Genomic DNA, 53,601 nt, shown 5'->3' on the forward strand with positions numbered 1-53,601 from the left:
ATCCCCGTGCGCGGGCGGGTGGGCGACACCGAGTTCACGACGTCGCTGTTCCCGCGCGACGACGGCTACCTCGTGCCGCTCAAGGACGCCGTGCGTCGGGCGGAGCACGTCGCGCTCGGCGACCGCGTGTCCATCCGGCTGCGCATCGGCTGACTCGCCTCGAAGATCCACGCGACCTGCCGTCAGGGTGCGTTCGAGGCGGTTCGACGGCGTTCAGAGGGGTCACGGAAGGCGATCCTGCTCGCTCCTGGCAACTTCCTCGGAACTTTCCTCGCCGAGGACGCCTGCCACGGCGCCACGAGGCGCATGCTGAAGGTGCGCGCCGGGACCACCGTCGCGCACCGCGCCCGCAGCGACCTCCGACCGAGGCGCGCACGGCGCCGAGAGGGGAGCGACCCATGCCCGACCGCGACAGCGATGGCGACACGCAGGCACGCTGGCCCGACGAGGCCGTCGAGGCACCGTTCGGGCAGTGGCTCGGCCTCATCAACCACGGCGACTGAGCGCACGAGCCCCGCGCCCGCGAGCGCGAGGTGCACAGGGAGTCGGGCGTCAGACCCGTTCGTGCACGAGCACGCCTGGGATGACGCCGCGACGCGGCAGCTCGTCGCCTCGGGCGAACGCCGCCCAGATCCTGCGCACCTCGCGCGCGCCCGCGTCGAGCTCGTCCCAGTCCGCACCCTCGAGCACGGCCGCACCCTGCCACGTGCCGCGATCGCCGAAGAGGAACGGCAGATCGATCGCGTGGGCTGACCCGAACCGGTTGCCCCGCGCCGACCACGACAGCACGTAACGGTGCGCGATGCCCCCTGCGTCGCGATGGCGACGTGCCCACACGTCGGCCGGCGCGCCGTAGACGCGGCGCGTCAGCGCACGTTCGAGCGCGTCGACGATCGCCCTGCCGACGATCGGCACGCGCTGCACGGCCCGCAGCGGCGGCACGAGCTGCAGGAAGAGCATCGCCTCCTGCGCCGTTCGGCCGACGAGCACGTCGATGCTCGGCGCGACGGCGTCCCACGCGGCGTCGAGCTGCGACCCGCGCGGCAGCGGGTGCGTGCCGTCGTGCACGCCGAACGCCATGCCGGCGCGCAGCCCCGAGCGAGAGCGATTCGCTGCCGCCTGCACGCCGGCCTGCGCCGCCACGACCGCCTCCACGGGCGCATCGATCGGGATCCGCCGCGCGGCGTCGAGCATCGCAGCCGACATGCGCGCACGTCCCTCGCGCAGCCCGAACGGAGCGCTCTGCACGATGGCGCGCGCCATGAGCCGTTCGGCGCCCGGCACGGCCATGAGGTGCGCGATCGCGTCGCCGCCCGCCGACTGGCCGTAGGCGGTGACGCGGGCGGGGTCGCCGCCGAACGCGGCGACGTTGCGCTGCAGCCACGCGAGCGCCGCGAGCAGGTCGAGGAGACCGAGGTTGGCGGGCGCTGCGTCGACGCCGCGGAAGGCCAGCACGCCGAGCCGATAGGTCACCGTCACGGCGACGACGCGCTGCTCGACGACGAGGGATCGCGCGTCGTAGAGCGGCGCGTCGCCTGCGCCCGACACGTACGAGCCTCCGTGCACCCACACCATGACGGGCAGCCGCTCGTCGACGTCGACGTCGGCGGGCATCGTGATCGAGAGCCGCTGGCAGTCCTCTCGCTGCGGCAGCCCGCCCGTCGGGCTGCCGACGACCCGCTCGAGGTGGGGCGATGGCGGCTGCGGGCAGGCAGGTGCCGGCGTGGTCGCCGAGCGCGGCTCCGTCTCATCGACGACGGGCCGTGGCTCCTCGAAGCGCCCGGCCGTCGCGTACGGGATGCCCGTGGCCCGCACGACGTCGCCGTCGACCCATCCGATCACGGGACCGCTCGGTGGGGTGAAGCGCGGCTGCTCGATCATGCGTGCTCCGTGGTCGTCAGGTGGGCGGCGCGTCAGAGGTCGACGAGCTCGATCGCGACCCCGGCGACGCGCTGGCCGAGCCGGAGGCCCTCCGCCTCGCGCACGGAGCGCTTCACGGGAAGCACGTACACGCCCTCTCCGCCTGGGAAGATCGACGTGCGGAACCGCGTGCGTCCGATGGTCGCGTCGACGCGGAACGAGCCGAAGCCACCCGCCAGCGAGCCTGCGACCTCGCGGATCTCCGCGGCGGCCTCGGCGGGCACGTCGACGAACGTCCACAGCTCGCGCCTGGCCGTCCAGCGGTACAGCTCGGCGTCGAACTGATATCGCATGCGTGCCATCCTCGCAGCCGCCGCCGACACGTCGTCGCGTCGAGTCGGCGGAGGCAGCGTCAGTCGACGACTGCGGCGTTCGCCGTGGCGACGAGTCGCAGGTTGTGCGGCAGCGCGCCGTCGAACCCCGGGGTCGACATCGTGAGCAGCACCGTGTCGGCACGAGGGTTCACGACGAACTTCGTCGAGAAGAAGCCCTGCCAGGAGTAGGCGCCAGGCGCACCCAGGAAGTGCTGCGACCCCGCAGGGGCGTTCTCGCCCTCCTGGATGTCGACCATGTAGCCCCACTTGTTCTGCGTGAGCTGCCAGTTCGTCTTGTCGCCGATCTGGTTGGTCGTCATGAGCCGCACCGAGGCGGGGGAGAGCACGCGGACGCCGTCGAGCTCGCCGCCGTTCAGCAGCATCTGCGCGAAGCGCAGGTAGTCGGCGGTCGTGCCGTGCAGGCCCCCGGCGCCGCTGAACATGGTCCGATGCGGGCTGAAGGAGTACTCGGGGCCGAGCAGCCCGGCCCCCAGCGGAGCATCCTCGAGCTGCCGTTCGTCTCGCCCCGCCCAGTACACCGCAGCGAGTCGGTGCTGCTCGGACTCCGGCACGAAGAACCACGTCTCGGCCATGCCGAGCGGCTCGAGGACGTTGCGACGCTGGTAGGTGTCGAAGTCGAGGCCCGACACGACCTCCACGAGCCTGGCGAGCACGTTGACGGAGTTGTTGGAGTAGTCGAACATCGCCCCGGGCTGCGCGATGAGCGGCACGGTCGCGAGTCGCTCGAGGACCTCCGCGAGATTCGTCGCCGGGGCCTCGAACGTGTCGATGACGCCCGCATCCTTGAGCAGCTGGGGCACGACGCCGTAGACGGAGGGCTCGAACAGGCGATGCCACCACGTGTTGGTGTAGCCGGCCGTCATCGTCAGCAGATGATGCACGGTGATGGGTCGCTCGGCGCTCGCGAGCCGCGTGACGCCCCAGTCCTCGACGACGGCGACGCGAGGATCCGCGAGCTCGGGCAGCCACTGCGCGACGGGGTCGTGCAGGCCGATGAGCCCGCGCTCGAACAGCTGCAGGACGCACGCCGCCGCGACCGTCTTCGACATGGAGGCGAAGCGGAAGATGGAGTCGAGCTCCATCGGCACGCCCTCGTCGGCCTTGCCGAACGCCTTGGCGTAGCAGACCTTGCCGTGCCTGGCCATGACCATGACGGAGCCCTGGTAGGCGTCGTCGGCGAGATTGCGGCGCTGCAGCTCGTCGAGATGCTCGAGATGCCGCGACGAGACGCCGACGTCCTCGGGATCGACCTGCTGCTCCAGCGTGGACGTCGTGCCCATCGGTGCCTCCTCGCGACCGTGCGTGCGGGCAGCCTAGCCCGGGCACATGTGCGCGCGACCAGGCGGTGCCCCGATGCGCGCCACACGGTGCTCGGCCGCGATGCAGGAGCGCGGTGGCTGGCACGGGACGTCGTTCGGTGCGGCTGCGATCGCGTCGAACGCAGGCCGACCGTCGCCGGTGCCGCCGACGCCCCGCGTGCACGATCGGGCCGAGACGCTGCGACGATGAAGGCATGGAGCAGCCCGAGTCCTTCGCCGCGTTCTGGACCGAGCGGCGCCTGTGCATGCTCGCGACCCCCAGACGTGACGGTTCGATCCACCAGGTGCCCGTGGGCGCGACGTGGGACGCCGAGGCTGGGCTCGTGCGCATCATCGCCTCCGGCGACAGCGTCAAGGCGCGGATGCTGCGCGCCCGGCCCGGCACGCGCGTCGCCGTATCGCAGGTCGAGGGCAGGTGGTGGAGCACGATCGAGGGCACGGCCACGGTGTCCGGCGACCCGGTCCGTGTCGCCGACGCCGTCGCGCGCTACTCGGCGCGGTACCGCGCGCCGCGGGAGAACCCGCAGCGCGTCGTGCTCGAGATCGTCGCGACCCGGTTCCTCGGCACGGTCACGCCCGACTGACGTCGGGCGCGGCGACCGGTGTCGAGAGCGCTCTCGGCGTCGTCCAGCCGTTCCACCCGCGTGGGCAGCCCGACTCCTCGAGCCGTGGCGACGGGCTAGGCGCGCTCGACCGGCAGCCACAGCTCGCACGTCGCGGTGCTGAAGTCGGCTGCGCGCTCGAGGATCGCGACGATCGATGGCCCTGGGCGCAGTCGCCACGGGTTCGACGGGAACCACTCCGTCGCGGTGGCTGCCCACACGGCCTGCAGCGCGTCGGGGTGGGGGCCCTCGGTGCGGAACACCGCCCACTCGCCAGGCGGGACCTCGATCGCGTCGAGGTGCTCGTCGGTGGGTGCGTCGACCTCCACTGCGACACCGTGGAGGTAGGTGAGGTCGGTGCCCTCCTCGCCGTCGGGGTCGACGTCTGCGCTCACCTGCAGCAGCCCGCTCGGCTCGGTGCTGCCGAGCGCCTGCAGCCGCGCGTGCTCCTGCTGCGGGATCGCGGCGACGTGGGCCTGGATGTGCGGGTTGATGCCGTGGTGGATGAGCGGCACGCGCGCGGCGTGCCCGACGAGCCGGAATGCCGGGCGGTTGGCGATGCGGACGTCCATGGATGCGTTCCCTTCGACGGTCAGGCGGAACCTGAGCTGCGGTTGCGAGCGAAGGGGGCCGCCGTCGCGCCGCACGTCGGCGGGAGCGACGCCGTGCACCGATCGGAACGCGCGGTTGAACGCCTCCGTCGAGCCGTAGCCGTGCCGCATGGCGATGCCGAGCAGGTCGTCGTCGCCGATGAGGTCGGCGGCGGCGAGCGTCATGCGGCGACGTCGTACGTAGGTCGCGAACGGCATGCCCGCGAGCGACGAGAACATGCGCCGCACGTGGTGGCCGGTCGTGCCGAGCGCGCCGGCGATGGCGTCGACGTCGATGCCGTCGGTGCCGATCTCGTCGGCGAGCCGTCGCTCGACGATGTCGACGATGCGGTTGAGCGTGGCGATCACGGGGGGCCTCCTTCGTCGTCGATGGTCGTCGCGTCTGCGCGCTCGCACCCGATCATCGCGGTTCGATGCGGTCGGGTGCGCACGACGGTGGTGCGTCGTAGCCTCGAATGCGATGCCTGCCCTCGACGCCGCCGCGACGCTGCCGACAGCGGACGCGAGCGTGGAGTGGACGCCGCGCCATCCCACGGACCTCGTGCGCACGCTCGGCAGGGCGCAGCAGGGCCGCTTCGATCCCACGCAGCGACGCACCGCGGATGGGGCGGTGTGGCGCACCATCCGCACCGCCGACGGCGCCGCGGTCGCCCGACTCGACGCGCGAGGGACCGCGCTGCGCTGCCTCGCCTGGGGCGCGGGCGCCGACGCCGTCGTCTCGCGTGCGCCGTGGCTGCTGGGCGACGCCGACGATCCGAGCGCGTTCGTGCCCGTGCATCCGTTCCTCGCCGCTGCGCACCGCCGGCACGCGGGCATGCGCATCGTGGGCAGCGGCGACATGCTGCACGGACTCGTCGGCGCGATCCTCGAGCAGCGCGTCGAGTACGCGGTGGCGCTCGCATCGTGGACGCGACTCGTGCAGCATCTGGGAGCGCCCGCACCGCATCCGGCACCGCGCGGCATGCGCATGCTGCCGGACGGCCCGGCATGGTTGGGCGTGGGGCAGGGGGACTGGCGTGCGTTCGGCGTCGACATGCGCCGCGCCGCCGCGATCCGATGGGTCGCGGCGCGTGAGCGGAGCCTGCAGCGGCTCGTCGACGACGCGCGTCCCATGGAGGAGGTCGATCGCGTGCTGCTGACGCTTCCCGGCGTCGGGCCGTGGACGTCGGCCGAGGTGCGCCAGCGCGTGCTGGGCGACGCCGATGCCGTGTCGGTGGGCGACGTGCACCTCGCACGCGACGTCGGGTGCACGCTCGCGGGCCGTGCCTTCGACGACGCCGAGCTGCTCGCGTTCCTCGAGCCGTGGCGGGGGCATCGGTACCGGGTCACGCGACTCGTCTACGCCGCAGGTGCCACGCAGCAGCCGCGCCGCGCCCCGCGTCGGACTCCCGGCCCCAGACGCACGGCGTGAGCCGCGTTCCACGCGACCCCTACGCCTCCGCACCGCCTTCTGGCTGCGGGCGCCACATGCCGATCGGGTAGCCGCCGGGTGCGATGTCGATCATCGTCTGCGCGCGGAAGTCGAAGCGCTCGTAGAGTCGACGGCTCTCGGGGGTCGTCGCCTCGAGGTAGACCGCGCCGGAGCCTGCGTCGAGCCTGCTGCGCAGCAGCGCCGCGCCGATGCCCTGGCCGCGCGACGACTCGGCCACGGCGATCTCGGCCAGCAGCCAGTGCGATGCGGCGGGTCGAGCGCGTCGGCGACGACGCATGGCACGCACCGACGTGGCCGCGAGGGCGGGGCCGACGGCCCACACGTAGCGCAGCGTCTGGCCGAGCACCGCGCGTCGCCGGCGACGCGTGCCCGGCGGCTCCCACGCCGCGACGCCGACGATGCGCTCGTCGACGACCGCGACCTCCACGACGCCCTGGTCGAAGGCACCCGCCCGCAGCTCTGCCTCGTAGAGGGTCGTGAGACGTCGCAGCCTGCAGCGGCGCGCAGGCAGGACGCGCACGCCGACGGGGTCGCGCAGCAGTGCTGCTGCGACGACGCGGGCGCAGGCGCGCGCCTCGGCGCGCGTTGCGACGCGGATGCGCACGATGCGACGCCCTTCCAGAAGTGAGGTGTGCTCAGCATATGGGTCGCCGACCACGTCCACGCGCACCGTCCACACGACGACGTCCGGCGAGCGGCACGGGCGTCGCGCGTCGCTCGTCGCGGCTAGGCTCGACGCATGTCCGAGTCGCGCGATGCCGTCGTCGGCGCGCGGCTCGATCGGCGTCGTCGCGCGCTGGCGCATGCACTGCTCGTCACGGTCCTCACCACCGTCGTCACCGGATGCGCGCACTCGTTCGCCGGGGGAGCGGCGCCGACGCCGATCCTCCTCGCTGCGGCCGGGCTGACGACCCTCCTGCTCCTGGCGCCGGTGCTCGGCGCCGCGGCGACGACGCCGCGACGCATCGTCGCCGTCGCAGTGGCGCAGGTCGTGCAGCACATGCTCTTCTCGCTGCCGCAGCCCGTCGCATCGGCCGACGAGGCAGGCGGCCACGCACACCATGCCATCGCGGCGCTGACGACGACGGCGGTGCAGGCTGCTGCGCACGAGCACGGCGACATGGTGCTCGCGCACGTCGTCGCCGGCGCCCTCACGCTCGTCGCCCTCGTGCTCGGGGCACGGATCGTCGCGGCGCTCCTCGCCGTGGTCCTCGGCGACCGCATCGCGCGCCTCGAGACCCTCGACGCGCCGTTGGGCACCTCGCGCCCCGCAGCGATCGCCAGGGAGCGCCGTGCGGTGCTCCCTGCCTCGTCGGAGCTCGCATCGCCGGGCGTCCGCCGCGGCCCGCCGCTCTTGCACGTCTGACGCTCGAGCCCCGATCGACGGGGCTCGACGCCGCTTCGTGCGGCGACTCCTCGGCGACCCATCGCGGCGCCGTCATCGTCACGACCGCGCCCGCATGCGGGCGCACCACAGGAGCATCCACCATGTCCACACCCCGCACCGTCGCGGGCGCGAGCATCGGCGTCGCCGCCGTGCTGCTCGCGCTCGCAGCCCCCACCGCGGCGTCCGCGCACGTGAGCGTCGACGCCACGAGCACCGCACCGGGCACCGCCTCCACCCTCGCGTTCACGATCGAGCACGGCTGCGACGCCGCACCGACGACGAGCGTCACGATCGCGATCCCCGACGAGGTGTCGGCCGTCACGCCGATCGCCAACGCAGGCTGGACGATCGAGCACGACCTCGTCGCCCCCGACCGCAGCATGACGTTCACGGCGCAGACGCCGCTGCCCTCCGACGTGCGCGACACGCTCGTCGTCGACGTCTCCCTGCCCGACGACGTCGCTGCCGGCACCGTGCTCGCATTCCCGACGGTGCAGTCGTGCGAGGTCGGCGAGCTCTCCTGGACGGGCCTCGAGGCCGACGCGGACCTCCCAGCGCCAACCCTCACGGTCGCAGCACCTGCCGCGGAGGCCGAGGCTGCGGCGCCCGACGCCACGGAGGGGCCGCTCGCGGCAGCGGCGCTCGTCGCGGCCGTCGCGGCAGCAGCGCTCGCCACGATCGCGCTGCGCAGGCAGGCGGCGAGGCGATGACCGCGTCGATCGAGGAGCGCACGGTGCTCCCGCCGCGCGAGTCCCGCGCGCCATGGGTGCCGCAGCTGCTGCGCAGGCTGCACTGGCTCGCGGGCATCCTCGTGGGCCCCTTCATCCTCGTCGCCGCGCTCTCGGGCGCCGCCTACGCCGTGGCACCCACCGTGGAGCGCGTGCTCTACGCCGACGCGCTCACGGCGACAGGCGAGGGCGTGCAGCTGCCGCTCGCCCAGCAGGTGGCGGTCGCGCAGGCGACGGTCGGCGACGGCGCGCAGCTGTCGGCGGTGCGGCCGGCGCCAGGCAGCGGCGACACGACGCGCGTGCTCTTCGCCGACGACGGTCTGCAGGAGAGCGAGTCTCGTGCGATCTTCGTCGATCCCGTCACCGGCGAGGTGCGCGGCGACATGACCGTGTACGGCACGAGCGGCGCGCTGCCGCTGCGGACTGCGATCGACCACTTCCATCGTGGCCTCGGCCTCGGCGACGTGGGGCGTCTGTACTCGGAGCTCGCAGCGAGCTGGTTGGGCATCGTGGTGCTCGCGGGGCTCGGGTTGTGGATCGTGCGGTGGCGCACGGGACGAAGGCGACGCGAGCTCGTGCGGCCCGAGGTGCGTGCGCGTGGTGGCAGGCGCCTGCTGTCGTGGCACGCATCCATCGGCATCTGGGTCGCGATCGGCGCGCTCTTCCTCTCGGCGACCGGCATCACCTGGTCGCAGCACGCGGGCACCAACGTGACCGATCTGCGCGCTGCGCTGGGTTGGACGACGCCGTCGCTCGACACCGCGCTCGCCGGGGGATCGGCCTCGGCGGATCCGCACGCGGCGCACGGCGGACACGGGGCCGGGGCTGCTGCCGCCGTCGCCGATCCGGCGCTGTTCGACGACGTCCTCGCCGTCGCGCAGGGCGTGAACGTGAACGTCGGCGCGGTCGAGATCCGGCCTCCTGCGCAGGACGGGCAGGCGTGGGTCGTGCAGGAGATCCAGCGCTGGTACCCCACGGAGGTCGACGCCGTCGCGGTCGACGGCGCGACGCTCGAGGTCGTCTCACGGGTCGACTTCGCCGACTACGGCGTCGTCGCGAAGCTCGCCAGGTGGGGCATCGACATCCACATGGGCCAGATGTTCGGCCTCGTGAACCAGATCGCGATGGCGGTGGTGGCGCTCGGCATCGCCGCGCTCGTCGTGCTCGGCTACCGCATATGGTGGACGCGCAGCCCGTACGCGCACCGACCGGGCTCGCCCGCGGAGGCCGGGGCGCTCGCCGCGGCGCCGTGGTGGGGCCTGCTCGCCGTCGGCGCTGTCGGCGTGGCGGTCGGGTTCCTGCTGCCGCTCGTCGGCTGGACGCTCGTCGCCTTCGTCGTCGTCGACGGGATCGTCGTCGCAGCACGCACCCGCACCGCGCGGGCCTGACGGCGCCCAGGCGTCGGCGCGCGGCAGCTGCCGCACGCCGACGCCTGCGTCAGGCGCGCGAGCGCTCGGGGTCGGCCTCATCGTCGTCGAGGTCGGGGCCGAGACGCACGATGCCGAGGAACGCGAAGGTCGCGACCATCGGCAGCGGGAACCACCACGAGTCGAACCCCGTCACGAGCAGCAGCACCGTGAGCCCGGCGAACATGCCCGCGAGGATGCGGAACGCCGTCCGTGAGCTCCGATGCATGCGGGCAGGCTAGCGCAGGCGTCCGAGCGTGGGCCGATGTCGCGGCGCCGTCACGGCAGCGTGTCGACGGTCACCGTGAGCACGGCCCACCACGGACTCTCCACGGGCACGCCGACCCGCCAGTCGTCGGGGAACGAGCGGATCCACGCCCAGTTCGCGGCGAAGGCCGCCACCGGCACGAGCGTCGCGACGCCAGCAGCGGCAGGGCTCACCCAGCGCGGCGCGCGCGCCTCACGAGCTGCCCAGGCAGCACCCAGCAGGGCGACGATGAGCACTGCGACCAGCGGCGACGGCGACAGCACGAGCGACAGATCCGTCGGTGGCTCGGTCGTCGGCTGACCGGCGGCGTCGAGCCACGAGCCGTCGGAGGAGATGCCGCCGATGCCGCGTCCGAGGCTCGCGGTGCCCAGCAGCAGGTAGCCGCCGACGAGCACGACCGCGAGGGGCAGCAGGATGCGGTGCGTCGGCCGTGGCGCCCGCTCGGTCGACCCCTCCGCCGTGCGTGCGCGCTGCCCCAGCATGACCTTCCCCTCCACCCCTCCACGCTCGCATGCGTCTCGAGCGAGATGCAAGCGTGCTCCGCGCCGCATCGTCGGCGGATGCGGCGTCAGGACGCGCAGCACGCGCAGGGCGCTGCAGGCTGCTCGACCTCGTCGTGGCCGTGCGGCTCCCGGTCGTGCGCGCGCGCTCCCGGTGCGCAGCACCCCTCGCCACGCCACGCCAGCACACCCTCACGCGCAGCGACCATCGCGATGACGAGTGCCGCGACCGCATCCGCCCACCACCAGCCCAGCATCGCGTTGGCAGCCAGTCCGACGAGCAGCGCGGCGGACAGGTACGTGCACAGCAGCGTCTGCTTGGAGTCGGCGATGGCCGTGGCCGATCCGAGCTCTCGCCCGGTGCGGCGCTCGAACCAGCTGAGGACGGGCATGACGGTGAGGCTGAGCGCGGCGATCGCGATGCCGACCGGGCTCGGATCCGGGCGTTCCCGCATGGCGAGCGCGAGCGCCGCATCGCCACCGACGTAGGCAGCGAGGGCGAAGAAGGCGATCGCGATGACGCGCAGCGCGATCCGCTCGCGACGCTTCGGATCGCGCCCCGAGAACTGCCAGGCCACCGCGGCCGCCGAGAGCACCTCGACGATGGAGTCGAGGCCGAAGCCGATGAGCGCGGACGACGAGGCGACGGCACCCGCCGAGAGGGCGACGATCGCCTCCACGACGTTCCACGCGATGGTGATGGCCACGACGATGCGCACGCGTCGCTCGAGGGTGCGGCGCCGCGTCGTGGGCGCAGGGTGCACGACCGTCACGCGCAGCACCCGCGCTGCAGGCAGTCGGGGTCGTCGCACGTGGTGCCCGCGTCGACCGCCAGCACGGTCGCGGCGAGCGCGGCGATCGCCACCCCGAGGTGCCGATCGGCGAGGGCGTAGCGCGTGCGACGTCCCTGCGGCTCGGCGACGACGAGGCCGCAGCCGCGCAGGCACGCGAGATGGTTCGACACGTTCGGCCGGGTGAGTCCGAGCGCTACGGCGAGCTCGGCGGGGTACTGCGGCTCGTCGACGATCGCCAGCAGGATGCGCGCACGTGTCGCGTCGCCCATCGCGCGCCCCAGGCGCACGAGCACCTCGACGGCGGTCCGCGTCGTCGAACCCTCATAGGTCAGCATGCGCTGAACCATACACCTGGCGCAGGGCGCCACGGTAGCGTCGTGCCGCGACGAGTCCGGCGGGCGCGTCGACGACGCGAGGAGACCATGCGATGGCCGAGTCGGACCCGAGTCCTCTCGCCCCCGGCGAGCCGCCTGCACCGAGGCCGGTGGTGGTCGAGCGCGCGACGCTGCCTGCCGAGCTGGAGACCCTTGCAGCGTTCGGCGAGGCGTTGTTCCGACGCATCGCCGCCGCGACGGGGCGAACGCCGGACGAGCCGCTCAGGGTGGTGCCGTTCGACGACGGGATCGCGGTCATGCAGCCGATGCGCGGTGGCGCCACGATCTTCGTCGGCGCCGATCGCACCGTGCTCTTCCAGACCTCCGCGGTCGGCTTCTCGAAGGGCGTCGCGGCGTTCCGCGCCGGCGAGCGCACCCCGCCGGAGCGGTTCTGAACGCGGCTCGACCAGCGCCACCACCGACGCCGACCGACACGACCGAGGAGCCGCGATGCGCGCCGACGCCTACGACCACTTCGCGAACGCCTACGAGGCCGAGAACGCCACGAGCCTGCTGAACGCCCACTACGAGCGGCCCGCGGTCGTCGACCTGCTCGGCGACGTGCGGGGTCGGCGGATCCTCGACGCGGGATGCGGCTCCGGGCCCCTGGCTGCGGCCCTCGTCGCACGTGGTGCCGACGTCGTCGGCTTCGACGGCAGCCCTGCCATGATCCGGCTCGCGCGTCGTCGACTGGGGGAGGCGGTGCCGCTGACCGTCCACGACCTGGCGCAGCCGCTGCCCTACGGCGACGAGAGCTTCGACGACGTCGTCGCATCCCTCGTGCTGCACTACCTCGAGGATTGGGACGCGCCGCTGCGAGAGATCCGCCGAGTGCTCAAGCCCGGCGGGCGTCTCGTGGCGAGCGTCAACCATCCCTCCGCCCGCCTGGTGAACGCACCCGGTGATGACTACTTCGCGTGCTCGACGAGCCCGCGCCCTCGTCCGAGACTCCGGCAGCGCTGCTGCCACCGCGCATCGCGACGGGGGAGCGCAGCGCCTTCCTCTGCTTCCTGTTCGTCGTCGCCGAGCGGCCAGTCGTCTAGGGCATCGCCAGGCGACCGACCTCGGCCGCCTCTCAGGCGCTTCGCGAGACCGTCTCCGGGTACCTGCCGTTCGCTGGCGACCAGGACACGGTCGAGGACGTGCAGATCGGCGACGTGCGCTGGTCGGTGGAGGCGCGATGCGCTCGACGCGGTGAGCGTCGCATGCAGCAGCGCCGCGCACGCATCGTGCGCCATCCACCGTCACCCGGGCGCGGCACCGTTCGAGCGCGCATTCCTCGCGGGCTCGACCGGGAGGAGCAGCGGCACCCGTGAGCGCCAGGTCGCCATCCTCCACGCCCACTCGATCGGGCCGTACCTGAAGCGCGTCAGCCACAGCCTGCTGAGCAGGGATTGCGTCGCGATGAGCACGACAGCACCTGCGCAGACGGCGGCGAGGTCGTCGACCACCCGGAAGTCGACGACCAGCGCAGCGACGGCGAGCACGGCGGTTGCTCCGACGTAGTTGCTGAGCGCCATCCTGCCCAGCGGCTCGAACGCTCCGGCGAGCGCTCGTCGCACCGGCGTCTGCCAGAGCAGCGCGAAGGCGGTGACGTAGGCGACGGCGACGATGAGACCTGCGACGCCTCCCGCGGTCGTGAAGCGCGGATCGCCCGGCTCGGTGCTCTGCCACCACAGCGCCGGGATCGCGAGCGCCGCCGCGACGCCGAAGACGACCCAGACCGGTCGCCTGCCTTCGTTGAGGATGCGCGGTAGCCCATGCGCGGCCGCACCGGCGCCGGCGAGCAGGAGACCGGGCAGCGTGGTGATGCCTCCACCGGTGACCGCGTACGCGGCGACGGTGAGCGTGATCCCGGCGCACAGCGTGACCCACCGAGGAAGGAGCAGGATCGCCGGGAGCACGAGCAGCCCTCCGATCGCGTACTCGCGCAGGATCTCGCCCGGGTAGAGGAGTCCGTGGACGATGCCGATGGCCAAGAGCGCGCCGAGGCGGAGCACGAGCGGCCAGAGCGGTCGAGTGCCGCGGCGGTGAGCGCTGTCGATCACGAAGCGCATGCTCATGCCGAAGAGGAAGGCGAACACGGGCACGAATCGCGTCTGCACGGCGAAGTCGAGCACGGTCTGCAGCACGCTCGGGTCGGACGGGCCTGGTGGCAGATCCCCGCCGAGCCGGGTGATGTCGGGCACGTTGACGAGGAGGATGCCGAAGAGCGCGAAGCCGCGCAGCGCGTCGACGAGTCCCCACCGCTGCGCTGTGGTCGTGCGAGGGCGCGAGCCATCGGAGGTCGTGAGGGGCATGACTCCAGCGAACCCCGGTCGCCGCTCGCGCGAGTCCTGCTGCGGGATGAAGCAGCTCCGTCTCGAGATGGACGTCGACCGGCTCGAGGTCGTCGCTCCGGCTCCGACGGGCGTGGCTGCGACGCCAGTGCTCACCGCTTGACCCCCCGAAGAAAAGCCCACGGTGTACCCAGGGAACGGTCATAGGGTGGAGGAACCGACGAAGGAGTGCTCATGGCCGGCAAGCCCACCGAAATCGGGATCCAGCGAACCGCTCCCGACGCGGCCGCGTTGGCCGTGGAGCGCACGATCGACGGCTCCGGCCGCCACGGCGACCCGGTGCCCGGTCGGCGCCGGCACATGGCCGTGGGCATCGCGATGCTCGTCGTCGGCATCCTGGCGACGCTCGCCGCACTCGCCGTCCTGGGCTCGCGCATCGGCGCGACCGCCGAGGCGGTGCGCGGGACCGAGCTCGACCCAGCGAGCGTGTTCTTCCTCGGCACGGCCGGATCGGGTGCCGAGCTGGCGCTCGTCATCGTGCTGCTGCTGCTCGTGCCCGTGGGCGTCGTGCTCGCCGCGCTCGGCTACCGACGCGTCACCGATGACGGGCCCTCGTTGCCTGCGGTGCACGTCTCGAACACGCCGAACAGCATCATCAGCCGGCACGCGTCGCCTGGGAGCTGACTGCGACGGGGATCACTCGCGACCGAGAAGCGGTCTGAGCGGCGGCCGGCGAGCCGCTACAGCGACGCGACGACATCCAGCGCGGTCGCCGTGCCGTCCTCGTGCTGCATCCGCTCGGCGGCTGCCGCGACCTGCGTCCTGTGCGCGGGCACGTCGTCGAGGGCTGCCATGAGCCGTGTGCTCGTCAATCGCCGCTGCCGGATGGGCGAGGGCGTGAGTCCGCGACGGTGCAGCATCGCACCCCAGAACGGCTGGTCGGCGATGAACGGGACGATGATCGACACGGTCCCCGCTCGCGTCGCCGCCTGCACCGTGCCGATGCCTCCGTGGTGGACGGCGGCGTCTGCGTGCGGCAGCACGAGGTGGTGCGGCACGGAGCGCGACACGAAGACGTCGTCGCCACGCAGGTCAGGCGCGATCCCGATGCCGCCGAGCCCCGTGGCGACGAGAAGGCGTCGCTCGTGGGCGCGTGCTGCCTCGACGAGGGCTCGACCGCGCGCAGTGGCATCGCCGAGCGCCATCGACCCGAATCCGGCGTAGACGAACGGCCCACCGGCGACGAACGCCGCCAGATCCGGCTCGAGCTCGGCCGTCTCGTCGCGCATCGTCCAGGCTCCGGTGAGATGCACCTGCGCTGGCCAGTCGTCCGGCCGCTCGAGCAGCGCAGGGCTGATGGGCAGCAACGTCGCGGCCGGTGGTGGCATGGGCCGGCTGCGCCGCGTGCCGAGCATGCGTGCGGCTTCGTCGAGCGCGTCCGAGAACATCGATGCGGCGCTCGACGCGGCACGGTAGGTGAGCCGGTTGATCGGTGCGAATCCGGTCGTGATCGTGCCTGCGGCGGGGAACGCTCGCGTCGGCGTGACGGCCGGGACCATCTCGACCAGGATGTGGGGGATCTGCAGCGCGCGGGCGATGAGCGGTGCCGACAGGATCTTCGGGTGCGCGACGATCACGTCCGGTCGGAATGCGAGCGCCGCCTGCGCAGCACCGACGATCACGCCTCGCATGATCGGCTGCACCCTCGTGCGGTAGGTGCGCAGCGCAGCCGCGAGCGAGACCCCGTGATCCTCGATCATCGCCGTGAAGTCGACGCCGAGACTGGCGACGTCGAGGCCGTCCGCAGCCACGCCCGCGTTGTCGGGTGCAGCGACCCGCACCTCGTGACCGGCAGCGACGGCAGCTCGCGCGAGCGCGACGAAGGGTTCGACATCGCCTCGCGAACCGGCGGTGATGAGCAGCAGCCTCACGCCGGGACCTCCTTCTCGCTTCGGTCGCAACAGTGGCACGGAGTCTCGGTGTGCTGCTCGACTCGTGCCGTCGACCGGCGTGGACACGCGGGATCCGGGAGATGCAAGGTGCGAACGATGCTGCGGCACCCGGGGGAGTGGCGTGCCTGCGACGGTTGGATCTCGGGGACGTCGACCTAGGTCGTGAGCTCACTGCTCGATGCTGGCCGTGAGGCTGAGCGATCGTGAGCGCGGACGCCGAGTGCACCGACGGCCGCGACGACCGGTGCCGCCGATGGAAGGCAGGGGATCACCGGTCGCATCGCGCGCTCTTCCGGGTAGTCGAGGTCTCCGAAGTCGGCGATCGTGCCGAACCACAGCATCGCAGCCACGCATCCGATGTGCGCGAGCCACACGAGGCGCCATGCCCACTCGACTGCGCTGCGCTGCCTGCAGCGGGGAGCTCCACACACGTCACGTCGGTCAGCGCTTCCGCACTGGCGTGATCAGCACTCCGCCGAATCGTGCCTCGGAGTAGTCCCACTCGCGTCCATCGACCCACACCCGCGCCGAGATGCAGGGGAGCGGTTCGCGCTCGCCGTTCGGCCAGTGCAGCACGAACCCGCCGCCGAACGATGCGTTCGATCCAGCCACGCGTGCGCCGTTCGCATCGACTGCGCGATCCTCGCAGTCGTGGCACAGGTACTCGGGATACCGGTCGGATTGGGCGACCTGAGCGCCGCAGTTCGGGCAGGGCTGCGTTCCACGCGAACCGGGAAGAAGCGGACTCATCCGATGAGCGTAGGCCGAGCGACGCGCGTGCCGTTCTCCCTGGTCTGTGGCTCGAGGCAAGCAGATCGTTCGGATGCCGGTCGTGGGCGCGCTGCACGTGTCCGACGTGCAGGACGCCGCGCTAGGTTCCTCGGACGCGCTCTGCGCCGCTACCAGGGAGAGATCTGTGAGTGAGAAGCCGCCGTTGATCCGCGGACAAGGCGTTCGCCTGGTCGGCCCAGCACTCGGGTTGGTGCTCGGGCTCGTGGTCCTGATCGTCGTGCAGCTCTCCATCGCAGACGGGGCACCACCGATTGCGCTGCTCATCGCCGCTGGGGTCGCGGTGGTCGCCGTGGTGGGATCCGTGGCAGTCGGGTTGCTCCTCGGACGCAGGGCATTCGGCCAGCGGCTGGAGATCGCACTTCGGCCAACGGGAGAGACCAGGTGGCGCCACGGGTACATCGACGCGGCTCACGGACGCATGCGCTTCCACGCCTACAAGGCGCAGATCCGCTTCATGACAGGCGAAGCCGTCGACTACGTCATCGAGGAGGTTGGTGCCCCGTCGGAGCGTCGACCTTCGAAGCGGCAGGTGCTGTCGGTGAATCCAGCCCTGCACATCATCGATGTGGTGACCGATCGAGGGCCGCTCGAACTGGGTGTGCAGGCCCACCAGGTCGAAGACGTCCGAGCGCGCCTGGCCGCCGAGGGCGGGGCGGCCAGCTCAGTCCAGGACGCGTAGAGCGTCGGAGCTGGCCGATCATGTCGACGTGTGCGGGATCGTCGACCTGGAGCGACGTGCGATCGGGGAGCAGCACTCGCTTCGACTGGACATCGGGGATGTCGACGGAGGTCGTGATCGTCCGGCCGGTCGCGGCGGAGTGCGCAGCCCTAGCGAGTATGGGCGCCCGCGGAATCGACCTTGAAGGCGACGCAGCGGGGTGCTGCAGCTGCGAAGTCGTCCGGGCCGGCGTTCTCGCCGACCTCGAAGATGCGCGCGGCGACCTTGCGTCCCTGGCTGTGCTGGTGCCAGTAGGCGCGCAAGATGGGCCCGCGCTCTTCCTCGGGGAGCTCGGTGAACGTGACGCGTTCACGACCACGACCGTGCTTGAGCTCGCCCTCGCCGGCGGCGCGGACGTTCTTGACCCATTCCATGCGTCGGCCAGCGACCACGTAGCGGGAACCGTCGAGCGCGACGAGCGACACCGGCGTGGACCTGGGCTCTCCGCTCTTGCGTCCTGGCACGGTGAGGATGCGCGGTGGGCCAGCAGCGATGCCGAGGCGGTTGACGAGCTTGACCAGTGCGTTGCCGTACTTCAGCATCGGCGGGAGGTCAGGACGGCGGTTCATGCGCGCTCCTCTGAGATTCGTGATGGTCGTAGCCCTGCACGGCTGCTCCGATGGTGTGCAGCACCCGTCGCGCAGTGTCGATGTCGCCCGGAGTCAGCGCCGCTCCGGCATGCTCGGCCCACGGGCGTGCGCGCGTCGCGGCGGCCGCCATGACGCCGGACCCATGCGTCGTCATGACCACGAGCTGTGCGCGGCGGTGCCTCGGGTTCGACTCGAACGTGACGAAGCCGTCGCGCACGAGGTCGTTCACGATGCGCTGCACGTTCTGGCGTGAGACCTCGAGATCGCGCGCGAGCGAAGCGACCGACCGCGGGGGACCGACGGCGACGGCGCCGAGGACCTGCCAACGCGCGGACGTCAATCCGAGGTCGGCCACGAGTCGATCGCCCGACGCAGTCAGCACGTTGCCCAGCTGGAACACGCTCAGGATCAGGTCCTGGAGCGGCGGAGCGTGCTCGTCGTGCTGAGGAGTCCGCATCGCACCAGTCTATGACAACACATTGTCATCGACGTGCCGAGCGTCCTTGAGAGCGACCAGCCCGAGGGGCACCTCGCCAGCATGTCGCAGAGGCTGCAAGCGGCGAGATCACCGTCCATGGCCGCAGCAACGAGATTCGGGAAGCGATCCCAACCCGATGCTCGACGAGCGGTGAGGCTCATGGAGCACCTGATGAAGCACATCGGTAGGGGGTACTGCCAACGTCGACTGGATAGTGGGGATATCGACCTAGGTCGTGAGCTGCTGGCTGCCGACGTCGCGGGCAGTCAACCCGCGGATGCGCCAGCGCCGTCACGTCGACGGGATCGTTCGCTGCTGCTTCAAGGCGCGAAGGGCCGCAGCGTTCTCAGCGAACCGAGCTGCCTCGGCCCGGAATGCTGGGCTGCTCGAGGCGAGCCGCGCGACCTGCGCCTCGTACTCGCGGCGTTGCGGGAGATGCAGGCGGGTCAGGACGGGCAGTCGAGCCAGCGGTGAGAGGTCCTTGTTCCGTACGCGGACGCCGATGAACACGACGCGATCGAGCGCCTGCAACCGCGAGATCCAATCCAAGTCCTCGACGTCGATCCAGCTCAGATCGCGAGGACCGGCCGTGAGCCATAGCTCGCGCAGTGAGGTCGCATGCGCCAGCTGTCGATACTGCAGCGTGTCGGTCACCCCATGCAGTGCCAGTCGCTCCACGTTGGGCAGCGAGGCGAATGCACTGACGTCCGCAAGCTCGTGGACGCCTACGATGTTCAGCGATTGGATCTGCGACAGGCCGCTCAAGGCGTCGAGCGTTGTGAGATTCCGGCCACCGAGCTGCAAGTGCCGAAGGTCTTGCTGCTGCTCGAGCAAGGCAACGGCTGAGGGTGTCAGGATGCTCAAGACCGAGAGGGACGTCACCGGCTGCGGAACCTCGAAGAAGCTGGCCCACCGGCCAGTGAGCGGTACCGCAATGGCCGACTCTCCGCGGTAGTCCGACGGATCGTCCAGCATCGCCCCGGCGACGGCGCCCTGCATGAACTCAGGCATGGTGCGCGCTCCGATCTCGATGACGCCCGTCCGGACATCTGCACCAATCATGCATCGGCCGAAACGAGGGCCCTCGGTCGTCGGGCTCATCGTCTGATGCATCAGATGCAACATCGAGCAACCTCGCGGGCTACCGCCGCAGCACCCAGTGGTCGGGGAAGCGAACGGTCAGCGCACGGTTGACTGCGCAACTGGGCGGGTCGGTAGCGTGCCAACTGTGGACGGATATCTGGACGCAGCAGGGGCCTCCTGGGACGACGGACCCGAGGCAGGGGGATGGATCACGCCTCTCCTGGACGAGTTCGGTTCGACGCTCGGCCATGCAGTACCGGCCGGCTACGAGGCGCACGTGGTTGTGTCGATTCCTTCGGACGCCGGCAGTGCAGGTCGCGACGACTACGCGGTCCTGGACGCACTCCTGCACGAGCTCGCATCCCGCACAGGGGAGCAGCTGGTTCACGTCGCGCTCTGGGAGGGATGGGGGTGGCTGTACGACTCCGGCGATGATCCGCGTACGGCAGATGGCATGGGGGTGTTCGTGATCCCCAATGATCGGGAGGCTCTACTTCGCGCCCAGGAGGAGATGGCACGTCGTCGCGTCGCGCGGCCTGCGGCGCCACCGCTCGACCTGCCGCATCGGAGGTACCACCTGTGGTCCGGGCCGCTCTCGGCGGCCGCAGCCCTGCGACACCACGGGGACCTTCCCTCACTGGTCTGGCCCGAAGACCGTTCGTGGTTCATTGGCGCGCCGATCTACACAGAGGAGATCGCGTTGGGCGCCGACGTGGCAACCATCCGCGCTGTGCGTGACGCTCTGCGGGGCCATGGGCTCGACGCACGCGACGCGAACCGCCATGAAGTGCTTCAGATCGACGACTGACCCACGTCAGCATCAGCATCGGATGACGCATCGGATGCATCATTCGCCCGACTCGCTGCGGCGCGCGTTGAGCTCGTCGACGTGAAGAAGAAGCGGTCAGGGCGTGCTCTTGGCTGACGTACGGCGGACGGCTCTGCCGATACCAAACGAGCGAGAGAGGGGCACCACACACTTCGAGCGGACATAATGTGCATTATCGGCTTTGCGCCGTGAGGCCCGAGCGGGGTCACCGGCGCGGCGCGAGCGACTCCCACGCTCGCAGCGATGCTGCGAGCTCGCGCACCGCGAGCGCCGTCGCGTGGAGTCCGCGGTCCCCGAGGCGTGTGCGCAGCTCGTCCATGGCGTCGAGCGCTCGCGCGCGCAGGCGGTCGCCGTGCTCGTCGTCCTCCCACGTCGGCGAACCCGCGATGGTCGCCTGCAGCACGTGCACGTCGGCGATCAGGTCGACGAGATCATGGTCGAGCTCCGAACCCCACGGCGGCATCCACGGCAGCTCGATCGACGGCGCGAGCCCTCGCGCGTCGCGCGAGATGCGTCGACGCAGCGCACTGCGGGCGAAGCCGGAGATCATCTCGGGCCGTCGAGCAGCTCGTCCTCGTCGTCCTCGTGCTCGTCGCGGGTGCGCATCGCGAGGATCGCGAACGTCGCCGCGATCGGCATGCAGACGATCCAGACCGGCTGGCCAAGCGGGAGGAACACGAGCGTGAGCAGGCCGAACGTGATCGCGATCGGCACGAATGCCGACCTCGCACTGCGAGACCTGGTCATCGCTCCCCCAAACCTGTGAGAATCCTGAACGTCACTCACGCTCCCACGTACGCTGCCAGATGCTCGCCGGTGATCGTCGACCGCGACGCGACGAGCTCGGCCGGCGTGCCCTCGAACACGATCGTGCCACCGTCGTGGCCTGCCCCCGGCCCGACGTCGATGATCCAGTCGGCATGCGCCATCACCGCCTGATGGTGCTCGATCACGATGACCGACTTGCCAGAGTCGACGAGGCGATCGAGCAGGCCCAGCAGCTGCTCGACGTCGGCGAGGTGCAGGCCCGTCGTGGGCTCGTCGAGCACGTAGACGCCACCGTGCCTCTCCGCCATCTGCACCGCGAGCTTCAGGCGCTGCCGCTCGCCGCCCGACAGGGTCGTGAGGGGTTGTCCGAGCGTGACGTAGCCGAGGCCGACGTCGTCGAGGCGCGACAGGATCGCCACGGCAGCCGGCGTCCTCGCCTCGCCGTCGGAGAAGTACGCATGCGCCTCGGCGATGGGCAGCGCGAGCACCTCGCTGATGTCCTTGCCGCCCAGCGTGTACTCGAGCACCGACGCCATGAAGCGCTTGCCGCCGCAGTCCTCGCACGTGGTCGACACCGTCGACATCGGTCCGAGGTCGGTGAAGATGACGCCTGCGCCGTTGCACGTCGGGCACGCACCCTCGGAGTTCGCGCTGAACAGCGCCGGCTTCACGCCGTTCGCCTTCGCGAAGGCCTTGCGGATGGGCTCCAGCAGCCCCGTGTAGGTGGCGGGATTCGAACGCCGCGAGCCGCGGATCGCCGTCTGATCGATCGACACGACGCCGTCGCGCCCCGCGATGGAGCCGTGGATGAGCGACGACTTGCCGGAGCCCGCGACGCCAGTCACGACCGTCAGCACGCCCAGCGGCACGTCGACGTCGACGTCCTTGAGGTTGTGGGTCGACGCGCCGCGCACCTCGAGCACGCCGGTGCGCCCTCGCACCGCATCCTTCAGCGTCGCCCTGTCGTCGAGGTGCCGACCCGTGAGGGTGCCGCTGGCGCGCAGCGCCTCGACGGAGCCCTCGAACTGGATCTCGCCGCCGTGCGAGCCCGCGCGTGGGCCGAGGTCGACGACGTGGTCGGCGATCGCGATCGTCTCGGGCTTGTGCTCGACGACCAGCACGGTGTTGCCCTTGTCGCGCAGCTGCTGCAGCAGGTCGTTCATGCGCTGGATGTCGTGCGGGTGCAGGCCGATGGTCGGCTCGTCGAAGACGTACGTGACGTCGGTGAGCGCGGAGCCGAGGTGTCGGATGAGCTTCGTGCGCTGCGCCTCTCCCCCGCTGAGCGTGCCCGATGGCCGATCGAGCGACAGGTACCCGAGACCGATCGACACGAACGAGTCGAGCGTCTGCGCGAGCGACTGCAGCAGCGGCGCGACCGTCGGCTCGTCGATGCCGCGCACCCACGCGGCGAGGTCCGAGATCTGCATGCTGCACGCATCGGCGATCGACAGGCCGGCGACCTTCGCCGATCGTGCAGGCGCTGCGAGCCGCGTGCCATCGCAGTCCGGGCACGGCTGGAACGTCACCGCGCGGTCGACGAACGCCCGGATGTGCGGCTGCATCGACTCCTTGTCCTTCGACAGGATCGACTTCTGGATCTTCGGCACGAGCCCTTCGTAGGTCATGTTCATCGAGTCGACCTTGACCTTCGTCGCCTCCTTGTGCAGGAAGTCGTGCCGCTGCTGCTCGGTGAGGTCGCGGATGGGCACGTCGCCTGGCACGAACCCCGAGGCGACGAAGATCTTCACGAGCCAGCCGTCTGCGGTGTAGTTCGGCACCGTGATGGCGCCCTCGAGCAGCGACTTCGAGTCGTCGAACAGCTGCGACAGGTCGATGTCGTTGACGCGGCCGAGGCCCTCGCAGCGGGGGCACATGCCGCCGAGCATCGTGTGATCCTGCTCGACCGCGTGCGTGGCGGTGCCCTTCTCGACCGTCATCGAGCCCTGCACGCGCACGCTGGGCACGTTGAACGAGAACGCGTTGGGCGAGCCGATGCGCGGGTCGCCGAGGCGGGAGAAGAGGATGCGCAGCATGGCGTTGACATCGGTCGCGGTGCCGACCGTCGAGCGCGGGTTGGAGCCCAGGCGCTCCTGATCGACGATGATGGCCGTGGTGAGGCCCTCGAGCCGGTCGACCTCCGGCCTCGCGAGCGACGGCATGAAGCCCTGCACGAACGCCGGGTACGTCTCGTCGATCATGCGCTTGGACTCCGCGGCGATCGTGCCGAACACGAGCGACGACTTGCCGGATCCCGACACGCCCGTGAACACCGTCAGGCGACGCTTCGGGATGTCGAGCGAGACGTCCTTCAGGTTGTTCTCGCGCGCGCCGAGCACGCGGATGAGGTCGTGGCGGTCGGCGGGATGCTGTGCGGCGCTCATCGTGCTCCGAGGTTCGAGGAGGCGCGCCACGGTGTGCGTGGCGCGTCGCTCAGCCTAGGACCGACCTCCGACCGGAGCATCCTCGCGCGATGCGAGGCGCGTCCCTCCCCCGCGCTCAGGCGTCGAGCGCCTGCAGCAGGTCGGCGACGACGTCGTCGGCGTGCTCGATGCCGACCGACAGCCGGATGAGGCCCTCGGGGATGCTCTTCGACTCGCTCGCCCAGCGCCTGCGACGCTCGAGGGTCGTCTCGACGCCGCCGAGGCTCGTGGCGTGCCGCGCGAGCCGTACCGCGCCGACGACGCGGTCGGCGCGCTCCGCCGAGGCGACCTCGAACGACACGACGGTCGAGAAGCCCGGGTAGCGCACGCGCACGACGTCGGGGTGCGCCTCGAGCGCCGCGACGACGGCCTTCGCCGTCGCCTGCGCACGCTCGAGCCGCACGTCGAGCGTGCGCAGCCCGCGCAGCACGAGGTACGCCTCGAACGGGCCGGGGATCGCGCCGTGCAGCGATCGATTGCCGTGCAGCCGCTGCAGCCACGCGGCATCGCGTGTGACGACGGCGCCGAGGATGACGTCGGAGTGGCCGGAGAGCAGCTTCGTCGCCGAGTGCACGACGACGTCGGCGCCGTCGTCGAGCGGCCGCTGCAGCAGCGGCGTGGCGAACGTGTTGTCGACCGCGACGGGCACGCCCGCGGCCTTCGCCGCCGCGACGATGCGCGCGAGGTCGGCGACCTCGAGCGCCGGGTTCGTCGGCGTCTCCATCCAGACGAGCGCCGCGCCCGGGATCGCTGCGATCACGGCGTCGACGTCCTCCACGTCGACGTGCACGGGCTCGATCCTCCCTGCCTCGCGGTGCTGCTCGAGCAGGCCGAGCGCGCCCTGGTAGGCGTGACGCGGCACGACGACCCGCCCGCCGACGGGCACCTGGTCGAGCACGGCCGCGACCGCTGCCATGCCGGAGGCGAAGGCGAGCGCGTCGCCGCCCTCGAGCGCGCCGATCGCATCCTCGAGCGCGGTCCAGGTGGGGTTCTGGAAGCGGGCGTACTCGAGGTCGCCGCCTGCGATGAACGCGGACGCGAGGGTCACGGGCACGTTGAGCGGCTGATCCGACTCGGCGGCGGGGCGGCCTGCCGTGACGGCGACGGTGGCGGGGTGCTGGCTCGCATGGGTCACGCGCTCAACGCTACGGCCAGCTGCGAGCCGCCCCCGGCATCCACACGGCACTGCGCGGCCCGTTGCGCAGGCACCCAGGCGAGCGGGACTAGCCTTCCAGCGTGCCGGTCGTCATCGCGAACCCGATCGCGCGCGCATCGATGCGAGGCGTGCGCGCGCTCGAGTCGGCAGGCGCCACCGACGTGCGGTGGACGGGCGACGACCGGGCAGACGTGCTCGCCGCGCGCGCCCTCGCCGAGGGTGCGGACGCCGTGATCGTCGTCGGCGGCGACGGCACGATCCGCGACGTCGCCGAGCAGCTCGCGGGCACGGGCGTGCCGATGGGCATCATGCCAGCAGGCACCGCGAACCTCTTCGCCCGCAACCTCGACCTGCCGCTTCGCGACCTCGACGCGGCGGCGGCCATCGCCGTCGGCGCCACCGCCCTGCCCACCGACCTCGGCCGCGTCGCGCTCACCGCCGACGGCCGCATCGACCCGCCGCGGGTGTTCCTCGTCGTCGTCGGCATCGGCAACGACGCCGTCGCCGTCGAGGCCGCCTCGCTCGCACGCAAGCGCAGGCTCGGATGGGGTGCGTACGTCGTGGCGGGCGTGCGCCGCTTCGCGCATCCGCTGCTGGCGGTGCGCGCGAGATTCGACGACGGCCCGACGATGCGCACGCAGGCGTGGACGGTGCTCGTGCACAACACGGCACGGATCACGCTCGGGCTGCGCGTCGTGCCCGGCACGCGACCGGACGACGGCCTGCTCCACGTCGCCGCCGTCTCGCCGAAGCGCATCCTGCACTGGGGTCGCATCGCCGCAGCGGGGATGGGCCTCGCGCGCGCGGAGGGCGTGCTGTCGCACCGTCCCGCCCGCCGCGTGCATCTCGAGGCCGACCGCATCCCCGTGCAGATCGACGGCGACGCGCTCGGTCGCATCACGACGCTCGACGCATGGATCGACCCCGGCGTGCTGCTCGTGCGCCGACCAGGAGGCTCCCGATGAACGACCCCCGCACCCGCATCCTCACGACCCTCGGCGAGGCCGAGCGGCTCGATGCCGTGCTCGCGGGCTTCGACCTCGACCGGCTCATGCGCGCGTTCGACGGCCCGTTCCTCACCCGCGACCGCAGGCAGGAGCTCGCGGCGCTGCTGTGCCTCGACCGGGCGGAGGACCTGCCCGCGTCGATGCTCGCCGACGTCGTGCACGCACTGCGCTCGCTGCGCCATCGCGCGACCTTCTCGGGCGCGATCCGCGGCGTGTTCGACTCGCTCGCCGGCGAGGACTTCCGCGACTTCAAGTACCGCCTGAACGCCACCGGCGACAGGCACGACCTCGAGCACGTCGTCTTCGAGCGACTCACCTTCACCGATCGCCGCCACGTGCTGCGACGCATCCGCGAGGAGGCGCGCAGCCTCGCGCAGCACGAGCTGCGCATCCTGAGCGACATCGACGACACGGTGAAGTCGATGCTGCACGACCGGCGCTTCGCCCGCGGCACCGTCTACCCCGGCGTCGTCGCGTTCCTGTCGGAGCTCGACCACGGCGCCGCCGCAGAGCCCGGGCGCCCTGGCGACCTCACGTTCGTCACCGCGCGGCCGGAGGGCCCGCGCGCGCTCATCGAGCAGTACACGCGCGACGCCCTCGCACCGTTGGGGCTCCCGCCGCACGCCGTGCTGGGCGGCTCGTTCCTCAACATCGCGACGAAGGCGTCGATCGCGGCGCGCAAGCTGCAGAACTTCGAGCACGAGCGGCAGCTCTTCCCCGAGTGCCGCTACCTCTTCGTCGGCGACTCCGGACAGGCAGACCCGCAGGTGGGTGCCGCGATGGTCGCGAGGGCTCCCGACTTCGTGGCGCGCGTGCTCATCCACGACGTGACGAACGTCGATGCCGGCAGGCGCCGCAGGTGGGACCGGCAGGGCATCTCGACGTTCCAGACCTACTCGGGCGCCGCGCGCATCGCAGAGGGCCTCGGTCTCATCTCCGAGGACGGCGTCGTCCGCGTGCACGCGGCGGTGCTCGAGGGGCTCGCCGCCGACGGCGTGCGCGACGGCCACCGGCAGGCGCTCGTCGAGACGGCGGAGCGCGAGGTGCAGCGCTAGGAGGCGCCCGCCTCGCTCGCGAGCTGCGCCTGGAGCCACGCGTGGCCGGCCTCCATCGCCACCGCGGGCGCGCTCGACGAGCGTACGAGCAGGTCGTCGGCCGTCTGCCGCGCGTGCGCGACGAGCCACGCGGGCCAGCCGTGGCTGACGGATCTCGCGGCGAACTCGTCCTCGTCGTCGAGCCACGGCGCGAGGCCGCTCGCCGGCACCACGAGGTCGAGGTCGAGGTCGACGTACTCGACGATCCAGCCGTCGGGGCCGCGCCGCACGGTTGGGGGCGTCGACACGTCGACGTACGCGTCGACGTCGGCCCGATCCCACCAGCCGGGCAGCATCCACGTGCCGTCGGCCCATGCCACGGTCGTCGGCGGCACGAGCCGCACGAACGAGTGGCCGGAGAGGTACTCCTTGCGCCAGCCCTTCTGCACGGTCGTGCCCGCGTCGACGCCGATCCACAGCCCGTGCTCGTCGGTGCCCAGCACGCGCGCGTCGTAGCGCCAGTGCGGCTTGCCGTTCCACTTCACGCCCTCGACGCGCACGGCATCGCCAGGCTGCGGGTCGCCCCCCGCGAGCCGGTCGAGCTGCGCGAGCACGTCCTCGTCGCTGAAGACCTCGTCGGAGGCGCGGATCTCGTCGGCGGTCCACCACCGGTGGCCGAGGATGTCGTCGACCTCGTCGTCCATGCGGTGCTCGTCGCCCGGCGCGAAGCGCTCGCACCGCCACAGGAACGTCACCGCGTCGGTCGCGACGTACGGGTGGCCGTCGGGATGCGGCACGCGCACGTGCCCGATGGGCCCGACGAGGTCGTCGTCGCCGACGCGCCTGCCCGTCTCCTCGAACAGCTCGCGGATCGCAGCCTCGCGCTCGGTCTCGTCACCCTCGATGCCGCCGCCCGGCGTCAGCCAGCGCGGCGGCGCGACGTCGCCGTCCCACCTGGTCTGCAGCAGGAGCGCGGCGCCGGTCTCGTCGACGCAGAGGACTCGCGCCGTGCGGCGCACGCCCCGTCGATCAGGCATCGCGGGAGTCGCCCGGCGTCGCGTCGCCCTCGGCGGCAGCGTCCGAGCCGGCGGCTTCCGACGCGGCGGCGGCCTCGGCCGCACGGCGCCTGCGCGACACGAGCAGCACGATCGCTCCCACGACGACGATGGCTGCCGCCACCGCCGCGATGACCCACGAGGCGATCTCGGTCGCGGTCACGGGCAGCTGGTCAACGGCGAGAGCGTCCACAGCCCGATCCTACGGGCCGACCGCGGCAGCCGAACCTGTGTAGGTTCGATGACCATGTCGACGACGACCCACGCACCCGTCAGCCTTCGAAGGTCCGTCTCCAACACGCTGAAGGGCTCGGCGGGCAACCTCGTCGAGTGGTTCGACGTCTACGTCTACTCGGTCTTCGCCACCTACTTCGAGTCGCAGTTCTTCTCCGAGGGGCAGGAGGGCACCGGCATCTTCATCTGGGCGATCTTCGCCGTGACGTTCCTCATGCGGCCCGTCGGATCCTGGTTCTTCGGCCGCCTCGCCGACCGTCGCGGTCGCCGCTTCGCCCTCACGGTGTCGGTGTCGCTCATGGCGGCGTGCTCGTTCGTCATCGCCATCACGCCCACCGCCGCCGTCATCGGAGCGGGCTCCGCCATCATCCTCATCCTCTGCCGCCTCGCGCAGGGCTTCGCGACCGGCGGCGAGTACGGCACGTCGGCGACGTACATGTCGGAGGCGGCGATCCCCGGCAGGCGCGGCTTCCTGTCGTCGTTCCACTACGTGACCCTCGTGGGCGGCCACGTGCTCGCCCAGGCGACGCTGCTCATCATGGTGCTGACGCTCTCCGACGAGGCCATCTCGTCGTGGGGCTGGCGCGTGGCGTTCGGCATCGGCGGCGTCGCCGCGATCGTCGTGTTCTGGCTGCGACGCACGATGGACGAGTCGCTCACCTCCGACGCGATCGACGCGGTGCGCACGGGGGCCTCGAAGCAGTCGGGCTCGATGCGCGAGCTGCTCGTCGTGCAGTGGCGTCCGCTGCTGCTGTGCTTCCTCGTCACGATGGGCGGCACCGTCGCGTTCTACACCTACTCGGTCAACGGACCCAACATCGTCAAGGCGGCGTTCGCGGGCGACGACGTCGTGACGGGCACCGTCATCAACCTCATCGCGCTCACGATCCTCATGCTGCTGCAGCCGCTGGGCGGCTGGCTCTCCGACATCGTCGGCCGCAAGACGCTCCTGGTGTTCTTCGGCATCGGCGGCGTGCTCTACACGTGGTTCCTCATCACGTTCCTGCCGCAGCAGACGAGCCCTGTCGCTGCGTTCGCGATCCTCGTGGGCGGCTTCGTGATCCTCACCGGCTACACGTCGATCAACGCGGTCGTGAAGGCGGAGCTGTTCCCGACCCACATCCGCGCGCTCGGCGTCGGGTTCGGCTACGCGATGGCGAACTCGCTCTTCGGCGGCACCGCTCCCCTGCTGTTCACCGCCGCGAACGGGGCCGGCCAGGTGCCGCTGTTCATCGGCTACGTCACGATCGCGATCGCCGGCTCGCTCGTCGTCTACGTCGTGTTCCTGCGCAACAAGGGTCAGAACTGGCTCGACGACGAGTCGGGCATGCGCGAGCGGGCGGAGGCGCGCACGCGCTGACGCACCGGCGAAGCACCGGCCAGGATCGCGTCTCGCAGGCGATGAGGGGTGCTCGAGGGGTATCTTCCCTCGGCACCCCCGGATCGCCTGCGAAACGCATCTCCGAGTGGAGCGCGGCCGGCGAGTCGCGACCGATCAGGCGGGGATGTGCCTGCCGAACCACTCGAGCACGGCCTCGAAGCGCTCGACGCGGTGCCGCGGCTGACCGGAGCGCGTGAGCTCGTGGTCCTCCCCGGGGAAGACGAGCAGCTCCGACTCGGTGCCCTGCCGGTGCAGCGCCGCGAAGTAGCGCTGCGCCTGCTCGAGCGGGCAGCGCAGGTCGCGCTCCGAGTGCACGACGAGGGTGGGCGTCGTCACCTGCGACACGACCGCCATGGGGCTCTGCGAGCGCACGAGGTCGGGATCGGTGCCGACGTACTCGTCGCCGAAGAACGATCCGATGTCGCTCGTGCCGACGAACGCGTCGGGGTCGAGGAAGCCGCGCTCGACGATCGCCGCGCGGAAGCGGTGGTCGTGCGCGATGGTCCACGCCGTCAGGTACCCGCCGTACGAGCCGCCCATGATGCCGACCCGGTCGGCGTCGAGCTGCGGATGCGCAGCGAGCGCGCCGTCGAGGAAGTCGAGCACGTCGTGCAGGTCGACCGTGCCCATCCGCTGCCGGATGGATCGGCCGTGCGCCTGGCCGTAGCCGGCCGAGCCGCGCGGGTTGCACTGCACGACGGCGTAGCCGGCATCGACGGCGACCTGCGCCTCGTCGAACACGTGCACGCCGTACTGGGCGAACGGTCCGCCGTGAATGTTGAGCAGCACCGGGTGCGGGCCCTCGCCCTCCGGCAGCCACACCCAGCCGTGCACGCGCTCCCCGTCGCGCACGACGAGGTCGTGCTCGACGGGCACCACGAGCCCTGCGGCCTGCAGGTCGGCGCCGAAGTCGGTGAGGATGCGCACGGTGCCGTCGGCCTCGACGACGCCGAGCTCGCCGAATGACGTCGGCGTCTGCACGGTGACGACGATCGTGCCGCCGGCGGCGGCGACGCCCGTGGCCTCGGTCGCGTCGGTCGTGCGACGCGTGACGCCATCGGCGCCCACGTGGAGCACCTGCACGCGTCCGCGCGTGCGGTCCTGCACGAGCACGCCGTCGTCGACGAGCGTGAGGTGGCCCTCGGAGAGGTCGATCGTCTCGTCGTCGGTGCGACGATCGACGACGTCGCCGACGACGCGGTAGAGGGCGGCGTTGCGGGCGACGAAGTCGATGCCGGACGCACCGACGTGCTGGGCGACGACCCAGATCCCGTGCGCATCGGCGAGGATCTCGCCGATCGACAGGTCATGGCTCCTGCCGAGCACCTCGCGCTCGTCGCCGCCGTCCGCGGGGATCGCGACGACGACGCCACGCAGGTCCGTGGCGGCGCCGTGGTCGTCGCGGATCGCGAGCACCTCGGTGCCGTCGGCGCTCCAGACGGCGCCGACGTGGTCGACGTCGCCGGAGGTGAGCACCCTCGCCTCGGGGATGCGCGAGGCGGGCTTCGGCGCCTCCTGGTCGCCTGCATCCGCGGGCGTGGCGGCACGCTCGTAGACGGGCTCGGCCCCGGCGTCGAGGATCGACGCGACGGCGACGCGGCTGTGCGCGTCGATGCGGTAGCCGACGCCGTTGCGCTGCGCGTGCAGGTCGACGATGCGGCGCGGCGACTGCGCGTCGGCCGTGAGCCCCTCGACGGTGCGACCGCGGCCGGGCTCGACGTCGCGCACGGTCAGCGCGAGCCGTGCGCCGTCCGGCGAGATGCGGAAGCCGGTGACGCCGCCTGGCGCATCCGTCGTCTGCACGGGCTCGCCGCCACCCGCCGGCATGACCCACACCTGCGTGCGGTCCTTGGCGTCGGCGCGCAGGAACAGGATGCGCGTGCCGTCGGGGGTCAGCTGCGGCGCTGCATCGGCGACGCCCTGCGTGAGGCGCACGCGCGAGCCGTCGGCGAGCGAGATGCGCCACAGCTGGCCGACGCCTCGGTTGGCGGCGATCGACGGCCGGGATGCGGCGACGACCGCCCACGACCCATCGGGGTGGACGGCCGGTCGCGACAGCTCGACGAGGAGCTCGATGTCGGTGGCGCGCATCAGGCGCTCGCCTGGAATCCGGAGACGTCGCCCACGAGCCTCGTGTGGTCGTGCGGCACGGGGTCGACGACGGCTCGTGCGACCTCGGCGGCGAACTCGTCGACGTCGTAGAGCCGTCCGGCCTCCTCGCGGCGGCCCGCGATCGCGCCAGGGTTCGCGCGCTCGAGCAGCGTCGCGGTGATGGTGCCCTCGATCATGTCGCCGGAGACGACGACGAGGTCGATGCCACGCGCCTTCAGCGCGATGATCCGGTCGCGCAGGGCATCTTCGCCAGCGCGCTTCGACAGCGCGACGGCCTCGTACTCGGGCATCGTCGGCACGGTGCGGATGAAGTGGGCCTGGTGGCTCGTGACGAACACGACGCGCGCACCCTCGCGCAGCACGGGGATCGCGGCGTCGAGCAGCGCGACCTGCGCATCGCGGTTGAGGCGCATGGCGTAGTCCTCGCCGAGGCTCGCCTCCATGCCGCCCGAGGCGTTCATGACGAGCACGTCGAGGCCGCCGTAGGCGTCCTTCGCGGCCTGGAACATCGCCTCGACGTTCGCAGGCTCGGTGAGGTCGGCCTGCACGACGAGCGCCTGCACGCCTGCCTCGCGCGCGGCTGCCGCGACCTTCTCTGCGCGCGGTGCCTTGTTGCGGTAGTTGACGACGACGTCGGCACCTGCGCCGGCGAGGTAGCCGACGGTCGCGGCGCCGATGCCACGGCTCGATCCGGTGACGAGCGCGGCCTTGCCTGCGAGCGATGCAGGCTGCAGCGGGTTCTCCACGAGTGCTCCTTCGTTCTCGACCTTCGACCCTACCGCCGCCGGGGTGCGCACCCCGTGCAGTCGATGCGTGATGCGGCACCCAGGCAGCGCGCGGATGCGATCGGTAGGGTGGCCTCAGGAGGCGCGATGGACATCTTGATGTGGGCGTGGGTCGGGTGGCTCGCCATCGCGCTCATCTGCCTCGTCATCGAGCTCATCACGCTCGAGCTCACCTTCCTCATGCTCGGGCTCGGCTCCCTCGTGGGACTCGTCGCGAGCCTCACGGGCCTCCCGCTCTGGGCGCAGGTCATCATCGCGGCGATCGCGGCCGCGATGTTCCTCTTCCTCGTGCGACCGTCGCTGCTCAACCGCATCCACCGATCCGGGCAGAGCGCGCGCACGAACGTCGACGCGATCGTCGGTCTCGCGGGCGAGGTCACGAACCAGTTCGTGCGGCTCGCGGGCGAGGTGACCCTCGCGAACGGCGAGACCTGGTCGGCGCGCCTCTCCCCCGTGACGCGCCCGCGCGACCTCGACGTCGGCGAGCGCGTCGTCGTCACCGCCATCGAGGGTGCGACGGTCGTCGTCGTGCCCGCAGAGCGCTGACCCCACCGAACCTGAACCCGAACCGCTAGGAGACGCACGACATGGACCTCTTCGGCCCAGTCCTGCTGCTGATCATCGTCGCGATCGTCCTGATCGTCGTCATCGTGATCATCGCCAGGTCGATCCGCATCATCAAGCAGGGATTCACGGGCATCGTGGAGCGCCTCGGCCGCTTCCACCGCGTGCTCGGCCCCGGCCTCAACATCCTCGTGCCGGTCATCGACCGTCTCGCCTACAGCGTGGACATGCGCGAGCAGGTGCGCACCTTCCCGCCGCTGTCCGTCATCACCGAGGACAACCTGAACGTCGCGATGGACACCGTCGTGTTCTTCCAGGTCAACGACCCGCGCTCGGCGACGTACGAGATCGCCGACTACCTGTCGGCCGTCGAGCAGCTCACCGCGACGACGCTGCGCAACGTGGTCGGCTCGATGAACCTCGAGGAGGCGCTCACGAGCCGCGACGTCATCAACTCGCAGCTGCGCGCCGTGCTCGACCAGGCCACCGGCAAGTGGGGCATCAAGGTCACGCGAGTCGAGCTCAAGTCGATCGACCCGCCCCCCTCGATCCTCGAGCCGATGGAGAAGCAGATGCGCGCCGAGCGCGAGCGTCGCGCCGCCATCCTCACGGCAGAGGGCCTCAAGCAGTCGCAGATCCTCGAGGCAGAGGGTTCGCGACAGTCGACGATCCTCCGCGCGGAGGGTGACGCGAAGTCGCAGGTGCTCCGTGCAAAGGGTGACGCCGAGGCGCAGGTCGTGCTCGCAAAGGGTGAGTCGGAGGCCATCGAGCGCGTGTTCGCGGCCATCCACGCCGGCGACGCCGACAACAAGCTGCTCGCCTACCAGTACCTCCAGACGCTGCCGAAGCTGGCGGAGGGCGACGCGAACAAGCTCTGGATCATCCCGTCCGAGCTCACCGACGCGCTGCAGGAGATCGGCAAGGGCTTCTTCCAGGGCAAGGCGGAGGTGCCGTTCCAGGCGACGAAGACCTTCTCCGACGACCAGGGCGCCTCGATCCTCGACGAGACGTTCGAGCCCGACTCGGTGAGCGACGTCTCGGTGCCGTCGATCGCCGACACCCTCCGGGACTCGGGCATCGACCCGCAGGGCGCTGGCGAGACGACCACGATCTCGTCGTCGACGTCGTTCGCCGACGAGACGCCGGGCGTGGGTCTCGAGGATGCGCTCGACTCGGTGCGCGAGGCGGAGCAGGAGGTGCCGGGTCAGGCACCGCAGCCGCCCGCGCCGCAGCAGCCGTCGCCGCCCGCTCCCCCGCAGCAGCAGCCGCCGGTCCCGCCGCAGCAGTGACGTTCCTCGAGGGGCCTCGGCCGCGCATCCTCGCTCATCGCGGGCTTGGCGTCGAGGCCCCCGAGAACACGCTCGCGGCATTCCGCACCGCCGACGCCGTCGGCGCCACCCACGTCGAGTCCGACGTGCGCGTGAGCGCCGACGGCGTCGCCATGCTGCACCACGACGAGAGCCTCGATCGCGTCGCGGGCTCGCCGCTGCGGGTGGCCGATGCATCGCTCGCGGAGCTGCAGGCGATCGACCTGGGCGACGGGCACGGCGTGCCGACGCTCGCCGAGGCCATGGAGGCGCTGCCGCACGTGCGGTGGAACCTCGACCTCAAGGTGCCGGAGGCCGTCGCCCCCGCCGTCCGCGCCATCCTCGATGCCGACGCCGTCGGCCGCGTGCTCGTGACGTCGTTCGACGAGGCCACGCGAGCGCGAGCGGTCTCCGCGCTGCCAGGCGTCGCCACGAGCGCGTCGCGCGCCATCATCGTCCGAGCGCTCGTCGCCGTGCGGCTGCGGCGCCGCAGGGCGCTGCACCGAGCGCTCGCGGGCATCGACGCCGTGCAGGTGCCCGAGCGGCATGGTCGGCTGCGCATCGTCGACGCCCGCTCCGTCGCCGCCTTCCACGACGCGGGCGTCGAGGTGCACGTGTGGACGGTGAACGCCCCCGACGACATGCGCAGGCTCGTCGCGCTCGGGGTCGACGGCATCGTCACCGATCGCGCCGACCTCGCCGTGGCGACGCTGCGCTGAGGCCCCCCGCGACGCTCGCGATCGCGTGTCCGTGGACGCGGCTACCGTTGCGGGCACGCGACGAGGAGGATGCCATGACCATCGAATTCCAGGTGACGTTCGACGCCCACGACCCGAAGACGCTCTCCACGTTCTGGCGTGATGCGCTCGGCTACGTGCACCCGCCGCCGCCCGGCGTCGAGCTGGCGCACGGCGAGCAGCCCCTCGACGCGTGGGAGGCGTTCCTCGAGCGCATGGGGGTGCCCGTCGAGCAGCGCAACGCGTCGTCGGCGCTCGAAGACCCCGACGGCGCGCGGCCGAGGCTGTTCTTCCAGCAGGTGCCCGAGGGCAAGACGGCGAAGAACCGACTCCATCTCGACCTCCGGGCCGCCGCTGGCGTGCCCGCGGCCGAGCGCATGGCCGCGCTCGAAGCCGAGTGCGAGCGGCACGTGGGGCTCGGAGCCACGCGTGTGCGCAGGCACGAGCCCGAGGCGCCGCTCTCCCTCGGCTTCATCGTCATGCAGGATCCCGAGGGCAACGAGTACTGCCTCGACTGAAGGCGCCCTCGACGCCGGCCCGCGGCGATCTGCGAGCGCCTACGCCTTGCGGCTGCGCGGCCGTGCACGGATGCCGCGCGCACCCCAGAGGCTCACGCGTCGCAGCGTGTCGAGCATCATGCCGACGTCGGTCTTCGACGTGCCGACGGCGCGCTCGGTGAACTGCACCGGCATCTCGACGATGCGACCACCCTCCTGCGCGACGCGGACGGCGAGCTCGATCTGGAACGCGATCGAGTCCGATCGCATGCGGTCGATCGGCATGCGACGCAGCACGCGCGTCGAGTAGACGCGGAACGTCGAGGTTAGGTCCTGCACGTCGGTGCCCAGCAGCGTGCGTGCGTAGCGGTTGCCTGCCCGCGACAGCACGCGCCTCCGACCCGCCATGGCGCGCACATCGCCGCCTGGCACCCACCGGGAGGCGATGACGAGGTCGACGTCCTCCGCGATCGCGTCGAGCATCTCGCCCAGCAGCGTGACGTCGTACGAGCCGTCGGCGTCGATGACGGCGATCGCGTCGACGCCGGCGGCGAGGCCGCGGGCGAAGCCCTCGCGCACCGCCGAGCCGTACCCCCGGGCGGTTCGGTGCAGCACCTCGATGCCCTCGTCGCCATCGGCGAGGCGGTCGGCGAGCGCTCCGGTGCCGTCGGGGCTCGCGTCGTCGACGACGAGCACGCGGGCATGCGGCACGCTCTGCCGCAGCCGACCGATCGTCCGCTCGAGGCTGTCGATCTCGTCGAAGGTGGGCACGATCACCAGGGCGCTAGGCACGCCGCCTCCTCACGATGGCGAGGCCCAGCAGCGCCCCGAGCGCCGCGATCGCGATCGCACGCTCGATCGCTGCACCGGCGGCCATCGCGGGCGTCACGGTGTCGCTCAGCGGCAAGGTCTCGATCATGGCTCCAGGCTCGTACTGCGGCAGCCTATCGACCATCGTGCCGTCGGGCAGGACCATGGCGCTCGTGCCGACGGTCGAGATGTTCACGAGTGCCCTGCCTGCCTCCTGGGCGCGCAGCTGCGCGATCGCGAGCTGCTGCACGTTCTCCCACGACCCCTCGCCGAAGTCGGCGTTGTTCGTGGGCGCCAGGATGAGCTGCGCCCCGTGGTCGACGACCATCTCGCGCACGAGCGCGTCGTCGATGATGTCGAAGCAGATCGCGAGCCCGTACGACACCCCGTCGACGTCGAACGCGTTCGCGCTCGTCGGGTCGAGCGAGTAGTCGCGCGGGATGAGGTCGAGGAAGCCGAGCGCATCGAGGATCGGTGCGAAGAAGTCCCGCTCGGGCAGGTACTCGGCGAACGGCACGGGGTGGCGCTTGTGGTAGTCGGCCTGCACCCCCTCGTCCCACAGCAGCAGCGAGTTGTAGGCGTCGACGTCGTCACCCTCGCCCTCGTACGTCACTGCGCCGAGCACGATGGGCGCATCGACCCGCTCCTGGACGTCGTCGAGGATCGCGACGGAGCCCGGCTGGTCCTGCGGCTGCTGCTCGCCGGCGTTCTCCGGCCACACGAGCAGATCCATCTGCTCGCCGCCCAGCAGCTCGGTCGCCGCGGCGTGCTGACGGATGATGTCGCCCCGCTGGTACTGGGCGAGCAGACCCGCCTCGCTGTCGCCCTGCACGGCGCCGATGCGCACCTCGCCCGACTGCTCGACGGGGAAGGCGGGGATCGCGACGAGCAGCACGGCCGCCGCGGCCGCGATCGTCACCCGGCGCCGCACGAGCATCGTGCGCGCGAGCGTCAGGCATGCGCCGAGCGCTGCGACGAAGGCGATGAGGAAGGTGAGGCCGGGCGCGCCGACCCACGACACCGCGTCGCCGATGGGGCTCGAGGCCTGCGAGTACGCGAGCCTGCCCCACGAGAACCCGCCCCACGGCACGGTCGACGAGAGCGACTCGCGCAGCATCCAGATGCCTGCGAGCAGCGCCGGCATCCCCACGAGCCGTGCCAGCGGGCTGTGCGACCGCTCCCCCAGCCGCCACGCGAGCGCAAGCAGCATGCCGCCGAGCCCCCACCACAGCGCCATGAGGCCCGCGAGTCCCACGAGCGGCACGGGCCCGAGATAGACGGTGATCCACTGGATGTGCGCGAAGAAGAAGACGGCGCCCGTGAGCGTGCCGATGCCGAAGGCGGCCCACGTTCGCCTGCCCCGAAGCGCGACGAGCGCGAGCGCGACGCCGGGCAGCACGAGCGGCCACCAGTCGAACGGCTGGAACGACAGCACGAGCAGCACCGCGCCGCCGACGCTCGCGAGCAGCGAGCCCCACACCGGCAGCGGCGCGCGCATGCGCATCGGCCTCACGGCGCCATCACCATCACAGCGGCTCCTGCCCGAGGTCGGCGACGCCGCGTCGGATGCGCTCGACCGCGTCGCGCGCCGTGCGGCGGATGCGGGCGGAGCCCACGTCCTGCAGCTGCTCGAGCACGTCGACCGTCTGACGCACCCAGCGCACGAAGTCGCCGGCGGCGAGGTCGGTGTCGCGCAGCACGACGTCGAGGTGCGCACCGCGCGCCCATCGATGCATCGCGACCGACAGACCGGTCTGCGGTGGCTCGCTGCCCGGCAGCCGCTTCGACCGCTCGAGGTCGTCGAGCTCGGCCCACAGCGTGGAGGTCGCTGCGAGCGCGTCGCGGAACGGGCCGCCTGGCAGATGGCGCTCGGAGGCCTGCTCGCCGCGCCGCGGCTCGAACACGAGGGCGCACACGAGCGCGGCGAGATCGGCGGCGTCGAGGCGCGTCCACAGTCCGCGGCGCAACGACTCGGCGACCAGCAGGTCGCGTTCGCCGTAGATGCGGCGCAGCGTCTCGCCCGATGCCGTCACGACCTCGTCGCCGTCATCGCCACGGACCACGTACTCGAGGCTGCGCAGCACGTCGCAGATGCGGTCGAACTGCTGCGCGACCTGCCCCGTGCGGCGGGAGATCTGCCGATCGACCTGGTCGACCTCCCGGCGCAGCCGCCAGTAGCGCTCCCCCCACCGTGCGTGCTGCTCGCGGTCGGGGCACGCGTGGCAGGGATGCGAGCGCATGAGCGCACGCAGGTCGCGCAGCCGCTCCTGCACCCGTTCGCGCTCGCCGTGGCCGAGCCCGGCGCGCTGCGCCTCGCGTTCGAGGTCGCTCGACTCGCGGCGCAGCGCCGCGTAGGCCGTGAAGTCGCCCATGTGGCACGTCATCGCCTCCGCATAGCCGTCGAGGCTCGTGCGCTGCTCGACGACCTTCCTCGCGAGCTGCACGACGGAGCGATCGGCCTGGAACTGCGCGAACGACGTCTCGAGCACCCCGCGCGTGCGGTCGACGCCGAAGCGGTCGATGAGGTTCACGGCCATGTTGTACGTCGGCCGGAAGCTCGAGTGCAGCGGATACGAGCGCCTCGAGGCGAGGTTCGCGATCTCCTGCGGCGTCTCGTCGCCGGACCAGACGACGACGGCGTGCCCCTCGGTGTCGATGCCGCGTCTGCCTGCACGACCCGTGAGCTGCGTGTACTCGCCGGGCGTGATGCGCACGCGCGCCTCGCCGTTGAACTTCTCGAGCCGCTCGAGCACGACGGTGCGGGCCGGCATGTTGATGCCGAGCGCGAGCGTCTCGGTCGCGAACACGACCCGCAGGAGTCGCCGTTGGAACAGCTCCTCGACGATCTCCTTGAACACCGGCAGGAGGCCGGCGTGGTGCGCGGCGACGCCGCGCTCCAGCCCGTCGAGCCACTCCCAGTAGCCGAGCACCGCGAGGTCGGACTCGTCGAGCCTGCGCGTGCGCTCCTCGACGAGCGCGCGGATCTCGCCGCGCTCCTCGGCGGTCGTGAGCGTCGCCCCACCTCGCACGACCTGCTCGACGGCGGCGTCGCATCCCTTGCGGGAGAAGATGAAGCAGATGGCGGGCAGCATCGACGCCTCGTCGAGCAGGTCGACGAGCGCGACGCGGTCGAGCCGGCGCTGCTGGGCTCCGCCGCGCCAGGACGACGAGTCGCGGACGTCTGCGCCGCGACGCTGGCCCTTCCTGCCGGACTGACCGCGACGCACGTGCCGGTTGTGGCCGCCACGGTCACGGTGCCCGTGGCCGGCGGAGCCGTCGCTGCCGCGCGTGCGCTCGACGAGCTCGCGGCTGGGACGGTGGCTCTCGGCGTCGCCGCGCGAGTCGAAGAGGTCGACGAGCGAGCCGCGCACGAGCACGTGCGCGTCGAGCGGCACGGGGCGGTGCTCGCTGACGACGATGCTCGTCTCGCCGCGCACCGCCTGCAGCCAGGCGCCGAACTCCTCGGCGTTCGACACCGTCGCAGACAGCGACACCATGCGCACGTGGCTCGGGAGGTGGATGATGACCTCCTCCCACACGGCGCCGCGGAAGCGGTCGGCGAGGTAGTGGACCTCGTCCATGATCACGTGCTCGAGGTCCGAGAGGTCGCGCCCCTCGTAGAGCATGTTGCGCAGCACCTCGGTCGTCATGACGACGACGCGGGCGTCGCCGCGGATCGACGTGTCGCCGGTGAGCAGCCCGGCGTCGTCGCCGTACACCGCCTGCAGCTCGCGGAACTTCTGGTTCGAGAGCGCCTTCATGGGCGTCGTGTAGAAGACGCGACCCGTGGGGGCTGCGAGGGTGAGGTGGATGGCGAACTCGGCGACGATCGTCTTGCCGGCCCCCGTGGGGGCGGCGACGAGCACGCTGCTGCCGTCCTCGACGAGCTCGCACGCCTGGCGCTGGAACGGGTCGAGGCCGAACGGGAGCGCTGCGCCGAAGGCCTCGGTGGCGACGTACGTCACGCGGGCTGCCCGACGGCCGCGTCGGCGGCGAGCCGCTTCGCGCGACGGCGGTCGTTGAGCACGGCGAAGCCGCCGGCTGCGAAGTAGAGCACGACGATGGGCCCTGCGATGAGGAACATCGACAGCAGCTCGCCCGCAGGGGTCACGCACGCGGCGAACAGCGTGATGCCGAGCACCGCCCATCGCCAGCCCGCGAGGATCGCCCGGCCCGTGATGGCGCCTGCCAGGTTGAGGAAGACGATCACGACGGGCACGACGAAGCCGAGGCCGATGGCGACGACGAGCTTGAACGAGAAGTCGAAGTACTCCTGGGCCGACAGCACCGACGTCGTGCCCTGCGGCGCGAAGCCGACGAAGAGCTGCACGATGCGCGGCAGCAGCAGCCAGCCCATGGCGCAGCCGCCGAGGAACAGCGGCACGGCGGAGGCCAGGAAGCCCCACACGTAGCGGCGCTCCTTCTTGTGCAGGCCCGGCAGCAGGAACGCGAGCACGTGGTAGAGCCAGACGGGGCTCGCGGCGATGACGCCGACCAGCAGGCCGATGCGCATCTTGATGTCGAACGACTGCGTGATGAACGTGAAGTTCAGCTCGACGATGCGCTCCTCCTGCAGCGGCGCCAGGGGCGCGGCGAGCAGCTGGAGGACGAAGTCGGAGAGGAAGAAGCCGCCGATGCCGAGCACGGCGATCGCGGCGAACGAGATGACGAAGCGCGTGCGCAGCTCACGCAGATGCTCGACGAGGCGCATGCGCCCCTCGGCGTCGCGTGTGCGCCTGCCGCGCTTCGTGGCCCCGGCCGTGACGGCCATGCGCTACTTCGAGTCGCGCGCGTCGCTCGACGTCGTGGTCGTCTCGGCGTCGTCCGCCGAGGCATCCTTCTTGACCTCGCGCTTGAAGATGTTGATCGACTCCCCCACGCCCTTCGCGAGCATCGGGAGCCTCGTCGCGCCGAAGATCAGCACGACGATGATGAGGATGACCCACCAGTGGGAGGCCAGGTTGGCGCCGAATCCGCCCATGAGCGTTTCCTCTCGTCGTCGTCCCAGACTACCGCGCCGAGGGCTCCCGCGTGCCGCGACCTGGGCCTGGCGGCTGTGCCGTGGCTATGCGTCGGCAGCGCCGTCGCCGGCGCGCAGCGCATCCTCGGCGAAGCGGCGCAGCGCGGCGCGCGCGGATGCCGGCCGCAGCACCACCGCGTCGCCACCGAGGGATGCGACCTGGCGCAGCACCGCGTCGACGTTCCACACGCGGATCTCGACGATCTCGTGATCGCCGTCCTGCCGCGACGGGCCGTCGGCGTAGTCGGCGAGCATGGCCGCCGCGGCAGGCGTCGCGCGCACGACGATCGTCTCGTCGGGGTCGATGCGCTCGCGGGCGGGCACGAGCGCCGCGTCGGGGAAGGCGACGTCGGCGTGCGCGACCGACTCGGTGCGGTCGATGCGGAACCGGCGCTCGGCGCCACGGTCGAGGTCGTAGCCCACGACGTACGCCTGTCCGTCGCGCAGCTCGAGCGCCGTCGGTGCGACGGTGCGGCGCTCGGTCGGAGCGCCCGGCTTGCGGTAGTCGAGGTGCACGACGACCCGGTGCTCGATCGCATCGCGCACGGCGCGGGCCGCGCCGTCGGCGACGGGCGCCTCGACGCCGAGCGTCGCAGCGGCAGGCACCGCCGCGCGCCGCAGCCGCTCCACGAGCGAGGCGACGGCGTCGTCGTCGACGCCCTGCACGCCCATGATCAGCCGCAGGCCCGCGAGGATCGCGCCCACCTCGCGTGGTGCGAGACGGATGACGTCGCCGTCGAGGGCAGGGCGATAGCCGAGCTCGATGACGTCGTGATCCTCGAAGGCGTCGATGTTGAGGTCGAAGCGGTCGAAGTCGCCGAACCCGTCCGGCACGCCAGCCATGAAGATGAGCCGCACGGCCTCGCGGATGCGCTGCTCCGACACGTCGAAGTGCGCGGCCGCCTGCGCGACCGTCACGCTGCCCTCCGCGGACAGGTACGGGATGAGCGCGACCAGCAGCGCGACCGACTGCCGCTGTCCCTTCGGCTTCGCCATCAGCCCTCCTCCCCGTGCGCGTCGCGGATGCGCTCGAGTCGCGCCCGCACGAGCCGCACGAGGCTCGCGGGCTCCAGCACGACCACCTCGGCGCCGTAGCCGGTGAGCTCGTCTGCGAGCAGGTTCGTGTCGGCGTGGTGCAGCGTGAGCACGTCGCCGTCGACCGTCGTGTCGCGTCGGCGGGCGAGTCGCACCTCGGCGTCCGAGCCCGGCAGCACACGGACGGTCGCCGTCGCCGAGCGCCAGATGCGCTCGAGGTCGGCGAGCGCCGCATCGGCGGCGCCCTCGGGCACGACGAACGGCTCGCGCGGGCGGTGCTGCGTGACGTCGCTCACGATGCGGCGCATGAGGAACGTGCGCGTCTCGCCGCGGTCGACGTCGAACCCGTGCACCATCCATCGGCTGCGGAACAGCAGCACGCACCACGGCTGCACCGTGCGCCTCGTGGCGTCGCGCTCGCCGGGCTTCAGGTACGAGAACTGCACGACGGCGCCGCGCTCCGTCGCACGCTTGAGCGACTGGAACGCGCGGTCGACCGCGGACTGCCTCGGCGAGATCGCCTGCGCGAGGCCCCGCCGGAAGCGCGGATCCGCGCGCAGCTTCGTCGTCGCCAGCTGCGACTCCTCGCTGAGCCCGCCGTCGCGCCACACGCGCAGCGCGAGGTCGATGAGGGTGCGCTCGGCATCGGAGAAGGCGAGATCCTCCGGCGTGCCGACGGCCGCGTGCAGCAGCCGATAGCGCGACTCCTGGTTGTTGTCGTGCTCGGCCGGCGGCGTGAAGACGTCGATGACGAACCCCTGCTCTCGCAGGTCGTCCTTGTCGCGCTCGAACTGCCGCTCGAGCGCCGCGTCGATCGCACGTCCCTGATAGCCGGCGACGCGCTCGAAGAGCTCGCGCTTCGTCGCACCGTGCGCAGCGTGGAGGAGCGCCAGGGTCAGCGAGAACTGGCGCTCCTCGACGCTGATCGGCGTCACGGCGTCTCGGCGTCCAGGATGTCGATCACGAACACGAGCGTGCGGCCGTCGTCGTAGCCGAGCTCGGGCGGCACGACCGCCACGACCTGGCTGCCGACCTGCTGGCCGACCACGGCCTGCTGGAAGCCGGGGATGAGGTCGGCGAGCCCGAACGTCGCAGGCGTCGAGCCCCACGTCGTCTCGGTGACGGCCTCGGCGCCCCACTCGATGAGCGTGTACTGCACGACGACCGTGTCGGACTCGCCGACCTCCTCGCCGCCGCCACGGATCGTCGTGGCGACCGTCAGGTCGCTCGGCGCGGCACTCGTGGGGAACGTGATGCCGGGAGTGCCGTCGGTCGCGAGCGAGATCGCGGGCAGGCCGTTCGTCGCAGGCTGCGGGAAGCCGTCTGCGCGACCTGCGAACGTGTCGGCGACGTGCAGCACGAGCACCGCGGTCGACTGCGGGTCGACGCCTGCCTGCGCGACCGACTCGCCGAAGAGGTCGACGTACGGCGCGACGAGCGCGACCGTCGAGTCGGCGGTGGCGCACTCGAGACCCTGCGACAGCACGGTCTCGCCGCCTGCGAGCGACGTCAGCTGCTGCGAGGCGGGCTGCGCGGGCTGGCCCGAGCCCGCAGCGAGCGTCTCGAGCAGCTCGGCGTCGGTCGACTCGAGCACGCCGCCCGTCGCGCCGTCGTAGAGCGTGTAGTCGGCGATCACGACGTCGCCGATGGCGGCGGGCTCGTCACCGGCTCCCATGATGCTCGCCTGCGGCGCGTCGATCGCGAGCGGCGTCGAGAACGGCACCTCCGATGGCGGCAGGTCGTCGGAGAGCGACGCGGCGACGGCGTTCGAGGCGCCTCCCGGCTGGATGGCGGGCGTGCAGCCGGCGATCGACTGCTCCGACGGCACGACGTGGCACGCGGTGAGCGCGGAGCCGACGACGAGCAGGGCTGCTGCCGCCGTCAACGGGCGGCGGATGGGCTTGATCACTCGGTGTCCTCGGGTCGGGAGTCGGTGTCGATCGTACCGGCGGCGAGGCGGTCGGACTGCCGCCGCGCATCGCGCAGGGCACGGCGCAGGCGCTTGTCGCTCTTCTCGCGATCGCCGACGGCGCCCGGCGTCCACGCCTCGACGTCGGCATCGGTGTACGACGCCGTCTTGCTCGCACGTCGCTTGAACGACGGCAGCTCGACGTCGTCGGCGATGCGACGCGCCGTCATGAGGAAGCCGGTGTGGGCGACCATGCGGTGGTCGGGGCGCACGGCGAGGCCGTCGACGTGCCACGAGCGCACGAGCGTCTCCTGCGACTGCGGCTCGGTGAAGCGGCCGTCGGCGCGCACGGCCTCGACGGTGCGCGACAGCTGCGTCACGGTGGCGACGTAGGCGAGCAGGATGCCGCCTGGCTGCAGCGCCGACGCCGACGCATCCACGCACTCCCACGGTGCGAGCATGTCGAGCACGACGCGGTCGGCGGTCTGCGCGGGCACGTGGTCGCCGAGCGTCTCCGCGAGGTCGCCGACGACGGTGCGCCACGTCGCGGGCCGTTCGCCGAACCATCCCTCGACGTTCGCCTCGGCGATGTCGAGGAACTCCTGGCGACGCTCGAACGAGACGAGCTCGCCCTGTCCAGCGAGGGCGCGCAGCAGCCACAGCGACAGGGCGCCGGAGCCGACGCCCGCCTCGATCACGCGCAGGCCGGGCTGCACGTCGGCGTAGGTGAGGATGTGCCCGGCGTCCTTCGGGTACACGATCGCGGCGCCGCGCGGCATCGACATCACGTAGTCGTGCAGCAGCGGACGCACCGCGAGGTAGGCCTGCTCGCCGACGTGCACGACCGAGCCGTCTGGCATGCCGACGATGTCGGCGTGCGGCAGCGCACCGTGCTGCGTGTGGAACGTGAGGCCCTCGGTGAGCACGATCGTGTGCAGCCGCTGCTTGGGGCCTGTGAGCTGCACGGGGTCGCCGAAGCGCAGCGGGCCGGTGCGCGGCATCATGCGCGCACCCCCACGAGCGCTCGCACGTCGTCGACGGTGCGCCCTGCGAGCGTCGGCCACAGCACGATGCCCTCGACGGCCTCGAGGTCGGCCTCGTGCGGCACGCCCACGGTCACGACACCCGCGTCGCGCGCGGCGGCGGTGCCGGGGATCGAGTCCTCGAACGCGACGCACGCCGACGCGCGCACGCCGAGCGCGTCGATCGCCTGCAGGTACGGGTCGGGGTGCGGCTTGCCGCGCGCGACCTCGTCGCCCGTGACCGACACCGCGAACGGCTGCACGCCGAGCTGCTCCTCGCTCGCGGAGAGCACGAGCTCGACGAGGTCGCGCGTCGACATGGTCACGAGCCCGAGCGGCACGCCAGCCGCGCCGAGCGCGGTGAGCAGCTCGGCGGCGCCCGGACGGAACGGCACGTGCTCGCGCAGGCGTGCGATGACCTCGCTCGTCAGACGCTCGACGATCGCATCGGCGTCCATCGCGACGCCTCGGCCGATCATGTAGCGCGCACCGTCCCACAGGTCGACGCCGACGAGGGCGCTCTCGTCCTCGAGGGTCCACGCCACGTCGAACTCGTCCACGAGGCGGCGTTCGGAGACGCGCCAGTAGGACTCGCTGTCGATGAGGGTGCCGTCGAGATCCCACAGCACGGCATCCAGATCGCTCACCGCACCATCCTACGTTCCGCCGATGGGGGAACCGACCGGACGGCGCTCGGGCTCGGGCGTAGTGTGGTCGCCTGATGAGGGGACGCCGCACGTGAGCACGGGACCGATCGTCGGGCGCATCATGCTCGTCGCGTTCGAGGGTTGGAACGACGCAGGAGAGGCTGCCTCCGGCGCCGTCCGCCGCGTCATCGAGGCGTGCGAGCTCGAGCCCTTCGACGAGATCGAACCCGACGACTTCGTGGACTTCACGTTCGCCAGGCCCATGATCCGCCGTCTCGAGGACGGCTCCCGCGCACTGTCGTGGCCGGCGACGATCGTGTACGCGCCCACGCGCTCGAGCGTGCGCGAGCCCATCGTCGAGGACGCGGGCCTGTCGGTCTCGACGGGCGCCGAGGGTGAGCTCTTCGCGCTGCTGGGCGCGGAGCCCAGCAGGAGCTGGATGGACTTCGCCGAGCAGGTCGTCGACATCGCCAGGCAGTGCGAGGTCGACGCGATCGTCTTCGTCGGCGCGATGCTCGCCGACGTGCCCCACACGCGTCCGACGCCGACGAGCGTCACGAGCGAGTCGGCGTCGCTGCGTCACCGGCTCGGCGTGCAGCAGAGCGACTACGAGGGCCCGACGGGCGTCATGTCGGTCATCGCGATGGCCGCGGAGCAGGTCGGCATCCAGACGGCGAGCGTGTGGGCGTCGGTGCCGCACTACGTGCACGCCACGCACGTGCCGAAGGCGACGATCGCGCTCCTCGACCGCCTCACCGAGCTGCTCGACATCACCGTGCCGCTCGGCGACCTGCCCAGGCAGGCGGGCGAGTGGGAGACGGGCGTCGACGAGCTCGCCGACCGCGACGACGACATGCGCGCCTACATCGGCCACCTCGAGCAGCAGCGCGACACGGTCGAGAGCCCGGAGGCCTCCGGCGAGGCGCTCGCGAAGGAGTTCCAGCGGTTCCTCGAGACCGTCGAGCCCGCACCCGACGACGAGGATGCCGCCGACGCCGACGCCGACGCCGACGCCGACGACGCGTCGCCAGACGACGGCCCGCCCGACGACGACCGCTCCGCTCCCCCGCCGCCCGTCTGACGCCGGGTCCGACGATGGATGCGGCCACGCCCGTGCCGTTCGCCGGCCGCCCCGAGCACGAGCAGGTGGCGGTGCTGCAAGACGTCGCGGTCGAGGCGGCGCGCGGCTTCGACCTCGACGTGCGAGCGATCGCCCCGGTGCTGCTGGCGTACAACGCGACGTACCGCGTCGACGAGCCGGCGGCGTCGTGGGCGCTGCGGGTGCTCATCGGGTCGCACAGCGGGGCCCGCGAGATCGCTGCGCAGCAGGCGTGGCAGCTCGCGCTCGCCGACGAGGCCGACCTGCGGGTCCCCGTGCCCAGACGCGCCGCCGACGGCGGCTGGGCCGTCGTCGTGCCGTCGGCTGCCGCGGGGCGCGACGTGACGGTCACGGCCGCGAGCTGGCTGCGCGGCGACGACGTCGGTGCGCTCGACGTCGACGTCGCGCACGAGCTCGGTGCGACGGTCGCGCGCATGCACGAGCATGCTGCGAGCTGGAGGCCGCCGGCAGGCTCGCGCGTGCCCGCCTACGACGGCGCCCTGGTCGGCGACGAGCCTGCCCTGCTCGACCATCCGTCGCTCAGCGCCGACGACCGCGACGTGCTGCACCGTGCGCTCGAGGTCGCCGACGCCGCGCAGGCTCGTGCGCACGCGTCGGATGCCGTCCGCATCCTGCATGCCGACCTGCACGTCGGCAACCTCAAGCGCTCGGGCGCGTCGCTCGAGGTGCTCGACTTCGACGACGCCGCGATGGGCGTGCCCGCCCTCGACCTGGCGATCTGCGGCTTCTACGCCGACCTGCCCGAGCTGCGTGCAGCGATCGAGCGCGGCTACCGCACCGTGCGCGCGCTCCCGGACGTCGACCCCGCCGACGTCGAGGCGATGCTCGCCGGGCGCCAGCTGCTGCTCGCGAACGACATGCTCGGCTCCGTCGCGACAGCCCTGCGCGCCGAGGGCGAGGCGTACCTCCACCGCGCCGTCGCCCGGCTCGAGGCATGGCAGTCGACGGGCAGGTTCTCGCGCTCCGCCGCCTGACGCGGCGACGCGGCCCGTTCAGCGCTGCGCGTCGCCGGTGCCGGTCGGGCCGTGACCGGGGCGTCGGCGCGCCGCGGCGGCGTCGGCACGGCACCGCCGCGAGCAGTACCGCACCTCGTCCCACTGGTCGCGTCCGCTCCAGCGCTTGCGGTCGTCGAAGTCGCGGCCGCAGTGCGCGCAGGGCTTGCTCCTGCGCGGCGGGGTGCGAGGCATGCGGGTGCGTCCGCCGTCAGCGCAGCCGCACGCCCAGCAGCGCGTCGATCGCGTCGATCGACTCGTCGTCGGCGGGCGCGCGCGCGACGAAGGCGTCGACCGCCTGCAGCGCGGCGGGCGTGTCGAGGTCGTGGTGCAGCGTGTACCGCAGCCACTCGAGCACCGAGTCCTCCTGCGACGGATCCTCGGGGGGCACCTGCGCCCACGCCGTCCAGGCATCCAGGCGCTCGTTCGCGACGCGCAGATCGTCGTCGGTCCACTCCCAGTCGCTGCGCCAATGGTGGTCGAGCAACGCCAGACGGATGGCCGCCGGCCGCACGCCCTCGTCGAGGAGCACGCGCACCTTCACGAGGTTGCCGAGCGACTTCGACATCTTCTCGCCCTGGTACGCGACCATGCCCGCGTTCGCGCGCGCATCGCTGAAGAGCGTCGCGCCGAGCGCGAGCGCGTGATGCGCCTGCATCTCCTGATGCGGGAAGCGCAGGTCGACCCCGCCTGCCGCGACCGTGAAGGGCGCGCCGAGCTCGGCCATGGCGATGACGGTGCATTCGAGGTGCCAGCCCGGCCGACCGCGACCGACGGCCGAGTCCCACGCGGGCTCCCCCGGCCGTTCGGCGCGCCACAGCAGCGGATCGAGCGGGTCGCGCTTGCCTGCGCGATCCGGGTCGCCGCCGTGCTCGCGCGCCAGGTGCAGCATCGCGTCGCGGTCGGTGCGGCTGCCGAGGCCCAGCGGATAGGCCCGCTGCCTGGTCGTGTCGAAGTAGACGTCGTCGTCGACGAGATACGCGTCGCCCGTGCCGAGCAGCCTGGCGACGGCATCCGCGATCTCGTCGATCCGCTCGGTCACCGCGATCCACGAGTCCGGCGGCAGGATGCGCAGCGCCGCCATGTCGAGCCGGAACACCTCCTGCTCGCGCTCGGCGAGCGCTCGCCAGTCGACGCCGTCGCGCGTCGCACGCTCGAGCAGCGGGTCGTCGACGTCGGTCGAGTTCATCGCGGTGCGCACGTCGAGTCCGGCATCGAGCCACACGCGCGTGAGGGTGTCGGACGCGAGGTAGGTCGCCGCGTGCCCGATGTGCGTCGCGTCGTACGGCGTGATGCCGCACGTGTACATCGAGGCACCGCCCGTCGCGGGGACGACCCGTGCGGCGTCGGTCTTCGCGTCGTGCAGCAGCGGCCGCTCCCCACGACCGGGCAGGCTCGGCACGGCCGCCCGCTCCCACGCCCTCACGCGGCGATCCAGCCTGCGCCGAGGGCGATGAGCAGCACCGTGCCGAGCGCGACGCGGTAGATCACGAACGGCAGGAACGAGCGCTTCGAGATGTACGCCATGAGGAAGCGGATGACGGCGAGGCCGACGAGGAACGCGACGATGGTCGCCGCGATCGTCGGACCCCAGCCGTAGCCGGCTCCGCCCGGCTCGGTGAGCGCCTGGTACGTCTCGTAGAGGCCTGCGCCGAACACGGCTGGGATCGCCAGCAGGAACGCGTACTTCGCCGCCGCCGGCCGCTCGTAGCCGAGGGCGCGACCCATGGTCGTCGTCGCCCCCGAACGCGAGACGCCGGGGATGAGCGAGAGCACCTGCGCGAACCCCACGAGGATGCCGTCGCGGTACGTGATCTCCTTGAGGCCCTTGTCGCGCCTGCCGAGCAGGTCGGCGACGCCGAGGATGAGGCCGAAGACGATGAGCACGGTCGCCGTGATCCACAGCGACCGCAGCTGGTCGCGGATGAGGCTCTGGAACAGGACGCCGGCGAGCACGATCGGCACCGTGCCGATGATCACGAGCCAGCCCATCCGCACGTCGGGGTCGTCCTTCGGCACCGTGCCGCGCAGCGCACCGAACCACCGGCTGACGATGCGGGTGATGTCGCGCCAGAAGAACAGCACGACCGCGAGCTCCGTGCCGATCTGCGTGATCGCCGTGAACGTCGCGCCCGGATCCTCCGCCAACGCCAGCCCCGCGATGCGCAGGTGCGCGCTCGACGAGATCGGCAGGAACTCCGTCGCGCCCTGCAGGATGCCCAGCAGGATCGCCTCGATCCAGTCCATCTACAGCTCCTGCAGCAGGTCGGCCAGCACTGCCGTGCCGAAGTCGAGGGCGTCGAGCGGCACGCGCTCGTCGACGCCGTGGAACATGGCGGCGAAGTCGAGCTCGGGCGTGAGCCGCAGCGGTGCGAAGCCGTAGCCTGCGATGCCGAGACGCGAGAGCGCCTTGTTGTCGGTGCCGCCGGAGAGCATGTACGGCAGCACCGGGGCATCGGGGTCGTGCCTGCGCAGCGCCGCGACCATCGCCTCGACGGCCTCGCCTGCGAACGGCACCTCGAGGCCCACGTCCTGCCGCACGATGTCGAGCTCGACGTCGTCCGCCGCCTCGGCGACGATGCGGCGCGCCGTCTCGAGCGCCTCCTCCTCGCGGCCGGGCAGCGTGCGCATGTCGATGCGCGCCTCGGCCGTGCCGGGGATCACGTTGTGCTTGTAGCCGGCATCGAGCATCGTCGGGTTCGCCGTCGTGCGCAGGCTCGCGCGCAGGAACCGCGACATGCCGCCCGTGCGCAGCGCCACCTCGTCGGGGCCCAGCTCCTCGACGTCGACGTCGAGCAGGGCCGCGACCTGGTCGACGAGCGCTCGGGTCGTGTCCGTGAGCTCGACGGGGAAGTCGTGCTCGCCGAGCGCGGCGACGGCGCGTGCGAGCTTCGTGACGGCGTTGTCGCGCATGACCTGCGAGCCGTGCGCCGCCGTGCCCGTCGCGCGCAGCCGGATCCACAGCAGCGACTTCTCGGCCGTCTGCAGCAGGTACGCGCGGCGCCCGTCGAGCGTGATCGAGAATCCGCCGACCTCGCTGATCGCCATCGACGCGCCCGCGAAGACCTCGGGATGGTGCTCGACGAGCCAGTGCGCCCCGTAGGCGCCGCCGTCCTCCTCGTCTGCGAAGAAGCCGAGGATGATGCGCCTTCGCGGCTGCACGCCCGCCTCGACGAGCTGCCGCACCGCCTGCAGCATCATCGCGACCATGTCCTTCATGTCGACGGCGCCGCGACCCCACAGCATGCCGTCCTGCACGACCCCCTCGAACGGGTCGACGCTCCACTGCGCCGCGTCGGCGGGCACGACGTCGAGGTGGCCGTGCAGCACGAGCGCTGGCAGGCTCGGGTCGGATCCGGCGAGCTCGGCGACGACGCTGTGCCTGCCGGGCGCAGCCTCGAACGTGCGACTCGCGATGCCGAGGTCGGCGAGGAACGCGGCGACGTACGCGGCGGCGTCCGCCTCGCCGTTCGAGCGACCCTCGCCGAAGTTCTGCGTGTCGAATCGGATGAGATCGCGGGCGATGGCGGCGGTCGGCGAGAGCTCGTGGGGCACCGGTCAAGGCTAGTCGCGACCGGCGGCGCCCGGCGTCATCCCCACGCCCCGCGCGACGGACGCACGTGGTCGGGATGGCCCGTCGATGCGTGCTAGTGTCTTCCTCGGTCCTGCAAGGGACCGACACCTGCGCGGGTGGCGGAAATGGCAGACGCGCTAGCTTGAGGTGCTAGTGCCCGTATAGGGCGTGGGGGTTCAAGTCCCCCCTCGCGCACGATCGGCCCGGAGCCCATGGCTCCGGGCCTTCGTCGTCTCCGGCGGCACGTGCCGCAACGTGCGCGGGCCCGGCGTTCGCGAGCGGCGGACGCCGCGGAGGCCCGCTGGACCCCGGGCAGGGCGGCAGCACAGGCGCGGAGCCTATGGTCGTCGTCATGAGCTTCTTCGACTCCATCCGCAGCACCGGCTTCCGGCGTGGCCCGCAGCGCATCTTCGGCGGACTCGCTGGCGGCATCGCCGCGAGCGTCGGCTGGAACGTGTGGGTCGTGCGCGTCATCGTCCTGCTGTCGTTCCTCCTGCCCGTGATCGGCTGGGTCGCCTACGCCGTCGCATGGGCGCTCACGCCCTGGCAGGACGACTCGATCCCGCTCGCCCGCTGGCTCGGGCGACGCTGAGACCAGGACGAGACGATGACCGACCACGCGGCGCAGCCGCATCGGCCCACGCCGCCGCTCGACGCGCCAGAGGAGGTCGTCGCCGAGCTCGATCGCCTCGCTGCCGTCTCGCGAGCGGCACCGGAGGATCTGGAGGCGAACGTCGCGCTCTGGCGGCAGGTGCTGCGGCTCGAGCGTTGGATCTTCATCGCGCGCGGCTCGGACGAGAGCCCGATGCCCTACGCGATCACGCTCCCCCAGGGGCCCATGGTGCTCGCGTTCACCACGGCGGAACGGGCACGTGCTGCAGGCATGGCCAACGGGCTGAGCGAGGCCGAGGCGGGGCGTCTGCTCGCCACGCCGCTGCCGGGCGCGATCGAGTGGGCTGCGGCGCTGCAGGGCGTCGGCATCGCCGCCCTCGCCTTCGACCACGGGTTCTCTGGGCCCTTCGCACCGCTGTCGAACCTCGTGCCCATGCGCGACTTCTTCGCCGCGAACCCCGCCTGACGGCCTGCCTGCACGCTACTGGCCGGTGTCCTCGCGCTTGCGCTCGCGCCGCAGCATCGAGGCAGGCGTCACCGCGAGCGAGCCGAAGCGGTCGTGCACGGCGTCGACCGCACGCTCCGCGCTGCCCCAGTCCTCGGAGTCGTCCCACAGCAGCCCGGCGTCGGACGGGTCGGACAGCTGCGACATCTGCACGCCCAGCAGCCGCACGGGCGTGGGGTCGTCGAGCTCGTCGAGCAACGCCCACGCCGTCTCGACGATGACGCGCGTGACGTCGGTGCCATCGGGCAGCGTGCGAGAGCGGGTGATGGTGCGGAAGTCGTGGAATCGCACGCGCAGGGTCACGGTGCGGCCCACGGCGCCCGCGGCGCGCAGCCGCCTGCCCACGCCCGTGCCGAGGCGAAGGATCTCGCTGCGCAGGTCGTCGCGGTCGGTCACGTCGTGCCCGAAGGTGTGGTTGTGGCCCATGGAGCGCTCGCGCGGCCGCTCGTGCACCGCGCGCACGTCGCGTGCCCATGCGAGGGCATGCAGGTGCGGCCCCATCGCCTGCCCGAACCAGCCGGTGAGCGTCGACTGCGGCGTGTGGGCCACGTCGGCCACCGTGCGCAGGCCGTAGCGCTCGAGACGCTCCTGCGTGCGCTCCCCCACGCCCCACAGGGCGCTGACCGGCTGCGGGTGGAGGAACTCGACGACCTGATCGGCGGGCACGACGAGCAGGCCGTCCGGCTTCGCCCTGCCGGAGGCGAGCTTGGCGATGAACTTCGTCGACGACGCGCCCACGGAGGCGACGAGACCCGTCTCGGCCTGCACGCGCTCGCGGATGCGCGTGCCGATCGCGACGGCACCGCCCAGCAGGCGCCGAGCGCCCGCGACGTCGACGAAGGCCTCGTCGATGCCGAGGCGCTCGACCGCTGGCGAGAAGTCGTCGAGGATCGCCATCGTC

The 53,601-nt window shown here is 71.9% G+C and carries 59 protein-coding genes, 1 tRNA gene and 2 pseudogenes (1 of these 62 only partly in view); 24 read left to right on the forward strand and 38 right to left on the reverse strand.

The features are described 5' to 3' along the window. Positions 1–6 precede the first annotated feature (6 nt). The gene (locus ACZ6H8_RS06405; protein ID WP_464145739.1) at positions 7–153 is read left to right on the forward strand and encodes a DUF1905 domain-containing protein; all 147 of its coding nucleotides are present in this window, start codon (positions 7–9) and stop codon (positions 151–153) included. A 399-nt stretch (positions 154–552) separates the two neighbouring features. Here ACZ6H8_RS06405 and ACZ6H8_RS06410 read toward each other — a convergent pair whose 3' ends face one another. Genes ACZ6H8_RS06410 through ACZ6H8_RS06420 form a run of 3 tightly spaced genes read right to left on the reverse strand, consistent with a single transcriptional unit; the run spans position 553 to position 3,535 of the window. Further along, positions 553–1,881, reverse strand: coding sequence for a carboxylesterase family protein (locus ACZ6H8_RS06410; RefSeq protein WP_464145617.1), 1,329 nt, complete (start codon positions 1,879–1,881; stop codon positions 553–555). Between the two features lie 32 nt (positions 1,882–1,913). Continuing rightward, positions 1,914–2,213 carry a DUF1905 domain-containing protein gene (locus ACZ6H8_RS06415; RefSeq protein WP_464145619.1) on the reverse strand — a complete coding sequence of 100 codons (300 nt, stop codon included), beginning with the start codon at positions 2,211–2,213 and terminating at the stop codon, positions 1,914–1,916. A gap of 59 nt (positions 2,214–2,272) precedes the next feature. Then, complete coding sequence (locus ACZ6H8_RS06420) at positions 2,273–3,535, reverse strand: serine hydrolase domain-containing protein (protein WP_464145621.1); 1,263 nt, start codon at positions 3,533–3,535, stop codon at positions 2,273–2,275. Between the two features lie 233 nt (positions 3,536–3,768). On the opposite strand from ACZ6H8_RS06420, the gene ACZ6H8_RS06425 reads away from it, so the two are divergent. Further along, on the forward strand, positions 3,769–4,158 hold the full coding sequence (locus tag ACZ6H8_RS06425) for a pyridoxamine 5'-phosphate oxidase family protein (protein ID WP_464145623.1): 390 nt from the start codon (positions 3,769–3,771) through the stop codon (positions 4,156–4,158). Between the two features lie 95 nt (positions 4,159–4,253). Here ACZ6H8_RS06425 and ACZ6H8_RS06430 read toward each other — a convergent pair whose 3' ends face one another. Next, positions 4,254–5,135, reverse strand: a complete 882-nt coding sequence (locus ACZ6H8_RS06430; RefSeq protein ID WP_464145625.1) for an AraC family transcriptional regulator — start codon at positions 5,133–5,135, stop codon at positions 4,254–4,256. Between the two features lie 112 nt (positions 5,136–5,247). Here ACZ6H8_RS06430 and ACZ6H8_RS06435 point away from each other — a divergent pair, with 112 nt between their 5' ends. After that, positions 5,248–6,198, forward strand: coding sequence for a DNA-3-methyladenine glycosylase family protein (locus ACZ6H8_RS06435; RefSeq protein WP_464145627.1), 951 nt, complete (start codon positions 5,248–5,250; stop codon positions 6,196–6,198). 19 nt (positions 6,199–6,217) lie between these two features. Here ACZ6H8_RS06435 and ACZ6H8_RS06440 read toward each other — a convergent pair whose 3' ends face one another. Then, positions 6,218–6,823, reverse strand: coding sequence for a GNAT family N-acetyltransferase (locus ACZ6H8_RS06440; RefSeq protein WP_464145629.1), 606 nt, complete (start codon positions 6,821–6,823; stop codon positions 6,218–6,220). A 135-nt stretch (positions 6,824–6,958) separates the two neighbouring features. On the opposite strand from ACZ6H8_RS06440, the gene ACZ6H8_RS06445 reads away from it, so the two are divergent. The 3 genes from ACZ6H8_RS06445 to ACZ6H8_RS06455 all read left to right on the forward strand — a co-directional run bounded on the left by ACZ6H8_RS06445 (position 6,959) and on the right by ACZ6H8_RS06455 (position 9,722). Then, complete coding sequence (locus tag ACZ6H8_RS06445; protein WP_464145631.1) at positions 6,959–7,585, forward strand: hypothetical protein; 627 nt, start codon at positions 6,959–6,961, stop codon at positions 7,583–7,585. Between the two features lie 122 nt (positions 7,586–7,707). Next, entirely contained in the window at positions 7,708–8,316 is a 609-nt protein-coding gene (locus tag ACZ6H8_RS06450; protein ID WP_464145632.1) for a DUF1775 domain-containing protein, read from the forward strand. Further along, a complete protein-coding gene (locus tag ACZ6H8_RS06455) occupies positions 8,313–9,722 on the forward strand; it encodes a PepSY-associated TM helix domain-containing protein (RefSeq protein ID WP_464145634.1) in 1,410 nt (469 codons plus the stop codon). Before ACZ6H8_RS06450 ends, ACZ6H8_RS06455 begins: the two co-directional genes overlap by 4 nt. A 49-nt stretch (positions 9,723–9,771) precedes the next feature. Here ACZ6H8_RS06455 and ACZ6H8_RS06460 read toward each other — a convergent pair whose 3' ends face one another. The 4 genes from ACZ6H8_RS06460 to ACZ6H8_RS06475 form a co-directional block, all read right to left on the reverse strand. Beyond that, positions 9,772–9,969 carry a hypothetical protein gene (locus tag ACZ6H8_RS06460; RefSeq protein ID WP_464145636.1) on the reverse strand — a complete coding sequence of 66 codons (198 nt, stop codon included), beginning with the start codon at positions 9,967–9,969 and terminating at the stop codon, positions 9,772–9,774. 50 nt (positions 9,970–10,019) lie between these two features. Beyond that, on the reverse strand, positions 10,020–10,505 hold the full coding sequence (locus tag ACZ6H8_RS06465; RefSeq protein ID WP_464145638.1) for a hypothetical protein: 486 nt from the start codon (positions 10,503–10,505) through the stop codon (positions 10,020–10,022). 71 nt (positions 10,506–10,576) lie between these two features. Beyond that, positions 10,577–11,281, reverse strand: coding sequence for a cation efflux transmembrane domain-containing protein (locus ACZ6H8_RS06470; protein ID WP_464145640.1), 705 nt, complete (start codon positions 11,279–11,281; stop codon positions 10,577–10,579). Then, a complete protein-coding gene (locus ACZ6H8_RS06475) occupies positions 11,278–11,637 on the reverse strand; it encodes an ArsR/SmtB family transcription factor (RefSeq protein WP_464145642.1) in 360 nt (119 codons plus the stop codon). The genes ACZ6H8_RS06470 and ACZ6H8_RS06475 overlap by 4 nt, the downstream gene beginning before the upstream one ends. A 92-nt stretch (positions 11,638–11,729) precedes the next feature. Here ACZ6H8_RS06475 and ACZ6H8_RS06480 point away from each other — a divergent pair, with 92 nt between their 5' ends. From ACZ6H8_RS06480 to ACZ6H8_RS06490, 3 genes and pseudogenes are all read left to right on the forward strand, one after another. After that, positions 11,730–12,071 (forward strand): hypothetical protein, encoded by a 342-nt coding sequence (locus ACZ6H8_RS06480; protein ID WP_464145644.1) that lies wholly within the window; start codon positions 11,730–11,732, stop codon positions 12,069–12,071. Between the two features lie 55 nt (positions 12,072–12,126). Further along, positions 12,127–12,495, forward strand: a pseudogene (locus ACZ6H8_RS06485) (class I SAM-dependent methyltransferase); the annotation flags it as partial. Positions 12,496–12,593: 98 nt separating this feature from the next. Further along, the gene (locus ACZ6H8_RS06490) at positions 12,594–12,719 is read left to right on the forward strand and encodes a hypothetical protein (protein ID WP_464145743.1); all 126 of its coding nucleotides are present in this window, start codon (positions 12,594–12,596) and stop codon (positions 12,717–12,719) included. Between the two features lie 201 nt (positions 12,720–12,920). Here ACZ6H8_RS06490 and ACZ6H8_RS06495 read toward each other — a convergent pair whose 3' ends face one another. Continuing rightward, positions 12,921–13,976 carry a DUF418 domain-containing protein gene (locus tag ACZ6H8_RS06495; RefSeq protein ID WP_464145645.1) on the reverse strand — a complete coding sequence of 352 codons (1,056 nt, stop codon included), beginning with the start codon at positions 13,974–13,976 and terminating at the stop codon, positions 12,921–12,923. Positions 13,977–14,189: 213 nt separating this feature from the next. On the opposite strand from ACZ6H8_RS06495, the gene ACZ6H8_RS06500 reads away from it, so the two are divergent. Further along, positions 14,190–14,639 (forward strand): hypothetical protein, encoded by a 450-nt coding sequence (locus ACZ6H8_RS06500; RefSeq protein WP_464145647.1) that lies wholly within the window; start codon positions 14,190–14,192, stop codon positions 14,637–14,639. 56 nt (positions 14,640–14,695) lie between these two features. On the opposite strand, the gene ACZ6H8_RS06505 is transcribed toward ACZ6H8_RS06500, so the two are convergent. Next, on the reverse strand, positions 14,696–15,886 hold the full coding sequence (locus tag ACZ6H8_RS06505) for a glycosyltransferase (RefSeq protein ID WP_464145649.1): 1,191 nt from the start codon (positions 15,884–15,886) through the stop codon (positions 14,696–14,698). A 462-nt stretch (positions 15,887–16,348) separates the two neighbouring features. Further along, positions 16,349–16,657, reverse strand: coding sequence for a hypothetical protein (locus ACZ6H8_RS06510; RefSeq protein ID WP_464145651.1), 309 nt, complete (start codon positions 16,655–16,657; stop codon positions 16,349–16,351). 82 nt (positions 16,658–16,739) lie between these two features. On the opposite strand from ACZ6H8_RS06510, the gene ACZ6H8_RS06515 reads away from it, so the two are divergent. Beyond that, positions 16,740–17,378 (forward strand): hypothetical protein, encoded by a 639-nt coding sequence (locus ACZ6H8_RS06515; RefSeq protein WP_464145653.1) that lies wholly within the window; start codon positions 16,740–16,742, stop codon positions 17,376–17,378. Positions 17,379–17,527: 149 nt separating this feature from the next. Here ACZ6H8_RS06515 and ACZ6H8_RS06520 read toward each other — a convergent pair whose 3' ends face one another. The 3 genes from ACZ6H8_RS06520 to ACZ6H8_RS06530 form a co-directional block, all read right to left on the reverse strand. Continuing rightward, the gene (locus ACZ6H8_RS06520) at positions 17,528–17,986 is read right to left on the reverse strand and encodes a nitroreductase family deazaflavin-dependent oxidoreductase (protein WP_464145654.1); all 459 of its coding nucleotides are present in this window, start codon (positions 17,984–17,986) and stop codon (positions 17,528–17,530) included. Next, positions 17,970–18,464 (reverse strand): MarR family winged helix-turn-helix transcriptional regulator, encoded by a 495-nt coding sequence (locus tag ACZ6H8_RS06525; RefSeq protein ID WP_464145656.1) that lies wholly within the window; start codon positions 18,462–18,464, stop codon positions 17,970–17,972. The genes ACZ6H8_RS06520 and ACZ6H8_RS06525 overlap by 17 nt, the downstream gene beginning before the upstream one ends. A gap of 312 nt (positions 18,465–18,776) precedes the next feature. Then, entirely contained in the window at positions 18,777–19,610 is an 834-nt protein-coding gene (locus ACZ6H8_RS06530; RefSeq protein ID WP_464145658.1) for a hypothetical protein, read from the reverse strand. A gap of 103 nt (positions 19,611–19,713) precedes the next feature. On the opposite strand from ACZ6H8_RS06530, the gene ACZ6H8_RS06535 reads away from it, so the two are divergent. Further along, positions 19,714–20,376: a hypothetical protein gene (locus ACZ6H8_RS06535; protein WP_464145660.1), complete on the forward strand. Its 663-nt coding sequence runs from the start codon at positions 19,714–19,716 to the stop codon at positions 20,374–20,376. Between the two features lie 226 nt (positions 20,377–20,602). Here ACZ6H8_RS06535 and ACZ6H8_RS06540 read toward each other — a convergent pair whose 3' ends face one another. From ACZ6H8_RS06540 to ACZ6H8_RS06555, 4 genes are all read right to left on the reverse strand, one after another. Further along, a complete protein-coding gene (locus tag ACZ6H8_RS06540) occupies positions 20,603–20,947 on the reverse strand; it encodes a hypothetical protein (RefSeq protein WP_464145662.1) in 345 nt (114 codons plus the stop codon). Next, complete coding sequence (locus ACZ6H8_RS06545) at positions 20,944–21,111, reverse strand: hypothetical protein (RefSeq protein WP_464145664.1); 168 nt, start codon at positions 21,109–21,111, stop codon at positions 20,944–20,946. Before ACZ6H8_RS06545 ends, ACZ6H8_RS06540 begins: the two co-directional genes overlap by 4 nt. A 68-nt stretch (positions 21,112–21,179) precedes the next feature. Further along, entirely contained in the window at positions 21,180–23,546 is a 2,367-nt protein-coding gene (locus ACZ6H8_RS06550) for an ATP-binding cassette domain-containing protein (protein ID WP_464145666.1), read from the reverse strand. A gap of 115 nt (positions 23,547–23,661) precedes the next feature. Then, a complete protein-coding gene (locus tag ACZ6H8_RS06555) occupies positions 23,662–24,720 on the reverse strand; it encodes a trans-sulfuration enzyme family protein (RefSeq protein WP_464145668.1) in 1,059 nt (352 codons plus the stop codon). A gap of 101 nt (positions 24,721–24,821) precedes the next feature. Here ACZ6H8_RS06555 and ACZ6H8_RS06560 point away from each other — a divergent pair, with 101 nt between their 5' ends. Further along, on the forward strand, positions 24,822–25,706 hold the full coding sequence (locus ACZ6H8_RS06560; RefSeq protein ID WP_464145670.1) for a diacylglycerol/lipid kinase family protein: 885 nt from the start codon (positions 24,822–24,824) through the stop codon (positions 25,704–25,706). Continuing rightward, a complete protein-coding gene (locus tag ACZ6H8_RS06565) occupies positions 25,703–26,803 on the forward strand; it encodes a phosphatase domain-containing protein (RefSeq protein ID WP_464145671.1) in 1,101 nt (366 codons plus the stop codon). The genes ACZ6H8_RS06560 and ACZ6H8_RS06565 overlap by 4 nt, the downstream gene beginning before the upstream one ends. Here ACZ6H8_RS06565 and ACZ6H8_RS06570 read toward each other — a convergent pair. Together ACZ6H8_RS06570 and ACZ6H8_RS06575 are read right to left on the reverse strand one after the other, a co-directional pair. Further along, the gene (locus tag ACZ6H8_RS06570; RefSeq protein WP_464145673.1) at positions 26,800–27,819 is read right to left on the reverse strand and encodes an NUDIX domain-containing protein; all 1,020 of its coding nucleotides are present in this window, start codon (positions 27,817–27,819) and stop codon (positions 26,800–26,802) included. The two genes, ACZ6H8_RS06565 and ACZ6H8_RS06570, sit on opposite strands and share 4 nt — an antisense overlap. Next, entirely contained in the window at positions 27,812–28,030 is a 219-nt protein-coding gene (locus tag ACZ6H8_RS06575; protein WP_464145675.1) for a hypothetical protein, read from the reverse strand. Before ACZ6H8_RS06575 ends, ACZ6H8_RS06570 begins: the two co-directional genes overlap by 8 nt. A gap of 54 nt (positions 28,031–28,084) precedes the next feature. On the opposite strand from ACZ6H8_RS06575, the gene ACZ6H8_RS06580 reads away from it, so the two are divergent. Continuing rightward, positions 28,085–29,431, forward strand: a complete 1,347-nt coding sequence (locus ACZ6H8_RS06580) for an MFS transporter (RefSeq protein ID WP_464145677.1) — start codon at positions 28,085–28,087, stop codon at positions 29,429–29,431. 135 nt (positions 29,432–29,566) lie between these two features. On the opposite strand, the gene ACZ6H8_RS06585 is transcribed toward ACZ6H8_RS06580, so the two are convergent. Both ACZ6H8_RS06585 and ACZ6H8_RS06590 read right to left on the reverse strand, forming a co-directional pair. Then, entirely contained in the window at positions 29,567–31,543 is a 1,977-nt protein-coding gene (locus ACZ6H8_RS06585) for a S9 family peptidase (RefSeq protein WP_464145679.1), read from the reverse strand. Then, positions 31,543–32,310 carry an SDR family oxidoreductase gene (locus ACZ6H8_RS06590; RefSeq protein WP_464145681.1) on the reverse strand — a complete coding sequence of 256 codons (768 nt, stop codon included), beginning with the start codon at positions 32,308–32,310 and terminating at the stop codon, positions 31,543–31,545. Before ACZ6H8_RS06590 ends, ACZ6H8_RS06585 begins: the two co-directional genes overlap by 1 nt. Before the next feature lie 126 nt (positions 32,311–32,436). Between ACZ6H8_RS06590 and ACZ6H8_RS06595 the strand changes: the two genes are divergently transcribed. From ACZ6H8_RS06595 to ACZ6H8_RS06610, 4 genes and pseudogenes are all read left to right on the forward strand, one after another. After that, positions 32,437–32,895, forward strand: a complete 459-nt coding sequence (locus ACZ6H8_RS06595; protein ID WP_464145682.1) for an NfeD family protein — start codon at positions 32,437–32,439, stop codon at positions 32,893–32,895. 41 nt (positions 32,896–32,936) lie between these two features. Further along, positions 32,937–33,842 (forward strand): annotated as a pseudogene (locus ACZ6H8_RS06600) (SPFH domain-containing protein); the annotation flags it as partial. 356 nt (positions 33,843–34,198) lie between these two features. Then, positions 34,199–34,939, forward strand: coding sequence for a glycerophosphodiester phosphodiesterase family protein (locus tag ACZ6H8_RS06605; protein WP_464145684.1), 741 nt, complete (start codon positions 34,199–34,201; stop codon positions 34,937–34,939). Between the two features lie 74 nt (positions 34,940–35,013). Continuing rightward, positions 35,014–35,475 (forward strand): VOC family protein, encoded by a 462-nt coding sequence (locus ACZ6H8_RS06610; RefSeq protein WP_464145686.1) that lies wholly within the window; start codon positions 35,014–35,016, stop codon positions 35,473–35,475. 39 nt (positions 35,476–35,514) lie between these two features. Here the strand turns inward: ACZ6H8_RS06610 and ACZ6H8_RS06615 are convergent, their stop codons facing one another. From ACZ6H8_RS06615 to ACZ6H8_RS06660, 10 genes are all read right to left on the reverse strand, one after another. Next, the gene (locus tag ACZ6H8_RS06615) at positions 35,515–36,246 is read right to left on the reverse strand and encodes a glycosyltransferase (RefSeq protein WP_464145688.1); all 732 of its coding nucleotides are present in this window, start codon (positions 36,244–36,246) and stop codon (positions 35,515–35,517) included. Further along, the gene (gene lnt / locus ACZ6H8_RS06620) at positions 36,239–37,768 is read right to left on the reverse strand and encodes an apolipoprotein N-acyltransferase (protein WP_464145741.1); all 1,530 of its coding nucleotides are present in this window, start codon (positions 37,766–37,768) and stop codon (positions 36,239–36,241) included. Before lnt ends, ACZ6H8_RS06615 begins: the two co-directional genes overlap by 8 nt. A gap of 22 nt (positions 37,769–37,790) precedes the next feature. Beyond that, positions 37,791–40,229 carry a DEAD/DEAH box helicase gene (locus ACZ6H8_RS06625; protein WP_464145689.1) on the reverse strand — a complete coding sequence of 813 codons (2,439 nt, stop codon included), beginning with the start codon at positions 40,227–40,229 and terminating at the stop codon, positions 37,791–37,793. Beyond that, a complete protein-coding gene (gene tatC / locus ACZ6H8_RS06630) occupies positions 40,226–41,035 on the reverse strand; it encodes a twin-arginine translocase subunit TatC (protein ID WP_464145691.1) in 810 nt (269 codons plus the stop codon). Before tatC ends, ACZ6H8_RS06625 begins: the two co-directional genes overlap by 4 nt. A 3-nt stretch (positions 41,036–41,038) precedes the next feature. Further along, positions 41,039–41,245 (reverse strand): twin-arginine translocase TatA/TatE family subunit, encoded by a 207-nt coding sequence (locus tag ACZ6H8_RS06635; RefSeq protein WP_464145693.1) that lies wholly within the window; start codon positions 41,243–41,245, stop codon positions 41,039–41,041. A gap of 84 nt (positions 41,246–41,329) precedes the next feature. Further along, complete coding sequence (locus ACZ6H8_RS06640) at positions 41,330–42,280, reverse strand: helix-turn-helix transcriptional regulator (RefSeq protein ID WP_464145695.1); 951 nt, start codon at positions 42,278–42,280, stop codon at positions 41,330–41,332. Next, the gene (locus tag ACZ6H8_RS06645) at positions 42,280–43,254 is read right to left on the reverse strand and encodes a helix-turn-helix transcriptional regulator (protein WP_464145697.1); all 975 of its coding nucleotides are present in this window, start codon (positions 43,252–43,254) and stop codon (positions 42,280–42,282) included. The genes ACZ6H8_RS06640 and ACZ6H8_RS06645 overlap by 1 nt, the downstream gene beginning before the upstream one ends. Continuing rightward, entirely contained in the window at positions 43,251–44,228 is a 978-nt protein-coding gene (locus ACZ6H8_RS06650; RefSeq protein ID WP_464145699.1) for an FKBP-type peptidyl-prolyl cis-trans isomerase, read from the reverse strand. Before ACZ6H8_RS06650 ends, ACZ6H8_RS06645 begins: the two co-directional genes overlap by 4 nt. Beyond that, entirely contained in the window at positions 44,225–45,232 is a 1,008-nt protein-coding gene (locus ACZ6H8_RS06655; protein WP_464145701.1) for a tRNA (adenine-N1)-methyltransferase, read from the reverse strand. Before ACZ6H8_RS06655 ends, ACZ6H8_RS06650 begins: the two co-directional genes overlap by 4 nt. Continuing rightward, complete coding sequence (locus ACZ6H8_RS06660) at positions 45,229–45,897, reverse strand: HAD family hydrolase (RefSeq protein ID WP_464145703.1); 669 nt, start codon at positions 45,895–45,897, stop codon at positions 45,229–45,231. Before ACZ6H8_RS06660 ends, ACZ6H8_RS06655 begins: the two co-directional genes overlap by 4 nt. A gap of 91 nt (positions 45,898–45,988) precedes the next feature. On the opposite strand from ACZ6H8_RS06660, the gene ACZ6H8_RS06665 reads away from it, so the two are divergent. Then, a complete protein-coding gene (locus ACZ6H8_RS06665) occupies positions 45,989–46,978 on the forward strand; it encodes a PAC2 family protein (protein ID WP_464145705.1) in 990 nt (329 codons plus the stop codon). Positions 46,979–46,992: 14 nt separating this feature from the next. After that, positions 46,993–47,991, forward strand: coding sequence for a phosphotransferase enzyme family protein (locus ACZ6H8_RS06670; protein ID WP_464145707.1), 999 nt, complete (start codon positions 46,993–46,995; stop codon positions 47,989–47,991). An 18-nt stretch (positions 47,992–48,009) separates the two neighbouring features. On the opposite strand, the gene ACZ6H8_RS06675 is transcribed toward ACZ6H8_RS06670, so the two are convergent. The 4 genes from ACZ6H8_RS06675 to ACZ6H8_RS06690 are packed head-to-tail and all read right to left on the reverse strand — an operon-like array spanning position 48,010 to position 51,564. Beyond that, complete coding sequence (locus ACZ6H8_RS06675) at positions 48,010–48,204, reverse strand: DUF2256 domain-containing protein (RefSeq protein WP_464145709.1); 195 nt, start codon at positions 48,202–48,204, stop codon at positions 48,010–48,012. A 16-nt stretch (positions 48,205–48,220) separates the two neighbouring features. After that, positions 48,221–49,435, reverse strand: a complete 1,215-nt coding sequence (locus ACZ6H8_RS06680; RefSeq protein ID WP_464145710.1) for a cysteine--1-D-myo-inosityl 2-amino-2-deoxy-alpha-D-glucopyranoside ligase — start codon at positions 49,433–49,435, stop codon at positions 48,221–48,223. Continuing rightward, on the reverse strand, positions 49,432–50,256 hold the full coding sequence (locus ACZ6H8_RS06685) for an undecaprenyl-diphosphate phosphatase (RefSeq protein ID WP_464145711.1): 825 nt from the start codon (positions 50,254–50,256) through the stop codon (positions 49,432–49,434). The genes ACZ6H8_RS06680 and ACZ6H8_RS06685 overlap by 4 nt, the downstream gene beginning before the upstream one ends. Beyond that, positions 50,257–51,564 carry a M20/M25/M40 family metallo-hydrolase gene (locus ACZ6H8_RS06690; protein ID WP_464145712.1) on the reverse strand — a complete coding sequence of 436 codons (1,308 nt, stop codon included), beginning with the start codon at positions 51,562–51,564 and terminating at the stop codon, positions 50,257–50,259. It abuts the gene before it with no gap. A gap of 129 nt (positions 51,565–51,693) precedes the next feature. Between ACZ6H8_RS06690 and ACZ6H8_RS06695 the strand changes: the two genes are divergently transcribed. From ACZ6H8_RS06695 to ACZ6H8_RS06705, 3 genes are all read left to right on the forward strand, one after another. Next, a tRNA-Leu gene (locus ACZ6H8_RS06695) sits at positions 51,694–51,778 on the forward strand. 157 nt (positions 51,779–51,935) lie between these two features. Next, entirely contained in the window at positions 51,936–52,175 is a 240-nt protein-coding gene (locus ACZ6H8_RS06700; protein WP_464145714.1) for a PspC domain-containing protein, read from the forward strand. 15 nt (positions 52,176–52,190) lie between these two features. Beyond that, entirely contained in the window at positions 52,191–52,661 is a 471-nt protein-coding gene (locus tag ACZ6H8_RS06705; protein WP_464145715.1) for a hypothetical protein, read from the forward strand. A 15-nt stretch (positions 52,662–52,676) separates the two neighbouring features. Here the strand turns inward: ACZ6H8_RS06705 and dinB are convergent, their stop codons facing one another. Further along, positions 52,677–53,601: the 3' portion of a DNA polymerase IV gene (gene dinB, locus ACZ6H8_RS06710; protein ID WP_464145717.1), read on the reverse strand. The gene runs 308 nt beyond the window's last position; the window shows 925 of its 1,233 coding nt (coding positions 309–1,233); its start codon lies off the right edge, out of view; it ends in the stop codon at positions 52,677–52,679.

Source organism: Agrococcus sp. AC640b, assembly GCF_979255995.1.

What these genes read in the sequence shown, in the direction of transcription:
- ACZ6H8_RS06565 (WP_464145671.1), top strand. Translation starts at nt 25,703, where the DNA reads ATGAACGACCCCCGCACCCGCATCCTCACGACCCTCGGCGAGGCCGAG.
- tatC (WP_464145691.1), bottom strand. Translation starts at nt 41,035, where the DNA reads ATGGCCGTCACGGCCGGGGCCACGAAGCGCGGCAGGCGCACACGCGAC.
- ACZ6H8_RS06685 (WP_464145711.1), bottom strand. Translation starts at nt 50,256, where the DNA reads ATGGACTGGATCGAGGCGATCCTGCTGGGCATCCTGCAGGGCGCGACG.
- ACZ6H8_RS06540 (WP_464145662.1), bottom strand. Translation starts at nt 20,947, where the DNA reads ATGATCTCCGGCTTCGCCCGCAGTGCGCTGCGTCGACGCATCTCGCGC.
- ACZ6H8_RS06530 (WP_464145658.1), bottom strand. Translation starts at nt 19,610, where the DNA reads ATGTTGCATCTGATGCATCAGACGATGAGCCCGACGACCGAGGGCCCT.
- ACZ6H8_RS06420 (WP_464145621.1), bottom strand. Translation starts at nt 3,535, where the DNA reads ATGGGCACGACGTCCACGCTGGAGCAGCAGGTCGATCCCGAGGACGTC.
- ACZ6H8_RS06610 (WP_464145686.1), top strand. Translation starts at nt 35,014, where the DNA reads ATGACCATCGAATTCCAGGTGACGTTCGACGCCCACGACCCGAAGACG.
- ACZ6H8_RS06580 (WP_464145677.1), top strand. Translation starts at nt 28,085, where the DNA reads ATGTCGACGACGACCCACGCACCCGTCAGCCTTCGAAGGTCCGTCTCC.
- ACZ6H8_RS06700 (WP_464145714.1), top strand. Translation starts at nt 51,936, where the DNA reads ATGAGCTTCTTCGACTCCATCCGCAGCACCGGCTTCCGGCGTGGCCCG.
- ACZ6H8_RS06435 (WP_464145627.1), top strand. Translation starts at nt 5,248, where the DNA reads ATGCCTGCCCTCGACGCCGCCGCGACGCTGCCGACAGCGGACGCGAGC.
- ACZ6H8_RS06460 (WP_464145636.1), bottom strand. Translation starts at nt 9,969, where the DNA reads ATGCATCGGAGCTCACGGACGGCGTTCCGCATCCTCGCGGGCATGTTC.
- ACZ6H8_RS06640 (WP_464145695.1), bottom strand. Translation starts at nt 42,280, where the DNA reads ATGGCGAAGCCGAAGGGACAGCGGCAGTCGGTCGCGCTGCTGGTCGCG.
- ACZ6H8_RS06425 (WP_464145623.1), top strand. Translation starts at nt 3,769, where the DNA reads ATGGAGCAGCCCGAGTCCTTCGCCGCGTTCTGGACCGAGCGGCGCCTG.
- ACZ6H8_RS06415 (WP_464145619.1), bottom strand. Translation starts at nt 2,213, where the DNA reads ATGCGATATCAGTTCGACGCCGAGCTGTACCGCTGGACGGCCAGGCGC.
- ACZ6H8_RS06675 (WP_464145709.1), bottom strand. Translation starts at nt 48,204, where the DNA reads ATGCCTCGCACCCCGCCGCGCAGGAGCAAGCCCTGCGCGCACTGCGGC.
- ACZ6H8_RS06595 (WP_464145682.1), top strand. Translation starts at nt 32,437, where the DNA reads ATGGACATCTTGATGTGGGCGTGGGTCGGGTGGCTCGCCATCGCGCTC.
- lnt (WP_464145741.1), bottom strand. Translation starts at nt 37,768, where the DNA reads ATGCGCATGCGCGCGCCGCTGCCGGTGTGGGGCTCGCTGCTCGCGAGC.
- ACZ6H8_RS06705 (WP_464145715.1), top strand. Translation starts at nt 52,191, where the DNA reads ATGACCGACCACGCGGCGCAGCCGCATCGGCCCACGCCGCCGCTCGAC.
- ACZ6H8_RS06410 (WP_464145617.1), bottom strand. Translation starts at nt 1,881, where the DNA reads ATGATCGAGCAGCCGCGCTTCACCCCACCGAGCGGTCCCGTGATCGGA.
- ACZ6H8_RS06670 (WP_464145707.1), top strand. Translation starts at nt 46,993, where the DNA reads ATGGATGCGGCCACGCCCGTGCCGTTCGCCGGCCGCCCCGAGCACGAG.
- ACZ6H8_RS06550 (WP_464145666.1), bottom strand. Translation starts at nt 23,546, where the DNA reads ATGAGCGCCGCACAGCATCCCGCCGACCGCCACGACCTCATCCGCGTG.
- ACZ6H8_RS06445 (WP_464145631.1), top strand. Translation starts at nt 6,959, where the DNA reads ATGTCCGAGTCGCGCGATGCCGTCGTCGGCGCGCGGCTCGATCGGCGT.
- ACZ6H8_RS06655 (WP_464145701.1), bottom strand. Translation starts at nt 45,232, where the DNA reads ATGATGCCGCGCACCGGCCCGCTGCGCTTCGGCGACCCCGTGCAGCTC.
- ACZ6H8_RS06475 (WP_464145642.1), bottom strand. Translation starts at nt 11,637, where the DNA reads ATGCTGACCTATGAGGGTTCGACGACGCGGACCGCCGTCGAGGTGCTC.
- ACZ6H8_RS06570 (WP_464145673.1), bottom strand. Translation starts at nt 27,819, where the DNA reads ATGCCTGATCGACGGGGCGTGCGCCGCACGGCGCGAGTCCTCTGCGTC.
- ACZ6H8_RS06480 (WP_464145644.1), top strand. Translation starts at nt 11,730, where the DNA reads ATGGCCGAGTCGGACCCGAGTCCTCTCGCCCCCGGCGAGCCGCCTGCA.
- ACZ6H8_RS06510 (WP_464145651.1), bottom strand. Translation starts at nt 16,657, where the DNA reads ATGAGTCCGCTTCTTCCCGGTTCGCGTGGAACGCAGCCCTGCCCGAAC.
- ACZ6H8_RS06635 (WP_464145693.1), bottom strand. Translation starts at nt 41,245, where the DNA reads ATGGGCGGATTCGGCGCCAACCTGGCCTCCCACTGGTGGGTCATCCTC.
- ACZ6H8_RS06455 (WP_464145634.1), top strand. Translation starts at nt 8,313, where the DNA reads ATGACCGCGTCGATCGAGGAGCGCACGGTGCTCCCGCCGCGCGAGTCC.
- ACZ6H8_RS06585 (WP_464145679.1), bottom strand. Translation starts at nt 31,543, where the DNA reads ATGCGCGCCACCGACATCGAGCTCCTCGTCGAGCTGTCGCGACCGGCC.
- ACZ6H8_RS06525 (WP_464145656.1), bottom strand. Translation starts at nt 18,464, where the DNA reads ATGCGGACTCCTCAGCACGACGAGCACGCTCCGCCGCTCCAGGACCTG.
- ACZ6H8_RS06520 (WP_464145654.1), bottom strand. Translation starts at nt 17,986, where the DNA reads ATGAACCGCCGTCCTGACCTCCCGCCGATGCTGAAGTACGGCAACGCA.
- ACZ6H8_RS06495 (WP_464145645.1), bottom strand. Translation starts at nt 13,976, where the DNA reads ATGCCCCTCACGACCTCCGATGGCTCGCGCCCTCGCACGACCACAGCG.
- ACZ6H8_RS06500 (WP_464145647.1), top strand. Translation starts at nt 14,190, where the DNA reads ATGGCCGGCAAGCCCACCGAAATCGGGATCCAGCGAACCGCTCCCGAC.
- ACZ6H8_RS06450 (WP_464145632.1), top strand. Translation starts at nt 7,708, where the DNA reads ATGTCCACACCCCGCACCGTCGCGGGCGCGAGCATCGGCGTCGCCGCC.